This window comes from Prevotella sp. P3-92, assembly GCF_002251205.1.
Lineage (GTDB): Bacteria > Bacteroidota > Bacteroidia > Bacteroidales > Bacteroidaceae > Prevotella.
Map to the genome: position 1 here is coordinate 55144 of NZ_NPJE01000056.1, position 57671 is coordinate 112814.

At 41.1% G+C, this 57671-nt stretch carries 51 protein-coding genes (1 of these 51 running past the window's edge); all 51 read right to left on the bottom strand.

From position 1 onward, the window contains the following. Window positions 1-293, bottom strand: partial view of a hypothetical protein gene (locus tag CIK93_RS07895; RefSeq protein ID WP_094399434.1) — the 5' portion only. It extends 100 nt beyond the left edge of the window; only the first 293 of its 393 coding nucleotides appear in the window; it begins with the start codon at window positions 291-293; the stop codon falls past the left edge of the window. Between the two features lie 19 nt (window positions 294-312). Then, the gene (locus CIK93_RS07900) at window positions 313-1419 is read right to left on the bottom strand and encodes a hypothetical protein (protein ID WP_158215494.1); all 1107 of its coding nucleotides are present in this window, start codon (window positions 1417-1419) and stop codon (window positions 313-315) included. Window positions 1420-1814: 395 nt separating this feature from the next. Continuing rightward, on the bottom strand, window positions 1815-3071 hold the full coding sequence (locus CIK93_RS07905; RefSeq protein ID WP_094399438.1) for a hypothetical protein: 1257 nt from the start codon (window positions 3069-3071) through the stop codon (window positions 1815-1817). A gap of 9 nt (window positions 3072-3080) precedes the next feature. Beyond that, window positions 3081-4262, bottom strand: a complete 1182-nt coding sequence (locus CIK93_RS07910; protein WP_094399440.1) for a hypothetical protein — start codon at window positions 4260-4262, stop codon at window positions 3081-3083. A 15-nt stretch (window positions 4263-4277) separates the two neighbouring features. Next, window positions 4278-4964 (bottom strand): PP2C family serine/threonine-protein phosphatase, encoded by a 687-nt coding sequence (locus CIK93_RS07915; RefSeq protein ID WP_094399442.1) that lies wholly within the window; start codon window positions 4962-4964, stop codon window positions 4278-4280. A 42-nt stretch (window positions 4965-5006) separates the two neighbouring features. Further along, window positions 5007-5384 (bottom strand): hypothetical protein, encoded by a 378-nt coding sequence (locus CIK93_RS07920; RefSeq protein WP_094399444.1) that lies wholly within the window; start codon window positions 5382-5384, stop codon window positions 5007-5009. 20 nt (window positions 5385-5404) lie between these two features. After that, window positions 5405-7279 carry a bifunctional (p)ppGpp synthetase/guanosine-3',5'-bis(diphosphate) 3'-pyrophosphohydrolase gene (locus CIK93_RS07925; protein WP_094399446.1) on the bottom strand — a complete coding sequence of 625 codons (1875 nt, stop codon included), beginning with the start codon at window positions 7277-7279 and terminating at the stop codon, window positions 5405-5407. Window positions 7280-7283: 4 nt separating this feature from the next. Further along, window positions 7284-7853 (bottom strand): hypothetical protein, encoded by a 570-nt coding sequence (locus CIK93_RS07930; RefSeq protein WP_094399448.1) that lies wholly within the window; start codon window positions 7851-7853, stop codon window positions 7284-7286. 78 nt (window positions 7854-7931) lie between these two features. Further along, window positions 7932-8456: a hypothetical protein gene (locus CIK93_RS07935; protein ID WP_094399450.1), complete on the bottom strand. Its 525-nt coding sequence runs from the start codon at window positions 8454-8456 to the stop codon at window positions 7932-7934. Window positions 8457-8465: 9 nt separating this feature from the next. Beyond that, entirely contained in the window at window positions 8466-10595 is a 2130-nt protein-coding gene (locus CIK93_RS07940) for a dynamin family protein (protein ID WP_158215495.1), read from the bottom strand. A 16-nt stretch (window positions 10596-10611) separates the two neighbouring features. Continuing rightward, window positions 10612-11028: a hypothetical protein gene (locus CIK93_RS13680; RefSeq protein ID WP_158215496.1), complete on the bottom strand. Its 417-nt coding sequence runs from the start codon at window positions 11026-11028 to the stop codon at window positions 10612-10614. Window positions 11029-11039: 11 nt separating this feature from the next. Then, complete coding sequence (locus CIK93_RS07945; protein ID WP_094399454.1) at window positions 11040-11441, bottom strand: hypothetical protein; 402 nt, start codon at window positions 11439-11441, stop codon at window positions 11040-11042. A 12-nt stretch (window positions 11442-11453) separates the two neighbouring features. Beyond that, complete coding sequence (locus CIK93_RS07950; protein ID WP_094399456.1) at window positions 11454-11858, bottom strand: hypothetical protein; 405 nt, start codon at window positions 11856-11858, stop codon at window positions 11454-11456. A gap of 74 nt (window positions 11859-11932) precedes the next feature. Next, on the bottom strand, window positions 11933-12388 hold the full coding sequence (locus tag CIK93_RS07955; RefSeq protein WP_094399458.1) for a hypothetical protein: 456 nt from the start codon (window positions 12386-12388) through the stop codon (window positions 11933-11935). 76 nt (window positions 12389-12464) lie between these two features. Further along, a complete protein-coding gene (locus tag CIK93_RS07960; protein WP_141210130.1) occupies window positions 12465-13691 on the bottom strand; it encodes a hypothetical protein in 1227 nt (408 codons plus the stop codon). Window positions 13692-13866: 175 nt separating this feature from the next. Continuing rightward, the gene (locus tag CIK93_RS07965) at window positions 13867-15159 is read right to left on the bottom strand and encodes a hypothetical protein (protein ID WP_144007592.1); all 1293 of its coding nucleotides are present in this window, start codon (window positions 15157-15159) and stop codon (window positions 13867-13869) included. After that, window positions 15146-15919, bottom strand: coding sequence for a hypothetical protein (locus CIK93_RS07970; RefSeq protein WP_094399464.1), 774 nt, complete (start codon window positions 15917-15919; stop codon window positions 15146-15148). The genes CIK93_RS07965 and CIK93_RS07970 overlap by 14 nt, the downstream gene beginning before the upstream one ends. Before the next feature lie 9 nt (window positions 15920-15928). Beyond that, on the bottom strand, window positions 15929-17599 hold the full coding sequence (locus tag CIK93_RS07975; RefSeq protein ID WP_094399466.1) for a hypothetical protein: 1671 nt from the start codon (window positions 17597-17599) through the stop codon (window positions 15929-15931). Window positions 17600-17611: 12 nt separating this feature from the next. Then, window positions 17612-18283 (bottom strand): hypothetical protein, encoded by a 672-nt coding sequence (locus CIK93_RS07980; protein ID WP_094399467.1) that lies wholly within the window; start codon window positions 18281-18283, stop codon window positions 17612-17614. A 24-nt stretch (window positions 18284-18307) separates the two neighbouring features. Next, window positions 18308-19327: a hypothetical protein gene (locus CIK93_RS07985; RefSeq protein ID WP_094399469.1), complete on the bottom strand. Its 1020-nt coding sequence runs from the start codon at window positions 19325-19327 to the stop codon at window positions 18308-18310. 4 nt (window positions 19328-19331) lie between these two features. Next, on the bottom strand, window positions 19332-21230 hold the full coding sequence (locus CIK93_RS07990; protein WP_094399471.1) for a hypothetical protein: 1899 nt from the start codon (window positions 21228-21230) through the stop codon (window positions 19332-19334). Then, the gene (locus tag CIK93_RS07995) at window positions 21227-22267 is read right to left on the bottom strand and encodes a hypothetical protein (RefSeq protein WP_094399473.1); all 1041 of its coding nucleotides are present in this window, start codon (window positions 22265-22267) and stop codon (window positions 21227-21229) included. The genes CIK93_RS07990 and CIK93_RS07995 overlap by 4 nt, the downstream gene beginning before the upstream one ends. Window positions 22268-22299: 32 nt before the next feature. After that, window positions 22300-22824, bottom strand: coding sequence for a YkvA family protein (locus CIK93_RS08000; protein WP_094399475.1), 525 nt, complete (start codon window positions 22822-22824; stop codon window positions 22300-22302). Window positions 22825-22835: 11 nt separating this feature from the next. Then, the gene (locus CIK93_RS08005; protein ID WP_158215497.1) at window positions 22836-23876 is read right to left on the bottom strand and encodes an AAA family ATPase; all 1041 of its coding nucleotides are present in this window, start codon (window positions 23874-23876) and stop codon (window positions 22836-22838) included. 12 nt (window positions 23877-23888) lie between these two features. Then, on the bottom strand, window positions 23889-24188 hold the full coding sequence (locus CIK93_RS08010; RefSeq protein ID WP_094399479.1) for a hypothetical protein: 300 nt from the start codon (window positions 24186-24188) through the stop codon (window positions 23889-23891). A gap of 11 nt (window positions 24189-24199) precedes the next feature. Beyond that, entirely contained in the window at window positions 24200-24583 is a 384-nt protein-coding gene (locus CIK93_RS08015) for a hypothetical protein (protein WP_094447054.1), read from the bottom strand. 294 nt (window positions 24584-24877) lie between these two features. Further along, complete coding sequence (locus CIK93_RS14025) at window positions 24878-25003, bottom strand: hypothetical protein (protein WP_256387361.1); 126 nt, start codon at window positions 25001-25003, stop codon at window positions 24878-24880. A 4-nt stretch (window positions 25004-25007) separates the two neighbouring features. Beyond that, on the bottom strand, window positions 25008-25427 hold the full coding sequence (locus tag CIK93_RS08020) for a hypothetical protein (protein ID WP_094399485.1): 420 nt from the start codon (window positions 25425-25427) through the stop codon (window positions 25008-25010). 174 nt (window positions 25428-25601) lie between these two features. Beyond that, window positions 25602-27059, bottom strand: coding sequence for a hypothetical protein (locus CIK93_RS08025; protein ID WP_094447055.1), 1458 nt, complete (start codon window positions 27057-27059; stop codon window positions 25602-25604). Window positions 27060-27064: 5 nt separating this feature from the next. Then, on the bottom strand, window positions 27065-29845 hold the full coding sequence (locus tag CIK93_RS08030; protein ID WP_094399489.1) for a calcium-translocating P-type ATPase, PMCA-type: 2781 nt from the start codon (window positions 29843-29845) through the stop codon (window positions 27065-27067). Window positions 29846-29910: 65 nt separating this feature from the next. After that, the gene (locus tag CIK93_RS08035) at window positions 29911-31284 is read right to left on the bottom strand and encodes a hypothetical protein (RefSeq protein ID WP_094399491.1); all 1374 of its coding nucleotides are present in this window, start codon (window positions 31282-31284) and stop codon (window positions 29911-29913) included. A gap of 3 nt (window positions 31285-31287) precedes the next feature. Beyond that, entirely contained in the window at window positions 31288-31611 is a 324-nt protein-coding gene (locus CIK93_RS08040; RefSeq protein ID WP_042517689.1) for a multidrug efflux SMR transporter, read from the bottom strand. Then, a complete protein-coding gene (locus CIK93_RS08045) occupies window positions 31608-35633 on the bottom strand; it encodes a formylglycine-generating enzyme family protein (protein WP_094399493.1) in 4026 nt (1341 codons plus the stop codon). The genes CIK93_RS08040 and CIK93_RS08045 overlap by 4 nt, the downstream gene beginning before the upstream one ends. Continuing rightward, window positions 35623-36162, bottom strand: coding sequence for a GNAT family N-acetyltransferase (locus CIK93_RS08050; protein WP_094399495.1), 540 nt, complete (start codon window positions 36160-36162; stop codon window positions 35623-35625). Before CIK93_RS08050 ends, CIK93_RS08045 begins: the two co-directional genes overlap by 11 nt. A gap of 6 nt (window positions 36163-36168) precedes the next feature. Then, window positions 36169-37437 (bottom strand): M48 family metallopeptidase, encoded by a 1269-nt coding sequence (locus CIK93_RS08055; protein WP_094399497.1) that lies wholly within the window; start codon window positions 37435-37437, stop codon window positions 36169-36171. Between the two features lie 232 nt (window positions 37438-37669). Continuing rightward, window positions 37670-38308, bottom strand: coding sequence for a hypothetical protein (locus CIK93_RS08060; RefSeq protein WP_094399499.1), 639 nt, complete (start codon window positions 38306-38308; stop codon window positions 37670-37672). A 1-nt stretch (window position 38309) separates the two neighbouring features. Beyond that, entirely contained in the window at window positions 38310-39077 is a 768-nt protein-coding gene (locus CIK93_RS08065) for a YtxH domain-containing protein (protein WP_094399501.1), read from the bottom strand. Window positions 39078-39083: 6 nt separating this feature from the next. Then, window positions 39084-40631 (bottom strand): Hsp70 family protein, encoded by a 1548-nt coding sequence (locus CIK93_RS08070; RefSeq protein WP_094399503.1) that lies wholly within the window; start codon window positions 40629-40631, stop codon window positions 39084-39086. A 5-nt stretch (window positions 40632-40636) separates the two neighbouring features. Further along, window positions 40637-41590 carry a hypothetical protein gene (locus tag CIK93_RS08075; protein ID WP_094399505.1) on the bottom strand — a complete coding sequence of 318 codons (954 nt, stop codon included), beginning with the start codon at window positions 41588-41590 and terminating at the stop codon, window positions 40637-40639. Window positions 41591-41592: 2 nt separating this feature from the next. Continuing rightward, window positions 41593-42279: a hypothetical protein gene (locus CIK93_RS08080; protein WP_094399507.1), complete on the bottom strand. Its 687-nt coding sequence runs from the start codon at window positions 42277-42279 to the stop codon at window positions 41593-41595. Then, on the bottom strand, window positions 42276-44120 hold the full coding sequence (locus tag CIK93_RS08085; protein WP_094399509.1) for an AAA family ATPase: 1845 nt from the start codon (window positions 44118-44120) through the stop codon (window positions 42276-42278). The genes CIK93_RS08080 and CIK93_RS08085 overlap by 4 nt, the downstream gene beginning before the upstream one ends. Continuing rightward, the gene (locus CIK93_RS08090; RefSeq protein ID WP_094399511.1) at window positions 44117-44785 is read right to left on the bottom strand and encodes a hypothetical protein; all 669 of its coding nucleotides are present in this window, start codon (window positions 44783-44785) and stop codon (window positions 44117-44119) included. Before CIK93_RS08090 ends, CIK93_RS08085 begins: the two co-directional genes overlap by 4 nt. A gap of 5 nt (window positions 44786-44790) precedes the next feature. Beyond that, complete coding sequence (locus tag CIK93_RS08095) at window positions 44791-45345, bottom strand: hypothetical protein (protein ID WP_094399513.1); 555 nt, start codon at window positions 45343-45345, stop codon at window positions 44791-44793. Beyond that, on the bottom strand, window positions 45342-48386 hold the full coding sequence (locus tag CIK93_RS08100; protein ID WP_094399515.1) for a DUF4407 domain-containing protein: 3045 nt from the start codon (window positions 48384-48386) through the stop codon (window positions 45342-45344). Before CIK93_RS08100 ends, CIK93_RS08095 begins: the two co-directional genes overlap by 4 nt. Before the next feature lie 6 nt (window positions 48387-48392). Next, on the bottom strand, window positions 48393-51017 hold the full coding sequence (locus tag CIK93_RS08105) for a hypothetical protein (protein ID WP_094399517.1): 2625 nt from the start codon (window positions 51015-51017) through the stop codon (window positions 48393-48395). A 31-nt stretch (window positions 51018-51048) separates the two neighbouring features. Continuing rightward, window positions 51049-52599 carry a ribosomal protein L7/L12 gene (locus CIK93_RS08110; protein WP_094399519.1) on the bottom strand — a complete coding sequence of 517 codons (1551 nt, stop codon included), beginning with the start codon at window positions 52597-52599 and terminating at the stop codon, window positions 51049-51051. Between the two features lie 101 nt (window positions 52600-52700). After that, window positions 52701-54443 (bottom strand): GNAT family N-acetyltransferase, encoded by a 1743-nt coding sequence (locus CIK93_RS08115; protein WP_094399521.1) that lies wholly within the window; start codon window positions 54441-54443, stop codon window positions 52701-52703. 6 nt (window positions 54444-54449) lie between these two features. Then, window positions 54450-54626: a hypothetical protein gene (locus CIK93_RS13780; RefSeq protein WP_170935015.1), complete on the bottom strand. Its 177-nt coding sequence runs from the start codon at window positions 54624-54626 to the stop codon at window positions 54450-54452. A 13-nt stretch (window positions 54627-54639) separates the two neighbouring features. Further along, entirely contained in the window at window positions 54640-55554 is a 915-nt protein-coding gene (locus tag CIK93_RS08120) for a M48 family metallopeptidase (protein ID WP_094399523.1), read from the bottom strand. Window positions 55555-55557: 3 nt separating this feature from the next. Continuing rightward, window positions 55558-56385 (bottom strand): M48 family metallopeptidase, encoded by an 828-nt coding sequence (locus CIK93_RS08125; RefSeq protein ID WP_094399525.1) that lies wholly within the window; start codon window positions 56383-56385, stop codon window positions 55558-55560. A gap of 56 nt (window positions 56386-56441) precedes the next feature. After that, the gene (locus CIK93_RS08130) at window positions 56442-57158 is read right to left on the bottom strand and encodes a UpxY family transcription antiterminator (RefSeq protein ID WP_094399527.1); all 717 of its coding nucleotides are present in this window, start codon (window positions 57156-57158) and stop codon (window positions 56442-56444) included. Between the last annotated feature and the right edge of the window lie 513 nt (window positions 57159-57671).

The following is a 57671-nucleotide window of genomic DNA, read 5'->3' on the forward strand; positions in this document are numbered from 1 at the left end:
CTGACATCAAACCAAGAGATTTGGTTTTGACCGCAGAGAATATATATTTCTCCGTCATCATATTGCCTTGCACCATATACAGGTCCTCTCACAATACATTCAGTAACCAACATATTGTCCCTGACTGCTGAAATCCGTGCAGAGTCATCTGCTAATTGCAGCCAATAGTAAGCCGTGTTGTTTATCGTGGCTATACTGTCACCCCATTCAGAAGTTTTCTCTTCCTGCTGGTTTCTGTCACCACAACCTATAAGGCTGATGAAAGCAATGAAAAGCATTATCAGTTTCTTCATCTTGCTTCGAATTAACCTATTATTTCAATAATGTTTCTATTCTCTTTGCCAACTCATCCAACTCCTCATGTTGTGGTGTACTTTGTCTTGCGGTCTTCAGGTCAATATTGTATAATACCGTGCTGTCACGCTTCACGTCATAGGAGTAATGGAGTACATGAAAGGTGTCACCATAGCGCACAATAGAGTCGGTTGCAAACTCTCCCGAATGAAGAGTCACCGAGTCTTCCGAAATATACGGATGATCTGAGTAATCATAGTATGAGGTAATTCCGTTTCTCGTCATCTTGACGTGAGAAAGAGGAATCTCTGCCTTGAACTTATTGGTAACACGTATTTCCAACCTGTCTCTGTGACCATAAGCATTCCTGTCACAATACTTATCAAGTATTTGACAGATACTGTCCTGTAGATTCAGGTCGCTGACATTTGATGTCATCATTTTGTTTTGATATACATTATACAAAGTATAGCATCCGTTGTTTCTTAGCTCATAGATTCCCAATGGACGATTGCGTGAATTATGAATGATGTTGTCATATATAGGCTCGATAAGTATGCCGTATCTGTCCCGCAAGCCGACCTTGTCCGTATTAGTGTCCTTGATATAGAAAACACCTCTCAATGGCTCCAACGTATATAACCCTCGGCGGCCATATTCTATACAGGCGTATTGATTATAACCAATTGCCAAAGTTGGGAGAAAAATTCCCAGATAGATGGTAGCCAATATGCTTATTTGTACCAATCCTTGCTTGCCAAAAGTGCGCCAACAAACGTAAGCAACCATTGCTATACTGACAACGAGCATCCACACGCGCCACATCCCCGCATAGCGTTGGGCATAGAAGAATACTACCATGGCAGCTACCGTCATCCATAGTTTGCCAACCATAAGATTCTTATCAGATGTACCTATGCAAGAGGTTATGTGTCTATTTATCAGATATAAGCTAAGAGGCGGCAAGACGATGCAGGCAAAACGGCACACCCTCATATCCATGGCAAGTCCTGCATATAACGCACAGACGGCAATCAGCATCAGCTGGCAATATTTCATAGCTCCCTTGTCCTTCCACATGATTGCTCCCAAGGCATCCTTCCATGTCAAGGTGGATACAGTCAATGTCTTTCTGCAGAGCCCGACAATATACACAGCCAAAGGCCCCAAGAACAGCCATGCCAACAGTAAGCATTTAATAATGGTATGCGTCAAATGATCATTGTTTATGCACATGACGACAAACGGCAAATCTGCGAAATCACCGGTCGTAATCATTACTTGCCCCACAAAAGACAGCAAAGCGAATAAAGCCGAGAAAATAGTCAATGACATCCAGCTTCGTTTCTCTCTTCGGTAAAGGGAGAAGGAGAGAATGATTCTCATCACGACTGTGACAACCATAAGAAAATGAGCTGGCAATGACCACCAACTACAGTTTGCCAATGCAATGAATAACCATAAGGAACAGACGGCCAAATCAAGCCAAAATATCTTTTGTCTCATATTATTTATCAGATTTACTTTTTATTTAACCACTCAATCAGTTCGTTCACCTTATCTGACACCATTGCTGGCGATGCCGGCAGCTTATGCTTTCTCTGCACGACCATGCTGACAGCATACTTTGGCTTGTCGGCAGGGAAACAGCCTACAAACGTGAAGGTCTGCTCCGTTCCGTCATCAGCCACGTTATACACTCCTGCCAGTTCCACATCCTTCGGTGCACGCTTATGTTGTATGCCCCCTTTCTTGAACATCCCGATGGCAATTGCACGGATATTGCCACGTCTTTCCGCAGAGACGTTCACGGAATCCAAATGGAAGATATTGTTGAATACCATAGCCAGTTCCATCGCATTGGTGTTCTTCGTCTGGTCAGTGGCATACTTCCAATAATCCATACCGTCAGGTAGGGTCATCATGGCATGATACATCCCAATTCTCGACTTGTTGAGCAGAGCCTGTCGGTATGTCAACACCTCGTAACCACCTTTGCGCCAATTATGGTCTCTTATTTGCACGCTGTCGTTCAATACAAGAATACCATGTCCTGTATCGACGCTGTCCTCCAAAGATGTTTTTGATTGGGCGAGGCAATCCGCCGCCACAAATGGCATATATGTTTCCGAACTGCACAACCTTTTGAGAAGAGGTGCATACACGATGTCACCCTCTACATTTTCCAACGCTCCCCATGCCAATACATCAGATGTCCTTGCGTCAATGACCGCCACCTGTCCTTGGATTCCATCAATAGCCGCCATGCAATCACTCAGCACGTCATAGCTCCGCACCAAAATCAATGAGTCTATGGCAGGGAATTCCTCATGTTTACCCACGAGTCTTGGATTGTCGGCAAACGCTTCCATTTTCGTATTGTCATTCATATTGATGCCGATTTTTCCACATTGCAGCCCTTTCTCATAGTAGAAGTAGCAGAAGCACATACCGTTTTCTGGTTGGAAATAATGGGAATACTCGATATAGTCCATATCCACAGCAGTGACACTGTCGTTCTTCTCACGGTCATAGATACCATACTTCCCATTCATGGAGACGATGACGTAACGTGCCTGGATCAAACTGTCCATCCTAGCCTTGTCTTCTTCAGAATCATAATCCGATTTAAACTCTTCGGCAAGTGCCACGGAATCCACTTCGACGGAATCAACCCAGACCGAATCCACCACCTCCTGTGCACAGACATCCGCTCCAATCACCGAGAGGAGCAATGCCAAAACCATTGTCATTCTTTTACCCAATCTCATAATCATTATCTTTCTTTAATCTTCAGCTTCTTCACTTTCTTTATCCTCCTTATCGTCACGACCGGATAAGTAGGTGTGCTTCTCTATCATTGCTTCATTGCCAAACATATTCTGTCCGAAGCGGTTGATGTTCACCCTGCCACCAACTGCTGCTGCACAGTTCATGGCAAAAACATCATTAGGATTTTTCTCAATCCTCTTCAGACAGGTCAGATAGCATTTCTTGCGCATATCGTTGTAGATGCTGTTGGGTATGGAGGAATCACGGGATATTCCGCCATAGCAATATTGATACAGACATCGCCAGATAATCCAGATATTGTTAAGACAAGGATTGTATTTGCCACTGTTCATTAGCTTCTCTGCCACAGCCACAATCCACTCGTTTTCAAGTTCTGCTTCTGGACTGTCTGCCCAATTCAGGAACAACGAGCATTGTTCGTCAAAAGTGGAGCAGTCATTCAGACTGTGCAGCATCATTTCCACTCTCTTGTCCGCTTCAACCTTCCTGTAAAGTTCCAGTGTAGGCTTTGTCGCATCTGCCAGTTCCTTGGTCATCGCGTTCAAGGAATCAACAAACTTCTCCTCGTCCGTAAAATACTTATACGACTTGGCTTCAATCTTGTTGCCAAAAGTGACCAACAGATCCATCGAATGTTCTTCTTCTCCCCATTCTTCTGGAGTACGCTTCATCATAATGACTATGCTGTCCTTGTAGGTCTTGGCAGCCTGGCAGAGTTCCTTGTCCCTAATGCAATCCTCGCTAATAGCTTTGATGCCATCAACAACGTCTTTTTCTTCAGCGAGTTCAAAACCATCGCATCCTCGCAGCCACAGCTCATGATTGCTCCATACATTGAAAGCCAATAGGCAAGAGTTGTAGAACACCTCTGCATTGGAAAGAAACGGATGATTGCTTATGGCATATTCTGGCAATTGCAGGGCGAATGCCGTATCATTCACAATCTCGTATTCGAGAACATTGTCTGCCGCATCCTGTCCATAGAAGGCAGCAAAGAGGTCAAAGTCCGTGCTGTCTTCCTTCGCACTTGCGTATTTGTCATAAATCTTGATTATGTCTTTGAGACTGACGGCATCATCATTCTCAAAGCATCCACGATACAGGGTTCCCATTTCTTTCTTGCAGCCACTCATTGTCATCAACAATATCATGGCAATAATACCAAACCATTTCATACTATCTGTCCTATTTTATTCTTTTACCTCAATCAATACTGCCGTATAGTTGTCATCGCCCTGCTTTTCGCACATGAAATCATAGATATCAAGGATGTCGGCAAGCGGCTTTTCATCCATCATCCTTGCCAACAGAATGTCGGGTGCCATGCTTTTGTATAAGCCGTCGGAGCAAAGCAAGATCCTGTCACCTGCTTTTAGTTTGAACTGCGCGATATCAGGGACATCTGCCTCATGATGATAGGAGAAGAAGCAACGGTCAATAACCTCCCAGCCATAATCCAAACGCACATGGTCTTTCGTCTGGTAGAGCAGCCCCTCATCAAGACGCTGCAAATAGCATCTGCTGTCACCTACATGGACAATGGTCACGGTGTCGCCATCAATGCTTGCCATCACCATCGTCGTTCCCATTTGGCAATGGTTTAACGAGTTGGCTTTCTTGTCAAGTGCCCTCATGGCATGGGCACAGGCCTTCTTCACCATTTTCTCATTGTCAGGCTCGTCCGTATGTTTTTTCCAGTAATCCACGATAGCGTCTGAAACGGTCTCGCTTGCCACTTCTCCCATGGCGTGACCTCCCATGCCATCGCAGACCACTGCCAGCCAATGGTTGCTGTTTTCACTATTTACGATACGGAAAGCATCCTCATTGTTGCGACGCTTTCCCGTTTCACTTATTGTTGCGTAATGTATCTTCATGTTATTGCATTCTTATCCAATGTCAATTACACTCATCTATCCTTATTCATAGTTCTGTTCATACAGCTCCAGGATTCTATCTTTAATCGTTTTCACATTCTCTTCTTTCTTTATATCCTCAGGGAATGCTGACGTGGTAAATACCATGTCAAAGCAAATATCTCCAAGCGATTCTTCTTCTTTTGTTCTGATAGTAGTCGCAAGCATCATGGTATCTTCAACAACCATGACATAAAAGTTCACCCCTGTTATCGGGGCACGAAATTGTTCCATGTTAATCTCCAAGGGACCATGGACACCTTCCTCATTCCCCATTTCTGAAAGGTTTTCGGGTGTAAGAATCTCTGTTAATGTTTCTACCACCAAAGGTGTCACGGCTTCAAGCCACTTTCCCAAAGCCTCAGTTAATTCTTTTTCCATAATGTTGCTATTTTATATTGTTATTCAATGTCAATTCTCGAAACCTCATCCACGTTTCTGATTGCCGAAATGGACTCCATAGCCATCTCCAACTCTCTTACCGAATGGACTGCGAAATCAACAGAAGTCTCAACGATGCGGTCAACGGTCACAGTATTGAGCCGTGAAATAGAGAGGTTCTGCTTCTCGGTGATACATGCCACCACATCGCTCAACAGGTGATAGCGGTCAATGCCACGGATGCAGATACGGACGGGGAATAGGAACCCCTCCTGTTCCTCTAAGTTGACGGCAACGATGGAGTCGCCTTGTTCCGAAGCCATTCGGATGGCATTTGGGCAGTTGCGTTTGTGCAGCGTGACAACTCCGTCAGCACCCTTAAATCCTATCACCTCGTCGCCTGGCAACGGATGGCAACATGAGCAACGGACGTATGGCATCTTTTCCTTGTTAGCAAAATGACTGCGGAGAGTTCGCTTTGCCTTGTAGGTCAATACATGTTTCAGCCATCCTTCTTCGGGCAGGGCATTTTCGTCTGTCCCTATCTCTACGCAGTCACCTCGACGCAGCACGGTCTTCACCGAACAGAGTCTACCATTGATGCGGGCATACTCAGCATGTAGTCCCACCTCGCTGTGAATCTCAAAGGCAAAGTCCAGTGCAGTAGCATCCTTTGGCAGGATGACACCTTTGCCATGAGGCGTGAACACCATGATGTCATCATTGTAGAACGATGCCGTCACTCCGTCCATATAGTCCATCTCGTGGCTGTGATACGCCACATCCTTCAGCACGTCCTTGAACTTCTTAAGCCAAGCCTTCACATTATCCTCCGTTCTCTCAGCCGTACAACCAAGACGAGAGTTTCTGACCATACGCTCAGACGAGATATGAATCTCCTCCCAACCGCCTTGGTCGTTGAGCAGCTTCACATGGAAGCTCTGATAACCGTTCTCCTTGGGAGCATTGATATAGTTGGCCACACTGCCAGGACGCTCCTTGAAATAGTCAGACAGAACGGCATAGATATACAGGCTCTGTTTCTTCTCCTCTTGCAGATCCTTCGCGTCATAGATGATGCGGATATAGTGTTTGCCATCTACATGGTGGAAGTCACACCCCTTAGAACGCATCTTGCGCCAGATGCTATAGGGCATACGATAGCGCAGCTCTATCCTTGCCTTGATGCCATTGTCTTCCAGCAGTTCACTCACCTTTGAAATGAATCCTTCAAGATTCTTCTCGTCTGCCAATTTCAGCTCTTCCACCATCCCTTCTATCTGCTCATACTCACGAGGGCAGCGATAATGGAATGACAGGTTTTCCAACTCGGTCTTCACATGATACAGCCCAAGACGGTTGGCAAGCGGAGCATAGAAATAGTCTGTTTCACCTGCGATTTTCATCTGCTTGTCAGGACGCATACTTGCCAATGTGCGCATATTATGCAGACGATCGGCAAGCTTCACCAAGATAGCACGCACATCATACTGTACCGATGCCAGGATCTGGCGGTAGTTATCCACTTGCTTCGAATTGTCATACTTCTCCTTTTTCTGCTTGGTCACGACACCCACGAGGAAGGCCACGTCCTCCCCGAAACGGTCTTGGATGTCCTCGATGGTATATTTGGTATCTTCCACCACGTCATGCAGGAATGCCGCCATCACGGGATTGGCACCAAGTTCCAGTTCCTCAGCTACAATACGTGCCACGGCAATCGGATGAATGATATAAGGTTCACCCGTCTTGCGTTTCTGCTCCTTGTGTGCCTCGGCAGCCAGTTCGTATGCGTTACGGACAAGCTGCATCTGCTTGTCATCCACTCGTTGAGCCAACATCTTGAAGATGCTCTCAACACCAGCCTCCATCGTGTTACGGTCATTTCTCTGCATAATTCTACTCTTTTTTGTTAGACAATTCCTTTTCTTCAGCCAGTTTGCGATAATCAACATTCTTGTCTTTCTCGCTTGGAAGACGAAACTTCCCCACTACTTTGCCTTCTTTATTGATATAGCCGTAGATTTCCACTTCAATGTCACTCGTCATGCCAAATCCATCGTCGTCCATCCAATAACGGCCATCAGGATTGATTTGCCATCTCACTCGTGCAACACCATTGCGGAAGCCCTCGACGAAGGTAGGGTACATGGCAAACTGCACTCTTGCGTTCTCCTGAATGTCCTCAGACAGCTTTTTCAAGGTGCTCCATTCAATATCCTCTTCTTCCACGGTCAGCAGATACTGACTGTGACTCATGAACTCAAAGGCGGTCTTTATGTTATGGTTCAGAATGTAACGTGGCTTCCACCAACCATTGATGAGCTGATAGACAACACCCATTCCTTCACCCAGTTCTCCCGTTTTATAAAGGTTTTCAGACAGTTTCTTTTCTGTCAGTTTCTTGTATAATGCTTCCTCCAAGGTCTCACCAGGGGCAAGCTTCTTCAGTAATCTATTCAATCCCATATCTTCGTTTTTTAAGTTCTACAATCAGAAATAACCTTTTAACATAAGGGAAGGGGAAATCATGGATGTTCTATCTTCTTACTTCACATATAGTTCCAATTCTTGACGCATATCATCCAACTGATGGTCTATGTCTTCTAACACCCTGCGTTCAAAAGATGCCTTGCGCCTGTTTCTTACAGGGACATACAGTGTCTGCATGATGACGAATGACAGAATGGGATAGAACACCTGCTCGACAACACTCATTTCCGTTTCTATATGCAGCACATAGCCAAGCAAAGAAGTCAATGCCACGAAAAGGAAATACACCCAACCATTTGATGGCTTCTTGTTCTTGATGGGTTCAAGGATAGACATGGTGTCCGTTTTTATAGAAAACCTTGCGGCTTCTTCCGGCCTGGTCTCCTTAAAAGCCTTGAACCATACGCCACGTGCCAACACGCCCCGTTGCCATTTGGCAGTCTCTTCGTGTAGCTTGGCGGTAAGCTGCAGGGCATCTACCTTTCCTCCTGCCGCCATCTGTCTTTTAGCCTCAGATAGCACGACATCCCTTATGCCGTGCCACTGGGCGTTAAACAGTATAAGCAATTCCGTATCCATACCTTAATATTATATAGTTGCCAATGCCTCCGTGTAAGGAGTTCCAAACACATCTTCATGACAGGCTCTGATTTCCTGCGCCAATGCCTCGATGATGTGGTCAGTACGTTCCTTCTCTTGTCCTGCATTGAAAGCATTGTCACGCATGTTCCGCTCTATTTCAGCAAGTCGGTTCCGCTCGTCTGCCAGTCTCTGACGGGCATCGCCGCATTTGGCATCCTTCACCTCGTTCACCTTGATGGCAATGTTCACATTCATGTCGTGCAGACGGTCGTCCAACTTGTTGTGGATTTCCTTCAGGGCAACATTCTTGCTTTCCGTGAGCATACGGTCCACCATCTCGTTCTTGCCGTTCTTTATCTGCATCCATTCGATGAGGGCGCATATCACGATGCCCCAACCGCCAGTCACAATCTGAATGACCAACCACTGCCATACTCCGTTGAACACAGCCTTACGGATGAACTCCATCCATGCCGTGCGTCCACCGGCACAGTTCTTAATGATGGCACTGGCATCTCCCACACAATAGGAAATGATGGCTTGCAGCCAGTCCTGGTCCTTGCCTTTGCCCATCTGTGGCATTTCTGTCAGCACATTGCCAAGCTGTGAGAACAGCCCCGACACGTTGTTGAGATTGATGTTCACCGACTGCTCAGCCTCTCTGATAGCATTGTCGAGCACTGCACGGTTGTTATCCATAAACTGGTCAATCTTGCCGGCTATATGGTCGGCGATGATTTCAGAGAAAGGCTGCAACAGTCGCTTGATGTCTTCTTCTCTGGCTTCCTTCGACTTGAACACATTGATATTGCTCAACGCCAATGAGAGATAGTCCCTCATGCCAAAGCGTATTTTCTCATGCAGTGTCTCCAGATCCACCTCCCATGTACTATCGACACTATCCACGGCATTGCGAATTAGCATCGCCAAAGTGTTTTGCAGTTTCAAGGTGCAGTTGTCAAATGAGGTCTCTGTTGCGCTCAGACCCGTTTCTATCTCACCGATAATACGCAGACATTCATCCTGCTTTTCGGCACTGAGCTGACCGTTACGCTCATAGATGGCTCTGTCCTCACGAACCTTTTCCACAGCATCGTTATAAGTGTCGAGCATCGTGCGGAACACCTTCCTGTATTGTGCAGTGCAACGCTCATCGGTAGTCAGAAATTCCTGCAGGGCTTGCTCAAATGGCAGGAACTGGCTGCGTTGCATCTTCAGCTCCGCCTTCTGTTTGTCTATCGCCACGTCTCGCTGCAAGTCCTCGTCGAAAGTCATTCCCCTGCGGGCATCAAGAGCCAATAAGGCAGACAGTCCGAACACACGCTTCTTCATCAACACCTCGTCAATGCTTCCGTCTGCCTTGGTGAAACAGGCTTTCACGTCATTGCGAACCCGCTCCATCGCCTGCTCACGCTGCACATCAGATGCTATGTTGTCTATCTTGTTGAGCACGAAGAACACGTTGCCTGGATTACCCTTGAAATGTTCCTGAAAGTATTCGCGGTCAGCCTCCGCAAAACCACGCTCGCCACACAGATAGACAATAGCCTGTGCCTTGGCGGCTATGTCGAGGGCAAGCTCTGTCGCCACAGCCTTGTCCTCCAATCCCGGACTATCGACTATGTTCACACCATCTGCCATCAGTGGCAACGAGCAGCGGACAATGGAATATGCCACATCCTTGAAGCGTGCCACGCTGCCCGTCTGCGCAAATTCCTCATTGTCGGCATTCGTATATTGATATGTAGCGACAAATTCCTGTTTGCTGACATGTTCCACACGTCCTGCCGTTACACTGCCGTCTGCATTTACAGTGTCCTTGAAATGAATCTCCACGTCATCCTCATCGCAGCCATACTGGATGAAGGTGAGAATGGCTGTGCTTGGCAGAGCCGACTCAGGCAAGATGCGGCTTCCTAACAAGGCATTTACAAGGGTACTCTTGCCCGAAGTGAATGTACCCATGATGACCACACGGAACAGACCATCGGTAATAGTCCGTACTTCCTCCAAACAGCGGTCACGTTGCAAGGTCAACCCAAGTCCCGTTTCCATGCCGTTCAGACTCTGTCGCTCGCCAACCAATGCTGCCGCATGGTTGAGAGCTGATACCAATCTTGTATTCTTCTTATTCATATTAGTCGTATTTTGTTTATTTCCAGATTGAGGTGTCCGTAATAAGGCAAGCATTTGCGCAAGCAAACGACCAAGCTTCGAAGAAATCTTTGATGATTCTTTCCAGACTCTTACTGTTGAATTCATTTGACTCATTGATATTATACCATGGTGAATACACATACGACAGCCCATCGTTCCAATCGCCATTATATTCCTTGTGGAAACTTCTTACGACATCCAACATTATGTCAAATTCGCTTTGTGACAATTCCCCTTGAAGTCCCATGACGGTTTGCAAGATGCAAAAAGCACCTTCCTTTTCATCCATATCGAGGAAATATTCCATCGAGTTGTATTTGACGATGTAAAGACCACAAGAGTCTTTCTTCATCTCTGCTCCAAGCTCAGAAAAAGCCTTCTTCAGTTTATATCGAACTGTCGTTTTACCCATAACGATTATGATTATCTTAGACTAACCAATATCTCCAAGCCGTCTTCATGGATTTGTATGCCGTCAAGTTGTGCATATTCCATAATTTGCCGAATCTCTTTAACATGATCAGGGAAAAGATTGATTCTTTTGTCTTCGGGCTTGATTTCTATTCCGTGTGGCAGTTTGTTGTCAAGGTGTTCCACAGCACCGGCAATCAACATTGCCATGCCTGTCCCACATTCGTATGACAAGCACACAACATCCTTGCGCATAGCTTCAATGTGGATTTGAAGCACCATAGGTGGAATGAAACGACCCAATTGGCAAGATACTTCGAGTGTCTTGTCATCGATGCGTTTCAACTGTGGACGAATCATATAGTGCTTTTCCACATAGTTCGCCACTTCTTCATAATGCACTTTTATGTTCATAAATTCATCGTTTTATAGTTTTTCAAACGCAAATACTGTCATGCTCCGGGAGTTTGTAATCTCATCCGCTTCTTGAACACCCCAGTTAATTTCAACATCCTCTTCAGCAAGACGTGATAGACATTCGTTCATTCCTCCCAGCTCATCCATCATCAGAGGCTGGTCTTTTTTGTAGGATATGATGATTATCACGCTTGAAAGCGTATTATTGATATTCTTCTTTATCTCATCAATGGCCTTGACCGACATTTCTGATATGCCGAGCGGTTCATCCACTTTTACTGCTACAGCAGGCTTGCTTTTCCACGCTTTCATCTCAAAATCGTTCCAGTCGAGCCTTATCATCCCGTCTCTCAAAGCTACCTCATATATATAGGTCTTTGCTATTTCCCATTCTCGTGTTATTACTTGAACCATAATTATTCTGTTTTGAATGCAAAATTAATACTATTTGTAACCCGTAAGTCTCAAAATCATTGATTTACATAGCTTTATTCTTCTCCTTCTATGTCTAATGATGCAATCTTCTGTAAAAGTTCATCATCACAGATTGTCTTGTTGCCGCATTGTTCAATCACTTCTTCCCTGAATTTGTCTCCATTGACATATTCCTGCAACTCCTCGATAGTCTTGCAAGCGATTAGGAAAACAGAAATATCATGTGGCTTCTCATTGTTTCCTCTGTCTATCGTTATTGTGACAGCTAAGGAGAACAGGGAAGGTTCCATATCCATCCGCATGATAATTATTCCCATTTTCTTTACGACCTGTTTCTCTGGCAGAACGTTCATCGAAGCGTATGCCACTCCGTCAAATGGAAGCAGTTCCCTTACACACTTTAAAAACTCCTCGTCATGAATCACTTGATTGACGAAACCGGCAAATTTCTCGATGTTATCTGTGAGAAAAGCCTTAACCCTGTTAGTTGAAATAATTTCTTTATCCATATTGTTTATTTTACTTATAATAAAGATGTGGAAAGTGCTGGCGTTCTATCAATGTAGAACGCCAAGCACCTTTCTGTCATGCGTTGTTTTTCCACCATTCACGGATAGCGGCATTGAACTTCTTGTTCAGGCGTGAATAGCGGGTGTCCAACCACGCACGTGCTCTTCCGCAACGTTCTGCCACTTCAACGGGTGCTGTGTTTTCAATGAAGCGCAAACGCCATATAAGTTTGTCCTCGTCAGACCATTGCAGTTTTTCAGAGAAGCGGTAAAGGAAGTCCACGACCTTGTCATTGATTTCTTCCTTGTCAAGATTGACACCGAAGACATCTGCCAAAGGACTGGCATCACTCTTTCCTTCCTGCCATTTCACAAACTCCTTGATAAACTCTTCCGATACCTCGACATTGCGCGGAGTCTTGTCCCTCAATACCAACTCCTCATAATAGCTGTCACCGCGGATCAGTTTGTCTTTCAAAGCCATTTCTGCCTTCTTGATTTCTGAGCGTAATGATTCTGCTTCCAGTTTAAAGTCCTTTGCCATCTTCTTTTCGTTCTTGCGTTCAACGTAGGATGCCATCAGGAGATTCTTATACATTCCCTCAGGCATAAGGTCTGTAATGATGAGTTCCCACACATCAGGCGAGATGGAGGTGCCGAGCAAGCGAGTATTACCCGAAGTGCGCTCACGGCTCACATTGATGACCTTCATGTCTTCCAGTACTCTCATGACTTCATGGCGTGAAACTTGTTCAAGCCAGCAGAAGAAGCTGCTCTTTTTTGCATAGTTATCCAATACGCTCCATGTTCCATTATCCCATAAATGGGTATAGACAATATTACCAAACTCCTCGACACTCACCTCATAGTGATATGTCTGCTTGATCTGTGCGATAATCTTGGAACGGAAACGGCTGATGTTGCATTCGTTGTTATTCTTACCATAGAAAAACTTCTGGGCGAACAGTTGGTCTCCAGACTTCAAACGGTTGATAATACGTTCTGCCTCCGTCGCATTAGCATAGTTCCATACCACTTCGCGTGTTACAACACCATAGTACTTACGTTCCTCTTTTTCATCAGAGAAAGTCAGCTTATCTTCCTCTATACGAGCAAGAACCAGCTCCGCAAGTTGCTCATCTGTCACATCGAGTGACTTCTTACGGTCTTCAATCTCCATACGGACAACGACAAGCAGACCCATGATAAAGTCCTTGACAGCTTGTCCGATACCAGGAGTCTTTACTCCGTTGCTTGTTGCGCCTTTGAGGGTTGCGCTACCTGTTGTTTCATTCTTCTTCATATCTGTCAAATCTTTAAGTTTATGCATACGAAAACCGACCTCTGCAATGTTAAATTTCATTGCAAAGGTCGGCAGATTTTGACAGAATGAAGGTGCTTTGTAATGTGCCTCTTATATCAAATTATTCCCCACTGAAAATCAGGTTGTTATCGTAATATGTTAATCGAATTTAACACTAAATCATTGTCATTATCTCATCGGGCAGTTTGATATGGTCTGGCAAGACTGCAAGATGCGATGCTATATCACGGAGAAGGAATGGTTCTGCAGGTTCTTGCATCCTCTCGCAGGTGCCTCCTATGTCGTCACGGATGCTTTTCAGCACGGTATATAACCCCTTTTGCTGCACTTCGTTATTGGCGTTATAGTTCTTCATCATGTCAATAAAGAATTGCTCACCATTTATTCCATATACGATATTGTACAGTTTGCCAAACAACTCTTTATATTGTATCAGATTCAGCGTGTCAACCTTGTCGCCATTCTTTTTTCTGTCCAACAGATATATCAGGTAGAGGATGCAACCGTTCTTTCTGCTGAAGTGAACTTGCAACGCCTCTTCATCTCTAACAAGAAAGAGACGATAATATCCATCGTTCTTTCTGTTTACGTCTATTTTTTTTACTTTTCGTACTTCTAAATCCATGGTAGATACCTCTGCCATTCGTCGCGGGTTGATGTAGTTGTTAATCTTCTCCTGCAACTTGGGTGATTGTTTGAGGAAGAGCATACGCAAAGTGACAGGGTCAATGATACTGATGACGAAGTCAAGCTCTGCCGCAACCTTAGGGTCATGGGTCTTGTGGTATATCTTAAGGTTGTCCAAGAAACGGGAATACATCTCCATCCTTTGTTGGTGGGTAATAACACCTTTAACCTCCAACCGTTCCTTCAGAGCGGCAGTTGATGCTGCCATACCAAAGGATGGTTGCATCGCATTGTCAGCCAATCCTGCAAGATACTTGTATTGGAATGCCTCGTCATTAATGGCATTCTTAGCAAGTTCTATGAACTCGTCCGTATTGTCTTTCGCAAAAGCCTTTATGGCTTCTCCAATGTCATGTTTGGTGATGCGTTCTGCAGCATACATCATCATGAGAAGGTCACTAAGCAGATTATCTTCGCTTGTCTTGGCAACGATGAAATTCTTCTCACTATCCGCATGATTTTTTAATTGTATCACGAAATTATCGCCATACTGCTCAATGCGCTCCTTGATCTTGGGATGGTTCTTCAGTTCTACATGCTGTATTACCTCCAAGTCATAGTCGTTGAAATATACCTTGTTCTGTTCCTGTATTTTGGCATTATACTCTTCCATCAACGACACAGCCTTTTTCGCAAATGAGGATTCCTCGTCTGCTATCAGGTATATACAATTATCGAGGAACTGTCCGACCGAACAGTTTTCTTTGATGAGCTTGCCAATACAAGGCTCATCCATGGGGGATTTATCAATTATTCTCATTGTCTTTATCTTTTTGTTTTCTATGTTTCATTACTACTTGCTTAATCAAGTTGCTATCTGGCAGGTCTTCAATCCTGACAGGCTGCGGTGGGGGAGGTGAAGGTAATTCAAGTTCGTATGCCATCTTTCGATAATCGCTTTCTAACGTGTCGTAGTGGGTATAAACGAAAAACGGCATGTATCTTATCACGATGTCCATAATCGTGTTGCCATCCACTCTCATCCGTTCCAGATTTTGACGGCCACATTCTACAATTTCCTTCCTCAACTTGCCATCGGGATGTGTAAGGCTGTATTTCTGTCTTGACAATGCGTATTTGAATTTGCCTGTTGTCAATAGATGTCTTGCCGCATATAATCCGGCTGTCATGTCCGCTGCAAGTTCCTGAATCCATCGTTCGCTGCAGAACAGAGAAAAGCGGTAATGAAAGAGCATTTGGTGTGCCATCTCATGAACGAAACACAAGGTGAAGGCATCATTGTTGTTGATACCTGTCTTTTTCAGCATTTCCATATTATAAGACAATTCGCATTTGTCGGCATTGTCACCCAACAGCACCTCGGCAAACGTCTCGCACTTACTGCTTATCTCTGGTGTCGGCATATTGAAGAACTCTGCTACGTTAGTCACAATAGCAACTATATCCTCTTCAGTGACATCCTCTCTGTCCTTGAAAAGGGCTTCAAACAGATTGCATTCATGGCGACGTTGGAATTTCCACCATTCAGCCATGTGTTCATAGACCTCTTGTGTTACCATATTTCGTATTTATCCCAATTTTGCACGTTCTTTTTCCACTGTATTTTGCAGATCTTTCATCTTTTCTTTCCATGTAGTAAATAAGAGATTCAAACTCTGCATTTTCTCATTGGAAAAATCTGCTATGTCATTGAGAGTCTTCTGATATAGATTATTTATCATGTATGACCAAACCAGTATGGAAGAGTTGTTCTTGTCGTTGACAGCCTTCAACTCATTGCTACATTCCTCTAACTTTGTTTGAATTTTCAAGTTGCTTCTTCTATTGGGCATCTTTATATTAACTAAGGTGTCTATCACCAATCGTGGATCTTCCTTGACAAGGTCTATGTCTGGCAATTGGCTTTCAATATCCTCAATTTGAGCCTCATATTCTTTTATTATATCATCATATTTGTTGGCTGAATACCATATTGATTTCTTTAAGTTGTTGACACCAAGTTTCATTTCTGCCACTTCATTAAGGATGAAACTATAAATAGATATCGCAATCTGCTCAGCCACAGAAGACGTATCTGTAACAGGAACATTCTCAATAATCTCAGCACTATGAAACTCTTCTTTTTTCTCATCTGCAAAGTTTCGTATAGCAGACAGGGTTTCCCTACTTTTTTTATCAGTCTCTTCCTTCATGATATAGTATTCCTTCTCATAAGCTTCTATAGCATTATTAAGTGGTATCTGTTTAATCTTATTGGTTGCGAATCGTCCAGCTAAAGCACCTCCAATGCCCCCCAATAATGCGCCTATACCTGCTCCTAATGGTCCCAAAAAACATCCTCCTGCAAGAGCGCCACCCTTAGCTCCTGCAATTGCACCAACACCTGCTCCGGCGGCATCCAACGCTATATTTTTCAATGAAGTAATATAGTCCGTTTTATCTTCTGTAAGCAATTGATATTCTCTAAATGAAGAGATGGCTATTGTAACAACAGGTATGTGACCTGTAATGTCAAAATCAGAAGCATTCGTAAAATCATCAATACATTGACTTGCTTCCAATGCTGTATTCATATCGTTTCCCATAGAAGTGATGGAATGAGCCAATTCACGTGTTGCGTCATTTACTCCTAATGCTTCCATGGCACCCGATTTTAACGGAGTTAAAGCTGCACTAGCAATATTGTGGTGCGATACTTCATGCATCATTGATGCCATCTGCATCTTTCCTAAGTGTTGCATCCCATAACAAAACCTTTGAAGACCATCGGCTGAAAAAAAAGAGGATGCATTATCCTTGATTGCAGAAATGGCATCACCAAACACAGCATGACCTAAATTCGGAGGCAATACTTCTGCAATGGAATGTAGAGACTGACCTATTTGCGATGAAGGTATAACAGATAGTATAAACTGTTCTGTGCCAACTGTAGCTAAAGAATGTTCTTCAAAGAACTTAGATAGTTTATTCAGGGATGACTCAGAGTCATCACAAGAAGAAACATATTCAGGAGTTGGAATATCGAGCTGTTCAATATTATTGCGAATCTCTTCGATATTCTCCTGTAATTCATCAATACGGTCAAATTCATCCTCTAAATTTGATGTATCAATCACATCGATTGAGTCATCTGCATCCATAATAGTGTTGACTTTATCCTCGAATTTCCTTTTTGAACGAAGACAAGCCAAACCAACTCCTATTGCTATTACTACTATTGAGCTAATTATTAATATCATATGCAAAACATCTTAAAACCTATAATACTTTCGCTGCAGATTCTGTATTTCATAGAGATTCTGGTTTCTGAATGCCATAAACTCATTAACCAAATTTTGGATGGTCAATGGTATTCCGCGACGATGCATTTCTGGAGCAACATAACGACCATGTCTGATAAACATGGCTCTGAGAGTCCCTTCAGGATGGCTTGGGCTGCCGTTGGTCAGCAGCAATCCCATAGCCACTTTCTCTATAGAAGACATATTCCATAATCCTGCTCTGCATCCCATAAAGAAGTCAGGACATAGTTCCGACTCCCATTGTCCGTTAGCCACACCAGGGAATTGGGTGTTTTGAAGGACACGGTGGCCGCATTCATGAGTCATTACCAGTGAGAAGGCCTCCTTGTTGGTGACATTCATATTGATAAGCTGCTGCATATTGAAACACAGCACGTCATCGTAATAACTCCCCCTGTCCCAATTCATAAACATGGTCTGCCCGTTTTGGGCATTTGTGAGGTCTTGTATCATCCTCGGCATCGGAATGTTGAAGAAATCACAAGCCGACTTGATAGCATCGTTGATGTCAGCATCACTCAACCCAAATCGGTTGAAACGTTGCTGGCATCGCTTCAAGAAGTCTTCCATTGAAGGTCTCTGAAGAAACTGGAATGCAGGATTATCGAATATGTTTGCCATAATGGTATTCAATGAAAATTCATACTATAGCGCAAGATTCAATGCCTGTTTGGCATTTTTGAGGTCGATATTCGCGCTGTGAATCTTGCTCTGCGTATCATGTATCTTGTTACATGTTGCCCGGTATTCATCAACACTATTTTCTCTGCCTCTCAAAGCTCTTTCCTTGTATTCCAGCAGTTCTAACTCGTGCTTCAACCTGCGCACTCTGTCTTCACAGTCCTCCACTCGGTGCCGACGTTCCGCAATCTCAGATGCCGTATATGTTATTCCATGGAATGCAGAACCATCCGTAGTATCGCTATCACCCGATTGTGATACAATTCCTACGCTACCAGTAGTTTCTCCACTTGTACCATGGTATGCATTGGTTTGTACCTGTTGCAGGGCAATCTCATTCACGATGGCTTCCTGCTTGAAAATCTCGCTTGCATCTTCCTGAACGTGGTCATTCAATCTTGCAAGAATATTCTCTGCTGTCACAGGTATTCCGTGAGATTTTAGGTCTTCACCTATCTCCTTGCCAATCTCTATATACTTCAAACGAAGTTCACCATTAGGATGCGTCGGGCTGGGCGTTTCGCGCCCTAATGATTCCTCAACAGCTGTTGTGTCAATACCCTCTATCGCAGCCCGAACACCCATAAATGCATCACAGGAGAGTTCCTCCTGCCAATTACTAAGTTGATGCGTATTGCTCAGGTATTGCAACATGCAATGAGCCACTTCATGTGTGCAAATCAGTGATAGCGATTGCTCATCATGAATACCCAAATTCAACATCTGTTCACGACTGAAACCGAGAACATCATCATTCAGGGTTGTGGGGTCATGCGTGTAAACTCCTGTACTTTGATCCATTCTGACTTCAAGGTCATTCATCTGCATAAAGCCGCACGCATCGTGTACAGCATTCTGTATTACATCATCTGGCAGGTTGTACTCGTGAGCCAAATTGTGGAAATGCCCAAGGGCATCAGTATATACCGCATGATTGAAATCAAACGTCGGGTGGTAAACGGTAGTATCAAAATGTGCGTCCATTATATTACTTTGTTTGAGGTGAAAAACTTATTATTATATAATCGTCGGCAATCTTGTCAAGCATTTGGGTGAGATTCACCATTTTGCTCTCAATGAATTGCTTGTCTTCATCAGAGATAGAGTCATGTATGATGTCTTCTTTAAAAAAGATGTAATCAATCCATTTGACAAGGGAAGCATTACAATATTCAAGTATTCTTTTTTCCACACTGTCCTTGATATAGGAGTCCTTCCAGAAATCCACTTTGACATCGTTTGCTTTTGACTTGACATAATCTTTCAGACGCATATAACATTCATCAAAGGCATGTGCTTTCTCCTCACTGTCAAAACGAAGCAAATCGTTTTCCTGATGGGCAGATAAGGTCTTGTTTAATACACTTGCAATAGTCTCTTCTCTATATTGATTGCCTTTATTATCAATAACTCCTAATATATCTGTTGCCTTTTGGTCAAAGATCCCAAAAACCTGTTCTTTGAACATTGGACGAACCCAATTCCTTCTGTCGGTAGTCTCGTCCGTCTCTTGGCGACACCGTTCTATAAGGTTGTCGCAGATGTCAAGACACTCGGTTGATAGCGAATGTTTCGCTTTATCTGTGATAGGCTCTGCCATAATGAATGTATGAGCTTCATCACAGGAGTTGGTTCTGTTGTCCGTATTTAGGCTCTCAACACTGTTCCGATACAGACTTTCAAGGGATATGCAGTAATGAAGCCCGCTGATGAATCCTTCTGATACGCTCATCTCTTTTTTGTGATTCATTACATATTTGAGGAAAGTCACCAATTTGTCCAGTTCGTAGGATGGAAGCCCAATCTTTTGATCCACAAGTGCATTCTCACCAAGGAACTGACAACATACCACCTTGAATGCGTCATCACTTTTCCCAAATCGGTCAATGACAGCGCAATACGACAGCACGGCATCAAAGTCCAATATCAACTGGACTTGACTATTACTGAGGCTGCTCTTCAACATGGCTACATATTGCTCATACATATTCTGTACGGTTGCGTGGTCAACGTCATAACGCATAGACAGTAATTGTGGGAGCAATGGTATCACACTATATCTGCACCACATATATTGGTCATCCATATAACCGATGATACCCTCCAGCATATCAACGAGTTCCGATACAAGCTGTTCGATATCTACATTCACATAATCGTCATTCTGATGGTATTGGTAATGCGTCCCCTCTAATGACAATCTGATTTCACGGCAGTAGCTATTGCTTGCATCCATTCCGGTAACGCACCAATGGGTCATCTCTATCTGGAGACCTCTTTTTGTCAGTACAGGTGAAAAGATTATCGTTGGCACATTTTGCGTTGAAGCATGAATATTGGCACATTGAGCACTGTCCGCAGGGTCTTTGTCATCTTTCCATGCGTCCTGATAGAAAAGGACAGGGTGACTGCTGGCTTTGTTCCATGACTTGGCGAATCTGATGGACAGTTCGTCTTCAACGACCTTCCAAATCTTATTCTGGAAGTTACGGTCTCTGCATGGACCCATAATCACGTTGATGGGAACAATGCTTTCCACATCGTCAGTTTCGTAACCGAAAAGGTTGTCGTCTCTCATTACCAAAGGCATGACTGCTAAAGGCCATTTTTCCAAGGATGCCAGTTCGGCAATTGTTTGCAGGTTCTGCTTGTGCATCTCCTGCATGACGTTCTTTCTTTCTATGCGTTCCTCTTCTATAATCTGCCTTCTCGCATCTGCCATGGCATGAAACTGTTCCATGGCCACCTCAAAATTCTTCTCCATAACGGCACGCTGATATGCCTCTTGCTTCTCTTGGATGGTCTTGGCGTTCTTTTCGTTCCTCCAGGCATTGTATGCTTGTATGCCAAACGATACTGCTCCTATTGTTGCACCTGCTATAATCATGATTCAATCGTCTTATCAAGTTTCTTAATTTCTTCTTCATCGATAATCATGGTATCGATATTGCTCTGGCTTTGGATGATGAGTCCACGATATTTTGTGGTCAACATATTCCAGACAAGTTCATCCTCTTGCAGCAAACCTTTTATCTTATAAAGAGAGTCTGCTGGTGAATGATGAAGCATCAGTCGATAACAGTCATCAATGTATGCTGCAGCAGCAATCATCAGGGTTCTCATTCTTTCAGGGTTCTCTGCTATTTTGGACATCGGCACCCTAAATGTCTTGTCCATAATCATGTGACTCTGTCCTAACTGATAACCCCATGTCGCGGTTTCTATTGAGAGAATGTCACCTCGCTGAACAGGATAGATGATAACTGTTGGCAGACCTTGCATGATGTAATGCAAGTTCATGGTGTCTGCCATGGCACTTACGCAGTCACATTCCCAGCCTCTCATCCAGATGGAATCCAAACCAAGATTATAATGCAACAAGAAATCCTCTTTAAACTCATCACAGAAGTCTGCGTATGCGCCCTTCTTGTCCATGCTCTTTGCTGTCAACGGTGTACGTGCAACCATCAATTTTAGCCTTGGAACGCCGATGTTATCCGTGGAAGGATGTAGCATCTCTTCTAATACAGCGTTGATTTGCGGACGAAAATGCGTGTTCCAAGACTTCTCACAGAAACGTCTGAACTCTTCTTCCTGTTGACGGTCACGGCACGACTGAAGGGCTGCCTCTCTTTGGTTTTTCATACCAAGGTCATGACACTCATGGAGGAATTCAATTTCAGCCTGCATTTTCCTGTCACCAAACTCATTGCGAATCTGGTTTAGTTCCTCTTGGAAACTGATAGCTCTGGCATTATGCTCAGCAGCAGTTCTGCGGGATTTCCAGCCAGCATATACCATTCCTGCCATTTGACCGGCGAAATATCCCGAAATTACCCTCTCACCAGCAGGCATGGCTTCTACTGCTTGACCAATACCTGCCGCTGAAGGCAATGTAAATCCTAATTGCTCGTATGGTGTCATCTTCGTATTTCTTTATGTGAATATATATATTATCAATCTATCACCACATCATCGTCATCCCACATTGGTGTGGTTGGCTTACGTGGCTTGTTTACTGGTCCCTGAGTGTTGAACTGGGGAGGAGTCTGCACAGGCTGCTCACGCCATCCGTCATTGTATGAAGTAGGGTTATTCCAGTTGTTGTTAGAAGGTGCATCGCTTGCTATGGCAGGTTGCATACCACCAAACCACTGATTGAGGATGGCATTTACCTGTGCATCGATTTGCGGGGTGACACGCGATTTCACCCTATTATATGCCAATGCAAGTGCGGCACCATTGTCAATAAAGCCAAGAATGCCAAAGTTCTCTGTGCTTATCAAGTCTTCTGGAAGAAGTTGATAGGCAAGGGCTGCCACTATGATAGTCTTGTCCAATCCTGGAGTGTCAGGTGACTTCAACACGTAATACAACTCTAAGACGGTACGTGTTCCTTCAATGCCAGCGGTTTTTGCATACTTTTGTATGTACTGCCACAATTGTTCGCTTCCTCCAAATAATCTTAGTATCTTGTCCATATCCCCTTTCTTTATATGTTAATGTCTTCTTTTGTTATTATCACGAGTTGCTCGTTGTCTATTGTGTCCATCTTAGCCAGTCTATTGGCTTGGTTCTGGATTATCTTCTCAAAGATGTTCCTGCAATATCTTGCATTGCCGAAATGCTTGTCCTTATGACGCACAGCTTGCTCGATTCTCGCTTGCAGTACTTCAAGTGCATCCCGCTTAATCTTATAATGAGACTTTCTTAGGTTGAACTTGAATATCTTCACTAATTCCTCAACAGAGTAGTCATCAAACTGGATATATCTGTTGAATCGCGATTGGAGGCCGGGATTTGACTCGATGAATCCTTTTATCTCGTCCGTATATCCAGCAAGGATAACCACAAGTCTGTCTCTGTCATCTTCCATACGTTTCAGCAACGTTGCAATGGCTTCCGCCCCAAAGTCATTTTCTCCACCTACAAGTGTATATGCCTCGTCGATGAACAGCACTCCATCCAGCGCATCATCAATGACCTTGTTTGTTTTAACTGCTGTCTGTCCCACATACTCTGCAACTAACTTACTGCGGTCAACCTCTACAAGATGTCCTTTCTGCAGCACACCCAGTTCTTTGTAAATACCTGCCACTATTCTGGCTACGGTTGTTTTGCCTGTACCGGGATTGCCTGTGAAAACGCAGTGGTAGGACACAGAAGTGGTTGGTAGCCCACTCTGTTCCCTCATTTTCTGAATACGGAGCAGGTTTCGAAGAGAGTCTATGTCTGTTTTGACACGTTCCAGCCCAATCAGATTATTCAACTCCTGCTCGTAATCAGTGTTGTCTGCAATTCCATTGGAAGCAGAGGACTGTGATGGTTGATTTTGCGGCTGAGAGTATTCAGCATAAGCGTCCCTTGCCCAAAGGCAGTTGCATTGGGCTGCATTCTTCAGCCAACCCAAACCATGTTCCCGGTTTGGTTGTACTATCTTGCCCTCACACAGCATGATTCCTAGTGCGGTTTGGGCAAACACGTCACCATGACGAGCTGCTTCTATAATCTGATTAAATGCTTCCTGTGTCATAATAAACATATTTTAGTCCCAAAACTTAAAGCCGAGTTTTCGACCTTCTCGTTCCCATTTCTCATCATCTTTCTTGAAGTCATCCAACATCTTTTCTGTACTGTTGATGAAGTCATCCGTATCATCAAGCAGTGCTTGGGTCTTCAATCGGAGAGCGATTCGGCTTTTCACATAATTTTCTTCGCTGCTTGATGCCCCAATGGCTCGCATTACTTTCTTTAGGCAACTATTGGAAGAATCCAACTTAATGCCACTGTTTTCTATTTTACGATCCAACTCTTGTTGTCTCGAAGTTAGGTCATACCATCCCATAACATTCCGTATTAAAATCCTATTACCACTATAAGCTCAAATTGGTCATTTTGCAAATTGTCCATTGTAGATATTCCCCATTTGCATTCCAATTCTTCGCCCAGTTTGTCTATTACCTCATGGATGTCATTTATATTCTCCATGAAACAATTATCTTGTGGAAGTCGAATGACGAATAGCAATCCTTTTACCTGTTTGCTGTCGTTTCTCTCAATAATTGAGGAGATGGCGTTATCGAGCATAACGCCAATCTCTTCGATCTTCCCAGAAACCTTTTCTGCGTCAATATCGCCGACATTAGCCTTGAAACTATCAACATCGTTTTGGTCAATGTTAATGAATCCCTGACTACTTACGATTTCAGCCAAAAGGCTATTTACTCTTTCTGTTTTCATTGTCTATAGAATTAAATTATCATTGTTCTATGAAGACTGTCCACTGCCTTGTCCAGTTCTTCGTTAGCTTTTTCTGAGTCGTGATTAGCCATTGCATATATGCCCTTGGCTGTATGATAAAGAGATCCAATCAGTCCCATAACTTTCACTATTTGATTAAAAATTCCTGTTTTCGCATGTAAAGATAGTAACAATTCTTATTGCATGTAGTAGAGTTATACTCCCTTACATCCAATTCATTTTGTCTCACAAATTTATTGTGTAAAGAAGTGTAACTCTACTGCAATTGCAACGTTACATTTTCTTGTCCTTGGACTGATTCACCTTTTCATCAATCCATTTTGCTGCTTCGCCAGCGGCTTTGAAAGCCTGCCCGCTAAGGAGATAATATCCTCCCATTATTGCCAATACTGTTCCCATAATACTAATCATCAAGTAATTTACCTATGCACCAACCAATCCCTGCACCGATAGCTCCGCCAACAGCAATTGCACCTACAATGGGGGCGGCAGCAACCACCAATCCACCTACTGCTGTTCCCACGGCACTGGCTCCAGAAGCAACAGCTCCAATACCAGAGGCTACCGTTGAGCCTGCTGATGTTACAGCAGCTCCAACACTGCCCAGGCCAATTGCGGATGCTGCACTTCCTATACCAGAGGCAGTCGAATTGATAGAGTTAGTGAATGCATTGACTGCGTTATTGCTTGCATTGGAGATCGAACTGCCAATAGAGTTAGCACCAATTGCTGACAAAGCAGCACCTGAACTTGCGCCTACAGTTGCACCTGCGGTTCCTACGATTGCGTTGTAGCCTAAGCTACCGGGTCTTGGAGGTCTCATAATACTTTCGTTTTAAATTGTTATTCTTTTTGTTTTCTGTACTGCAAAATTACATGATTTTCTGCTACAGACAATAGGTGCACATTCACTTACACGACATTTGTTAAATGCAAAATCAGGAAGTGTGTAACTTAATGTACTCACTCCCTGATTTTGACTATTTCTTGGATGAACTTACATGAAAGTTCCCCAATCGGGATGTTCTTTTATGGGTACTCCATTGACTGATACTCTGTCAGGTGAGACAATGGTAGTAATGTAATCACCAGTACCAATCTGGATTTCTCCAATCAGTCTGCTGCCAACGACATCCTCAATAGCATTCCTTATTTCAGATATTCTATTCACTACGTTAGGATAGAGGGGACTGCGATGTGTTATCGTTTGACAATTGGACAGATGTGAGCAAATCCATTCATATTGTTCTTGAAGCCTATCTTGTTCTTCAGCATTCAGAGTGTTGAAGACCTTTTTCATAGGCAATCCTTTCTTGTCACCAAAGAAAGATCTGCACAATATCATAATATAGATGGCCGTCTTGCCAATAGCCAGTGGCAACTTGTAGTCATTGATAAACACAGCACGTAGATTCGTGCTTATATTGATGTTGTACTGTTGTGGATTGTTTTTTGCCAACGCCACCATCCTAAAGAAGGCTTTATGAATGCCATGGTACAACAACTTATCCTTCGCAGGATTAAAATCAATGTGGAAGTTAAAGGTTACAAACTTATTGAAGTCATGTATCAAATCTCCCACTACGTTGACCACCTTTTCCTCTCCAATATTGATTTTTAAGAAGTTGGCATTTGTCTCATAGACGAGACCCTTATCAGATATATTCTTGCCAATGACACTCGAACGGCCAAGCATCACCATCAAAGAGGGACGGGCACAAATGATGTCAAAGCCCAGCTTTTCATTCAAGTAGTCTTTAACGAAACTCTTGGTGTCCATCTGCATGATGTTGTTATAGACATCCTCCACCTTGTCTTCTGGTATATCGGGGAAGATATACATAGACATAGCTTTGAACATCTCCAATCCCTTTTTCTTATATTGTTCTACAATCTTAGGGATATAGATAAACTGGAAGCCGATGCTTGCGAGCAGATTGACAATCAAGTCATAGTTTTGCTCTACTTCAAGGCTTTTGCTGCTTGCATTGTTGTCAACATACAACACAAAGCGTTTACCTATGAAGATGTCAGTAAGTTTGAATGACTGAATATCATATTTGGTGTATGTCGCATTGTTCTTTTTGAGGAAATAGTCTATTGCCAACAGCAAGATAGCCTCCGCTGGAGCACAGAAGCCATCACTGCTTGCAGTCTCACTGACAATGTTTGCTGCCTTTTCTGCTTGTCTTCGCCGTTGGTCGGCATGAACTTTTCTGATGACTTCATTGTCGTTGTTGTCATCCGAGGGTTGCGTCAACAATTTGATTGCCTTTGCAAACGTCAGTTCTTGTGCCTGGTGGAAGAGAATACGGTTGTTCTCCTCACCAAACAGTTTGGCAAACTTGACCACTTCTTCATCGTCGATAATCTTGTCTGCCATAATAAGGTCATAGACTATGCGAGCCAAAGCTATTCGCTGGTCTTTCCCCAAATCTTTAATGCGACTGTCCATATCTTCTATGTTTTAATTCTGTTTATTATAAATCGTTTTATATCAGCAATGATAAGCACAGGCGATGTGATTAGCAGTAGCCATCCCCAGTCTCTTAAAGAAAGAGGAGACACACTAAACATTTCTCTCCCAAAAGTGACAATAATTATTTGTCCCACCAAAATCACCAATGCAATATATATAAAACTTGGGCTAAAAGATGTCTTCACTTCCTCGTCCTTCTTGAACACTCCACATATATCCTGTATCAAACTGCGAGAGGTCTTGAAATACTTCGCATTAAACAGATTCCAGAATTGCAGGAGTACAAAGAAGGTGAAGAACACACTCAACTCATACGGACTTAGATGTTGCTTTGTCTTGCTGAGGTCGAAAATGCCTGTGGCAAACAGGGTTAACTTTTCGCTTTTAAACAATTCAGAAACCTCATGTATGTCACAATGCCATAACAACTGCCACATGCCGACTAAGATTACAAAGAACAATATTCCGACTCCGACAATCTGTGTCCCCATACCTTTATTTATTATATGGCTGTTGGGGTCACGAGGCTTGTCATTCAACACTCGTTTGTTTGCAGGCAATGAAGATAGAGCCATTGCGGCAAATGTGTCCATGATAAGGTTCACCCAAAGCATCTGTGTCACATTCAGAGGTGAGTCAAGGCCTGTAAATGCGCCTATCAGCACAATAAGACATGCACAGATGTTGATAGTCATTTGGAAGAGAATGAACCTTTGTATATTCAGATACAAAGAGCGTCCCCAAATAATGGCCCTTACGATACTACTGAAGGAGTTGTCCAAAATTGTAATATCGCTTGCCTCCTTGGCTCTTGATGTACCATCGCCCATAGAGAGACCAACCTGTGCTTTGCTGAGAGCCGGAGCATCATTTGTTCCGTCACCCGTAACAGCAACAACTTGGTTCTGTTTCTGAAGCAAAGTCACCAATCTGGCTTTGTCATCAGGACGGGCACGTGAAATAATCTTAAAGTCCGGATTGGCTATCAATTTCATTGCTTCCTCATCCGACATCTTCTCGAAGACATCACCAGTCACCGTTTGCTGTTTCTCGTTTCTCTCCAAAAGTCCAATCTGCCTGCCTATCTCATTAGCAGTGCCTAGGGTGTCACCTGTCACAATAATCACTCTGACCCCAGCCTTCTGCGTACATTCTGTTATGGCATCCTTCACCTCGTCACGCACAGGGTCGGCTATGCCTACAATGCCGTCAAATGTCAAGGGACTCCATTTTCCATCGCTCTCATATTGTGAAGCAAAAGCCAATGTACGCATTGCTTTGTCCTGATATTCTGACAATTTTTCGAGGACATGATTCTTGTCTGTATTACCGGCAATTACATCACACATTTCCAGAACAATCTCTGGCGCACCTTTCACATATCTGACATGACGCTCTTCTTTGGCAAGTTCTACACCAGTCTTGGCTTCAAACTCCATCTTCATATATTTCTTCTCTGTCGAGAATGGCTCACCATGACCAATCTCATATAGGTGACGCTGTTCTTCATAGTTGATGCCTTTTGTCTTCTGCCAAGCCAACAATGCGCCTTCTGTCGGATTGCCCAATGGCTTTTCCTTTCCATTGTCATCAAGCGATATTTCTGCCGTTGAGTTAATGGCAATGTTCCTTTGAATCCTTTTCTCAGCATCCTCTCCATAGAAATCATAATCTACAACTGTCATCTTGTTTTGGGTCAAAGTGCCTGTCTTGTCGGTACAGATAACAGTCGTTGCTCCCATCGTCTCACACGCGTGGAGCTTTCTGACAAGGTTGTTCTCTTTCAGCATCCTTCTCATGCTGAGGGCAAGACTGACAGTAACACTCATGGGCAATCCTTCAGGAACGGCTACCACAATCAAGGTAACGGCAAGCATGATTGAACCGAGAGCAAACTCGGCTATCTCTAACCATGAATGGTTGTTTGCTGCATTTCCGTCAAAGAAGAAGAAATAGACCATTCTTCCGATGACAATCAGGATGGCAATAATGAAACTGAGCTTGGAAATCATGCTGCCCAGTTTGTCCAACTGTTGGTTGAGCGGTGTCTCCACTTCTCTTCCTTCTTGGGTTTTGGCTACGCCCTTTCCCTCGATAGTGTCCATACCTATTTTATCCACATGGAATATGGCGGTACCACCAATAACGGTAGAACCTCGAAGTACCATATTGGTGGGGAAGGTCGTTTCTTTTTCAAACTCCTCCTCGTAGGCTGATTTTCGTGCGTATGGTTCTCCTGTGAAGTTCGACTCATCAACGATGAAGGAATTAGTCTCGTCCAAATATCCGTCGGCAGGTATCTCGTCACCGTTCTCCAAATATACATAATCTCCTATGCAGACATCATGTTTCTTGACTTCCCTTATCCTAATTTTCTCTTTCCCGTTTTCCATAAAGCGACGGAACACCTTGATAGGCCTTCTGTCCTTTACAGTATTCAGAACTTCAAACTCCCTTTCTGCCTTTACTTCAAAGATGAATCCTACTCCTGTAGCCAACAGCAAGGCAGACAATATACCGATAGGCTCGAATAAGATGTTCTTGCCTTGCCCCATATAGAAGACTTCATACAGGGAGACTATCACTGAAAAAAAGAATACCACCAATAATACAATTATCAGTGGGTCCTTAAATTTTTCCAGATAGGCTTTCCATAAGGATTCTCTCTCTGGGGGCGGTATCAGATTCTTACCTTTCCCATTAGTTACTTGTTCAGAATTGTCATAAAGACACTGATGTAAAAATGATCTTCTTTTTCGCATTCTATTTTCAATTTTCTATTTCTTTGAATGCAAAATTACAATACTCTTGTCATAATAGACGAAAATTACAACGTTGGAAACGAGGATTCCCCTTTGGGAAGAATGAAAGTAACATACTCTTTTGGGGCTTTTATCCTATAGAAAGACATCAAACCACATTTTACGTGCTCAGGAATGAACATTTCCGCATTTGCCAATCCCGACATCACCTTGATTCTTGTCTTGATATGATGGGTTTGTGTTCTGTCTTTATATTCATTCACGATATTGCCTTTCCCTATATAGCTGTAAATATTATTGTATTCACCTAACAACTTTTTCTTTTCTGCCTTTGGAATATGCTCACGCCAGTCGAGTCCGTTACCTTCCAACGATTTCCGAACTATCATCATATATAAGGCGGCCTCTTGGGGATTGAGTTTTAGTATGAATCTCTCATCACAATCCATAGACTCAAAATATACCTTTGCCGTATGCGTTGAGAAATCAAATACAAGCCGGCAATCTTTTTTCTCTTTGCCGTATGCAATCAAGTCAAAGAGCGAACGATGAAAGCCAAAATATAGGAACTTGTTGCTTCTCGACCGTGTCTTTGCCACAATATCGGCATTGATCATTTCTCTATAGGTGTTCACCAACCGATGTATGGTGTTCATCACATCATCGGTCAACTCAATCTGGAGGAAATTGCTGAATCTCGTCCGTTCTGCATCATCATCGCCAAAGGAATCGATAATGTCCGACTCGTTGATTTTTATGAGTAGTGAGGGATTGGAATCAATAAGATTTACACCAATCTTCTTGTATAACAAGTCTCTGCAAAAGCGTGAGGTACTCAGATTACACAGACTATAGCAAATCTCATCTATGCGAAGAGTAGAAGCAGATGGTATCATGTATTTCACCACCTTATGCAGATATTTCTTACCCAACGCTCTAAAATCATCAACAACACTGGGGATATAGATGAAGTCAAAGCCTGCATTGGCAAACTCTTCCTCAATCTGTTTCAGTTGGTTGAGAATGGCAGCATCTATATCTGTTCCTTCTGTGTTTTCTACATATACGGCGGTCATGTTCTCCATGTTGATACCCTCAGACGGCACAGAAAAGACATTAGCATTTTCTGTCAAAGCCATGATAACGCAATATATTAAGACTGCTTCCAACGGCACACACGTTCCATCTGACAAAGAGAGGCGTTTCAAGGTCTTTACAAGTTCTTCTCTTGTCTCTCCATCCAGTTCTTTGAGAATAGACATGGCTTTCGCAAAATCCATCCTCTTGGCTTCTACAAGCATGGATTCACTGATGTTGAAACCATCCTTAGAGATAGTCTCCTCAAAGAAGTCCATCTCTTTTTCTTCTACGATAAAGTCAGCCTCAATGAGGTCTGACAATATGCGAGCCAAGGCGATTCTTTGTACTCTTTCCAACATCTGTTATCTGCTACAAACCTCCATACCCACAATACCAACGAGTATCAGAAGGGCAAAGAACATCTTCAATGCGGAGAATGTATCTCCGAAGAGCCATATCCCTATCACAAAAGTCCCTATGGCACCAAGCCCTGTCCATACGATATAGGCGGTACCAATTGGTATGGTCTTTTGTGCAAAGTAAAATAGGACGCCGCTCAACAACATGCTCAATGAGCCAAGAGCGATATACAACCCGAATTTCTCAGGATGCAGGCTCGACATTTTGAAGCCTACAGGCCATCCAATCTCGAAGAATGCAGCCAATATAAGTATCAACCAATTCATTCTTTCCCCTTTATTAACCCATTCAAAGAGCTTTCATAACTGCTGTCTAATGCCAAACGGAAACCTAAGTCATCGTCTGTATCTGTATCAATCCAGAAATTTACGCTCGTATTTCTACAACTTTTGGCATCAAATCTGAAGCTACCGCCTCTAAATGTGTGAGCTGCGTAAGATTCATCCTTGCATACAGGGTCAGTTATGTAACCTTTAGTCCTATACTCATCCTGTTTGCCTTGTTGTGCAATATCTCCCTTACCTTCAATGCAATCATTATAGAAATCGGTCTGATAATAGTCCTCACACCATTCCCAGATATTGCCAGACATGTCATAAACGCCAAGTTCATTAGGCATCCTGTCTTTTACTCCTGCGGTAGCTGAATGAATATATAAATCTAAATCCATTGCATCATCCGTACCGCTGTACATGGAATACTTATGACCTTCTTCTGCTAAATATTTATATGCAGCTAATTGTTTCTCATCAACTGTCATGCTTTCGTTATCGAATATCTTTGATAACTCCTTACATATTTTAGTTTTATGTCCACCTTTGGCAACGTATTCCCATTCAGCTTCTGTCGGAAGCCTGAATTTCAACTTTGTCAGTTCTTCCAGCTTAGGCAGGAATTGGTATTTTATCATATCCCAACTGATATTGGTTTGTGGCTTATTGTCTCCTAAGTTATCACTTGGGTTCATTTTTGCCTCAATACCCATTACGGCATTCCATAATTTTTGAGTTACAGGTGTCGCTGAGATATAGAACTTATTGATTTTTACGAAATGATGGGGAGTTTCTTCTTCATCTGCATTCTCGTCTATCCAATTTTCCGGGAAAAGCGGGTTCTTGTACTTGCCAATTGTATCATTGTTCTCAGTTCCCATAAGGAAATAACCAGTTTCCACAGGTATCATACCAGTGAGCTTAACAATATCATTTGCAGACATCGTCTTTTGTTCATCAATTGGATTGGTTGCCACCTTATCTAATAAATCTACAACCTCTCGCTCTTTGTCAGCTTCAATATTACGCATGTCAAATCGCCATACCATTCTGAAACCAATATCATCAGATTTTAGAATTGGCTTCCAGAACGAATACCAATAGTTGCCTTTTATGTCGCTATGTAGCTTACGGAAACGCCAACTACCACCGCAGAAGAAATAGCAACTGGGATTATCCTCAGGGGACTCTTTTGTCCATTCCCAAACATTACCCATCATATTATATACACCCAAGCTGTTTCTCTGCAAATCTTTGTTGTCGTCAACCAGCCATGGTCCTTTTCTGTCTTTTTTCCCTTCTTTCCCTTTGTTTATTCGGAAAGCATCCTCAATGCGTGTTTTCTCAGTTATTTCTTCCGCTGTGCATCTCGCCACATATTCCCATTCTTCTTTAGTAGGCAAATCAAAACGGAGTCCTGTCATCTTTCTGAGAACCTTCAGGAAATCTTCAATGTCATTTTTAGAAACATTGATAACAGGTAGATTGCTACCAACATATTTCTTCTCTTTTAGACTTTCGTCATCCTGTCCTTTGTCAGTTCCATTATCCTGTGCAGGATTATTGCCCATGATGCTTTCCCATTGTTGCTGAGAGACAGCAGTTTCCATCATCCAAAATTTCTTGTCGCCGTTTTCGATTAGTTTGAATGCGAAATGGTTGCCGCCATCACCTTTGGAAATGACAAAATCGCCAAGCAACTTGCCAGCTATGGAGTGGCGGGACTTTTCATCAGCCAGTCTCATAACATTTATCCACTCTCTGTATTTCAATAGCTGTGGTATATAGCAAACTACATCAATGTCATTATAGTGTACACCTGGATCTATCTCATTCAATGTAGTGTTTGAGCAAATATCAAGATGAGCACGGCTTTTCTCTTTTCTGAACTTCTTTTCCTTCTTGCGTTTTTTTTCATCCAAGTCCTTATTCGTAAATAGCAACCATTCAGCTTCAACATTATCCAATGGCCTAAAATTCATGGTAACTCTTTCAGTTAGCCATCGGGTATGTTCAGCCTTTGCCATTAGTTCCAGATTGTTCCCTTTTTTCAACTCGGATGTAAAGTCACTAATGTCATCTATAGTTGTTCCCAATGAACGTAACTTCATGGGAATACTATCCACCATATCTATATTGGAAAGTTTATCGACAATGCCCTGCTGGTTCCACAGATTGTTAATTTTTCGTGCGAAATCAAAATCTATTTCTTCGTATGAGCTTATATCTTCTATTTCCTGGTATTGATATGTTACCTGCTGATTATCACCATGATTCCTAATCCCAATCTTGTTATTAGCATAAAGGAAGTGAAGGATTTTGGCCATAGAATTATCGAATGCATCTTCTGTATAGCTTCCTTCTATCATGCCGAATGGGCGAAGCTTTTCATAACGCTTCCATACTTTTTCTCCATCAGCCACTTTGTTGGCCAAGTCAAAACTGTTCTGTTGATAAACCAATATCTGCAATGCCCTGCGATATACCATCTCAGGCAGATATAATGCAGCAGCTATTGAACGCTGTGGGTGATTGAAGCATATTGCAACTGTCGTAATCTTGTTTTTGTCCTGTGCAACATCTACCAAATACTTCCTGATTTCATCAGAAGCCACATTGCCTTGAATAAACTCCCACTCAATGTCCATGAAGTTCCCATTTTCACCAAGATGTTTATATCTGCCGTCGCCATCTTGACTCAAAGGGTCATACCATTCTTTCTTGCCACAAATATCTTTACCTATCTCAACCACTCTATAACGACACAAATCAAACATTGTGGCAAATCTTCCTCTAAAGTATTCACCTTCTTTCTTTGCCTGATCGTCAATGAAGGTAATTGTTGTTCTTAGATTCTTGTCTCTATGAGCATTGGGGAAATGTGCAAGCAAAGCCGTTTGGACTCCAAGAGCAGTACCCATTTGGTTCATTCCGACTATTACGAGATGTATCGTTTTGTCATCATCGGCTTTTATTCCATCGTAGGAATCGATTGGTATGTAATTCTGAACCTTAACCTCGCCTTTTTTGCCAACAGGAACTATAGCAAAGTTATCAACAAGAATTTTCTTCGCCCAAATTGCATGTATATTGAATGGGAGGAATTCGACATTCTTGTCTAAACTTTTGTATATATGTGTTGACTTGAAAGCCGTAAATGTACTTTGATATTCAAGGCTTACATGAACCTTCTTCTTGTCTTTTAATATGACATGCTTAAAGTATTCGGAAATGTTCTCCAAACAGCTGATATTGAATACATCGTGATCTTCTTCATTGTCAGCATGTACATCTTCACCCAAGATATAGATTTCTTTTGCTTTCTCTAAATGCAGAGCCTCTATGTCTTCGCGAGATGTTCGCTCTGCAAAATAAAATACAAGTCTATCTTCTTCATTCTTATCAAGGTCAAGGTCAAGCCTCATTCGCATTTTCTCAACATCCTGCCTTGTTTGTATCAATATATATTTGACATCTTTTCGTTTAAGCGAGAGTTTGACAATATTTGCCGTCTGTTCATTGCATCCGATGATAACCACATAATCCTTAAAACAACGGTTGTAATGTATCATGCCTTGTTTCCATTTTAGAGAACGACGAGACAGATAATTAACGATAGAAGAAACCAACAGACCTGACAAACATGCGATGCCAGAGACTGCACTTATAAATGCGATTACTCGCCCCTTTCCATATGCGGAGGGTAAATTACCAGGGTCTGTAAATTGACTGATTACCGCCCACCAATGTTCTATAGCTTCTTTTTCCGGACCATCATCATCACGCCAATGTACGATTTTGTCACTGTTAAAAAACTCTCCTACAAGGCATAATGATAATGCAAAACAGCAAACAAATGCAGAAATGATTGCAACCATCACCAATGGTTTATTACCATACATCCATCTGTCTTTCTCAACAGGCTTGAAAATCCATATATAGGCAAAGAATAATAAACCAATAATACCAAATGATTCTATTATCCAAGACCAATCAAGATCTATATTACTTAGCATATCTCATTCTATAATAATCGTGACCAAAAAATTCCATTTCACCAAATCGTTCAAAGCCCATGGCTTGGTAGTATGCCTCCAGCTTGGGCTTATCCTTGTCCACTAAGAGGGATGAATAGGCGCAGCCTAATCTCTTGCCCTTCTCGATGGCATATTCTATCAGCATCCTGCCGATACCCATACCTCTATATTCTGGACGGATGGCCATTGAGTCAAGATAGAATTCGCCATCACGTGCTTCTGCTTCCACCTTACTCAAATAGTCTTTGTCCATATCGTCCCAAAGACTATCCCATGTACGATGCCTCAGTTGCAGGTAACTCCGTCCGTCGTAAGCTATAAGGCTTCCGACAGCCACACCATCTACAAGGGCAACAATGGAGTTTTTCCAAGAGTACATGGTACTTTCATCCGAACAGGAGTCGATGAACTTCTTCATTTCATCCGTCTCCATGTCCAATGCTGTCAAGACAGTCCATGCTACTATCTCGACATCCTCTATCTTAGCGTCTCTTATTTCTATGTTCATTACAAATCAACAAATTGCATCCAAGCTCGGCACATAGCTTTGCTGGATGGATTCCGCAATAGCATTGGCAACCTCGATTTTGCTCAGCCCAATGCTCTCACCAAAATTATATAGCAGTTCTACTTCGTCCTTGGCTATAATCTTGTCTGACATGACAATAGCTATCATATAGCGAAGCATTCCGTCCCTCATACCCGGATTGATGCGAAGCAGGTTTGTCACCGCATCATTGAATGTCTCCATCACGTCGCCCTTTGCTATCTCGTCCAAGAACTGTCGTGGGAAAATCTTCAACGATGCCAACTGAGAGATAATGAGGTCTATCTCATCTTTCGCAATGTTGTCATCAGCATTCGCAACAATAAGACCGGCGGACGCAATGAACTTTGCCGTATATTCGTCCTGTTCGCAGTCGCCCACTTTCAGTAAGATGGCTATCAGTTCTTCCATACCCTTATCCAAATCCTCTTTCGATTTCGACTTGGCAAACAGATTGAGGGCTTGTACACGGATTGGATTGACGGGATGTGAAGCTCTACTCATACCTTTGTCTTTCAGGAAGTACTCCAACCTGCGGTTATTGTCTGCAAGCAATGCTTCAATGCTCACATTCATCTTTACCAAGTCAAGACCGGAAGCCATCTTGAAGAATGCGATCACGCACACATCGAGGTTCTCCACTGCCATATAGCCATAGCGGTCAGCCACCAATTCTGCCAACTGCTCATGCAACCTTATTTTGTATTGCAAGGTTACTGGCACTTCCGCATTTGGTGGAAACACAAACTGAATCAGACGCGCCAATGCTGTATCTTTATTAAGAAGGTGTCCAAGCTCGTGCCCGACAACAAACCGCAGTTCATCGGTCGTCATCAAATCGAAGAGAGCCGAGTTGATGTTTACAATATGTGGCTCTCCTTCGCTTTCTGCAGCAACAGAAAACGCATTCACTGATGAATCACCCGTGATGTAGAAGTCCACTTTATCTTTTACCCCCAACTTCTCTTTCACCTCATGGCACAGCTGATAGAAGTCAGGGAGCAGCTCTTTTTCCACCTTCAGACTGTGTCCTTCCATATTGCTTCGCCAATAGGCATCGCTACTTGATGAGGTCTTTATCTCACGCAGAACTTCCTCTACAATGTTGCCCTGCAAGGCATTGTATATCTGCTCGCCAATCTGACGCTCTAACTCTATGGAGAGAGGGTGGCAGGTGTCTATTGTCTCGTCCTTGGAGGACTTGAACCAATTCCAAATATTATTTGTAAGTGCCATGTCTTTTATACTTGTACTTATAAACTTTAACTTCTTACTTCGTTTTTCCTTAGATACCCAAGTTGCATATGAAGTATGTTAGTATGATTAGTTCCAAAATAAATACGGGATTTCTTTAAATCGACCAGGAGAAACTTGTATAAGATTATATTAACTAATAGTGCAAAAACAATAGCATTCTTCAGCCTATACTCAAATGAGTTTGGCCAGAAGAATGCTTCATTTAGATTTCTTATACCTCCTGTTTGTCTGTGGGAGTTCCTGTTTCTTTCTCAGCAGAATCTTCTTTTACGACACAATCATTAGCCTTGTCTATTTCAGGTTCTTGTTGTGGCGTTTCTTTTGCATTATTATGAGAATCATCTATAACGACATTCTCCTTATACTTGTCATTATTTGGTTCTGGTTGAGACACTTCTTTTTCATTATCAATAGGATCATTTATAACGATATCATCCTCTGATTTGTCAATCTCCGGTTCTGGCTGAGGTACTTCTTTGACCTGTTTCTTTAGACGTTCTATTGCTGCATCCAATTCCTCTTTTTCGTCCTTGTTTAGGGGTTGAATAGGAGCACGTCTATGCGCACTTTCTGCCATATAAGAAAAAGCTGCTTCAGGTTCTGTACGTACCCAATCAAGAAATAGAATGGCACGAATAGGACGCATTCCATCTTTCTCTCGTAGCTGTTCGTAAGATACTCCTTCGACAGCAAGGTTAGGTTCTTTCCCTTCAAGAATTTTATCTATTTCAATCAAAAACTCTTTCGGCAATTTCCTTACTCTATTGATTGTTCGAAAAATCTGGATGCCCTCCAATTCTTCAATATCCCTAAGATAGTTGAACAATTTGATATATTGTATAGCTTTCATATTACTTATTGTTATATTTATTAAATTCTTCAATTGAAATTTCTCCCTTTATAATCGCCTCAAAGCCGAACGCATCTCTTTCAAGGGGTTGCCTACGATAATCTCTATCACTTTCTGTAGGAGGGATATAGTGCTTAAAATTGTTAGCCCATTCTAAAAGGGTTTCAGCAGAATAACCATAATCCTTTTTACCTGTAACGGCAGCCCATTGTCTTGCATGTATTAACTCATGAAATATTGTATATACCTGCTCTGCTGCTAACTCGGCATGATCACTTGTAACCATATAAGCATTGAGGTGCAGCGAATTGTCTGTCCTGTCAAAAAAGCCACATGTTCCACAGTGCTCTTTGTCTGGCTCATAATATTCTACTCTACTTACTTTTACGTCTAAGATTTCTGAAGCCTCCCTTACAACCTCTTGCATTGTATCTACTCGTTCTGTAGGACTTTGATTTCTCAAAGTTTCCTTTACACCATTTCTAAATCGAGTATCAAGATACTCTTTTGACCTTCTGGCGGCTTTTTGATCTGGAGCTGAAGGCACATAACCTGGATGTTTCCATCGAACTTCGAATTCGCGAATTTTATCTTTTACCTTTACTTTAACTTCCTCGTACTTCTGTTTGGCCTTGTCTTTCCATTCTTCTAGTCGAGTACTAACTCTATCACATAGGTCTCTTGCTTTTTCCTTGACCTCATGATAAGTTTCTTTGATTTTGTTGCCCAGTTTCTTTGCACCGTCAACTAATGAAGAAAACCATCCCATAATAAACTACTTTTCTTTGTTAATCATTTTATTTATTGTCTCTTTTGTTTGTTGAATTATTATTTCTTCAGCTATCTCTTTTGCCTGAAAAGAAAGAATGTTTTTCCCACACCCAGCTTCAACGTGAACGATTCCATCTTTGTCCCTACTCACAATAAAGTCAACATCAGTTCCTTTAGGTGTGTTTGGAGGCAAACGAAGACTTTTTTTCACTAGAGGATTATAACAATCATAATCGATTTCATCTTTATTGCTATCGTTTTCAACAATTATTATATCCAGCTTTTCTTGATTATCTCGCCTTGTTGTCAAAGAAAAGGATCTATTATCAACAACGCAGTCATCATCTGCGTAGATGATATTCAATACTATTTCTTTTGCCTGTCGCATAGCTTTAAAGCCATATGACCTTGTGGTCTTATCATTTACGTTAATGTCATTCTTGCTCTTTTTTATCAGTAATCCTGCGTATTTGGCAGCACCTTTTGCTATCGCATAATCAGGATCTTCCAAAGATATCCAATCCTTTAGCAAACGATTATTGGAGATTTTACTAAGGAATTCTTTTTCAAGAGTTTTAATTATCATAGGCATTCTAGAAGAGCCGCCAACGAGCACAAATCTATCAATGATTGCATTATTGGCATTAGAAATTGCTTTATCAACTATCTCAACAGCTCTTCTTACCAATGACGCTGTAATTGTCTCAAACTCTGATCTCCTTACAGATATTATTTTATTGACATCTGGCAGCGTAATAGAAAACTTGGTTTCAAGGTTATCTGTTAATTCAATCTTTCGATTTTCTGCTTCGTGCATCAAAAGAGCCCAATATCGCCCGTGCTTATCTATTGTCTCCGGGTCTATATTTGCTTTTCTGAGAACATGAAGAACTAAAGCTTCATCCCAGTCCTTGCCACCAAGATGTACATCACCAGCAGGAGTGCCTAAAACCGAATAAGAATTACTTTTATCCTTTTCATATTTTACAATACTTACATCAAGTGTGCCTCCTCCTAAATCAAAAACCAAGATAGTTTCTTCCGGTTTGATATTATATGCAATTGCCGCAGCTGTTGGTTCTTGAAGTAATCCAAGCACTTCTATACCAGCAAGTTCTGCAGCTAATTTTGTCTTTTCTCTTTGATTGTCATTGAATGCTGCAGGTATTGTAACAACCGCCTTTGAGGCTTCTTTATCATTAAATATCTCACGAATAGTTTTATTCGCATTGTAAAATAAATGACGGAGAATACAAGAAGATGGTTCTATTGGAGATACTTTTCGGAATATCCCATTAATTTTAATGTCTTTCGTGCAATATTCGCTGTTCATTTCTCTTTTAACAGTATCTATTGCTTTCTCCGCATTAATCATCAATCCGTTTTTAGCTTTTTGGCCTACAAATGGAGTACCATCATCTTGAAATGCTACAACTGATGGGATTGTAGGAGATTTTTCTCTTTCAAAAGTAAGCATTTCGACATGCCCTTTTGAATCACACGATGCTACACACGAATAAGTCGTACCAAGATCTATTCCTAAAACACTCATATTTCTTACATGTATAGAATTACTGTCTCCTCTTTGTATAAGAAATCCACATCTGAAGAATTGATGCGAGGAAGAGTCCAATAAATGGCTGGTGACACAGACTTTGCAACATGGCCACTTAACTGGTCATCATTGGTTTGTATTGATTCGGTAGGATAGGCCACCATCCTTTCTTCATTATATATGTCGCCATCAGAAGAAGTAACAAATTTTATCTTGAAGTTTTTTTGTAATGCACGTTTAATTAACTCTACTCCATGTTCAATAGCACATGTCACCTCAGTACCTTTAGAACGGGAGTTGTATAATAATGTGCACATGCTTTCCAATATTTCAATCATGGCATCAAGACCTTGGCGTTGTACTGATTTAAAATAGAAGTCATTTCTATACTTTGACAATTCGTCTTTTAAGGATTCAACCTCGGCTTTATCATTACTATTATTCAACTCTTCTATAATAGAAGTCACTTTGTTTGATAATGCGTTTATCTGTTCTGTGATACCCAATAGACAGTCTCTAATATCTGTGCACTCTTTTTCCTCGTTATTATGGCAATACAACTGAATAAGAACTTGATAAAAATCATTATAGGTATAATGTTTGTAATTACCATCTACAGTTCCTCCTACAAAAACATGTGTATCTTGCTTCAACTGATAACTTGTCTTTGCTTCATCAATATTATTTAGAGGTACAAAACACATGTCATTAGACATAAACCACAGATACAGTTTCCCCTCAACTTTAATCGACTTTTCAAATCTGCTAACCCAATCCTTCTTATAATGATTATCAAAAATATCAGTAGAAGAATCTCTCTTTGATATATACACTATTTGAAAGGTATTCCACTCTTTGAGAAAAGAATCGTCTTGATACTCAAAAGTTTTTCTTAATTCTGTTCCATCGTAAACATGAACCAGATTGGTGAATTCATTGATAAATATACTAATCATAATTAATTGAAATTTTCTAAAATCCTTAAATGAAGACTTCCCAAAACTAAATGTGACCTGTAATCCACAACACCAGATCTAAAGTGACCATTAGACTCAAACCTAAAAGCATCACCTTCGATTACATGTAACTTGGGTTCCATCAGCTTTGAGACTTCTATCGTAAAATGTTTGTTTCTTAGCAATCTTTCCTTTGTGACAATTTGTTGGAATGTAGAATCTTCTGGATGGCTACCAGAACCAAAAGTATTTATACCATCGTATAAAACATAAACACTTGGCTCAATATCATCATCTGAGGCCAAAAGAAACCCTACAATCGGTTTTGAAGACGACCCTTTACTCCCAAACATTTTGTCAACGTTGTTGTTTCTTAACCTAAACATACGATATTCTTCTTCAATATCCGAATAGTGTTTTTCCCTGAATTCATGAAGAAACCTATCGGAAATATCTCTATCCATTTGTTTGAATTCTTCAAAAATCCTCAATGTTGAGAGAAAGGGATATAGCGTCCCCCAATCCTCGTGAAGTTGTTCTTCAATAGCCATAGATATATCATTTCTACTTTTATGTTCAGAAACCCATGATTTGATTTTCTGATTAACCAAATCTTGTTTAAAAGAATCCCAATCGCTATTGATTAAAGAAATTATATCCTCTATCTTTGTAAATTCATTATATTTCATGATGCAGATATGTAACCTTTTGATTTATAATCCGATATTAGCTGTTCAGAAGTTTTCTTCTTATACTTTCTTGACAAAAGTTCTCTCATGTCTGATTCTTTTGGTAGATTCTTTTGACAAGATGCAATCTTGTAATCGAGAACTATATCATCTATCGTCTTTTTTAGACTCTCTTCCTCGGATTTGGACTTGTTGTCAGCAACCTTATCTATTAACTTCAAAACTGTTAAATACTTCACTGTCTTGTTGTCTGACAAATTCCAATCCTCATTAAATGCTTGAACTATTAAACTGTCGATTTCTGCTCCACTAAAATTCGAACTCGACATTTTTTCGCATAGAACATTTATTTTACTCTCATTTTTAATTTGACCAGAAATGGTAATGACTTCATCTTTACCATCCATTAGATAAAGACCGTATTTTTTCAAGCATTTTCGGAATATCTCATTTGCTCCTTTTGCGTCAGGATAGGACAGATAGAATATTTCATCCCATCGTCCCTTTCTCAAAAGTTCAGGTCTAAGACAGGACAAGTCATTCGCTGTAGCAACAAGATAAACAAGGCTTTTTCTTTCTTGCATCCATGTTAGGAAATACCCCACCATTCGTGTGATGGTTATATCATTGTTCTGATCACTATTCCCAAAACCCGCAAATGCTTTTTCTATCTCGTCAATCCACAAGACACAAGGCTGCGCAGCCTCTGCCGTTCTTATGGCTTCTATCAAATTATGTTCACTTTCACCCACATACTTCCCCATCAGTTTGCCCAAATCTAATCTAAGCAACGTTTTATCAAAGATTGCCGCAATTGATTTGACTGTTTCTGATTTACCACAACCAGGAGGTCCTACTAACAAAACTCCCTTAGGCTTAGGCAAATTTTGAGGATAGTTTGATATATTATCAATGACCTGAGCTTGCTTATAAATAAACTGTTTTAGACTGTCAATATTGCCAATTCTGTCTTTTTGATCAGGTTGAAGGTCTATTACGTCTAACAGACTTGAATTGTTAACCAACTGACGTTTCTCTCTTAAGATATGTTCAGCTAAAGAACAGTGAGAATGTTCATATCTTGGATTTATTTCATCCTCTAATTTCTGAATGGTAGTTAGTACTTTTCTAATATCATACAATTGCATACCATGTAAAGCACTTACCAATTGCTTCCTGTTATGCTTAAAAGCCTTCTCGTCAGCAAAGAAACTTTTGCCAAATATATATCCATTGACTTCATATTTGCTTTTTCTGCACCACAAGTTTTCGGGAATCTTTGAATCAGAAATGCCAAGTTCTTCCTCTATGTCGTTTTGGTCTGGAGTAGGCACATGCACCACCGTGAAGAGTCGTGAAATCTCCTTGGGTAGTTCTGAAACAAAACAATTTGATACTATTATAATGGTTCTTAAATTGTTTACTTCTCCTCTCTCATATTTTTCAACGAATGACTGCAATAAGTACTGGGTCTTTGCATCAGTTAGTTCACTATGTATGTTTTTAAACAAGAAGATTTGGTGTACGTCTTTTACTATCCTTCTGTCTTTTACAGTCGCGTCTTCGGGAGCAGGTTTAGGAGTTATGATTTCCTTAATATAACCAGATAACCCATCACTGAACGAATCTGATATAGCTTTCTTTGTCTTGAAATTTATTGGACCATTGGCAAGGCTATACTCTAATATAGAATCCATATTTAGATTAAAATACTTTTTCTCTTTAGGAGATAGTATTGATTCTATAATTTCATCTATATATGTAAAATGATAATGAGGTATAAATAGTACCGGAGCTGTTTGAATACCTGCTATCAAATTGTCCTTAAATTGTTCTATCATAGTTGTATTAATTTAATGCTGTTATTATCTTCTACGGTAAAAGTCATTACGACCTTGAAGAATGGTAAATTTGATTCCGTGCAATCTCTTATTTTTTTTAAAATATCGTTGAAACGATGAGGATCTTCAACGCTATTAATCGAAGTTCGTTTTGTAAGTTCGATGAGAAAATCCAACTTAGACGCACGGTCATATTTTGAGAAGAATCTAAAACATTTGTCTCCTGCTACCTTGTTGTTCTCATTCACAAATTCAAATACTAGCACTTCATGATTATCAACCTCAATCTGTAGTAGAAGAAAAACTATATACCAAATCAACACAAAGAAAGATATCCAGCCCAGAATAGTGATGGGATGACTGCAAAAAGCTACAATAATAAGTACCAATATCACAGCAAATACTTTTAGTAGAGTTTGGTTTTGGGACATATAACGAGATAGACATAAAAGCATATTTGTCCAATGCTGTAATATGTTATTCCTTTCATTCATCCCATTTAAAAATATGTAACGAACTCTATTCATGATATTTGCCCAATACCCATATCTGACCGTGTTTCCTTCAATCCTACATAACAATAAAATATTGTATTTATAAGAATCTTCCAATCTGATGTAGTGTTCAAAAGATAATCTATCGAACACAGGCTCTGATATTTCCATATTATTTATTCCTCTTTAAGACACGTTTTAATAATCAAATCGAAGTTATAGTACTTATCAGTGTCTAACCCTTGAATCTCCTTTTGTGCGTTTAGCATCATACAAAGTGATTCATAAGGATATTTCCGCAACTGTCCCAAAGACGGAATATATTTGACTAAAAGATACCTCATTGACATTTCATAATATTGATTTAGGAAATCCCTAATAGTAATTATTGATGCAGAAAGTAGTATCTTGTCATCTTTTGCCTTATCCAGCAATCTTCGACCATTAGATGAAAAATGCTCTTTATATTGAGGCCTGTCAATAAAAAACAATGCAGACAAATCTTTGCCTTTAAATATCGGTAGGACAAAACCCATAAATGAGAATATTGAAGAAATAATATAAAATGTACATAAAAATAGTATCAGGTATTTGGAACCATTCTTCATGAATGGCTCCAAATATATCTGCTCTTGATAAAAGGAGATAATTATCAAGACAATTAACCATGGAAATATCCAAATGCTAATTGCTGTAGCACCTTCTATTATATGTTTTTTTTCAATCTTCATTTCTCGTCAGATGAATTTTCTTGAGAGGATGACTCAGAACCATTGTTTGTTCCATCATTTTGCTGAGTTTCACTATCGTTTTTTGCCTCTTCATTATTATCTGTATGCTCTTGTTGAGTATCTTTCTCGTGTAGCTGCGCATTAGGAGTAATCTTACTTCCTTCCTCGTCATCTTTCTTACCAATCATGGCATCTCTCATATCTCTATACCATGCTGCATAAGAAGCGAGTATAATGCGTTTCTTGTAATCCAAAACAACATCAAACACTTCTTTATTTGTTTTCTTAATGTCATCATTAAGCCCACCAGCATTTTCCCACTGAATATGTTGTTTGTAGTCTTTGTCTTGACCATTATACAAACCATCTTTAGAAGTTGAGAATTTCATAAGTTTTCGATACATTTTTCCCATAATGAATGGTGAGAGTGATTTAAGTTCTCCCTTCTCGATGTTTCTCAACATCCTTGCAAGACTCAATCGTATTTTATCCTGAGCAAGGAGTTTCTCTTGATGTAGATAATTGTCATATACGCCATCTGCTAGCATCATCTTATATAGTACAGGAGAAATATCTATGAGAATAAAAAGTAACATGATTAAACCTATAGGTGTAGATAAGTAATATAGCAGACTATGTATTAACTCATAGTTACATCCTACAAAAATACCTACTATAAAAGCTGCTGATATTATAAACAAATTTTTTTTCTCCATAGACAATCTAGCGCCGAATACAAAAAATAGTATTACAAAACAGATTAAGGACAATGATATTTTCAGTCCCCAGTCAAATAATTCATAGTTCGATTGTTTAAATATGTTAAGAGCCGCAGAAGTGGTGGATAAAGAATCTGTATAAACATTCACTGTAGTGGAATCAATATTTGTCTGTTCGGAAGAGAACAATGGTACATAACCATTCATCGCTAAACTATGCAATGTAGATAATCGTCTTAACAAACCCGTATCTTGTTTGCAGACAAATTTTTCAGATTCGTGTTTTACGATTTTTGTGATTGTATCATTTAAATTCTTAGTTAAAGAGTCAAGTTTTAGCTTGTCTTTTTCTCTTTTATCTCGTAGTGCTATTTTTAGTTTGTTCGTATTATTGTATTCCGGATGTTTTTCATTCCAGATTTTAATAGCTTCATTGTAAGCTTTAACATCATTAACCTCTGTCTGTCCTGCAAAAACCCAATTGCCATTACCATCACCATTGTAATTGTTCCTGTTTGTTTTATAATCACTCTGCTTTGGATAGTCATCTTTTAGTTTTGATAATTCTGTTTCAAACTTTTCGATGGAAACAGAATCCCTGTCAATAGTATTTTTTAAATTATGAATATGATTACTAAGGCTCAAATATGCCTTTCTTCTACAATCTATCTCAAACACTTCTGTTTCTTTCTGTCTATCTACAACAATTTGTTGTTCAATAGAAGTTTTAAAGATTCGTAACTCTAGAGGGGCAGAAATTACTATGCCCAAAAAGATTGCAATAAGGATACGAGGTAAGCCTCCGAAAAATTCATCTTTACTGATAGAAACCTTTCCATCTGAATACATAGTATTGGTAATAAACCTATCAAGAAAGAAAATCATCAGCCCCCAAAAAGTTGCAAAGCCTGCTGCCGCAGATGTTTTTTCAATATCAAGCGAAAGTAGATACTCATCTCTAACCCCTAACACTAAAAGCATTGCAATGAAACTAGAGAACCAGGCCATTAGTGCAGTAAAAAGAATAACTGTACCAATACCGGTATATTTAGAATGGTCTCCAGGGCACATTCGGAGCAAACCTCGGTCAGCACCTGCACACCACCAAGAGAATTCCTTAAACCATCCAGCCCAGTTCTCATATATATAAGAACCGTTCAAGAAAAAATAGGGTACTTTAACTCCTTTAATTATAATTTCTCTTCGCTTATTCCCTTCATTACGAAGTTTATCAATGTCTTCTTGCCTTAACTGGACTAGTTTATCAGGACTTGTTCCAGAGTCAAGGACATTGGCAATAAGATCTGTATCAATAGTCTGGACAGGACATGTGAAATCTTTGATATTTAGATAGGAATGTTTTGCAGTGACATTTTGTCCTTTGAAGTATTCCTCAAACTCTTCGTACTTAGCATCTGGCTTATGATGATACTCCTTCCATAATTCAAAAGCATCCTTACCTCTCAAATCAACAGGATCAGTTTTATGCCCTTCTTTATCATCAAAATGCAACTCTGTACCATTAAATACAGGTTCAAATGTACGACCATCTTTGCCACGAATATCCTTTTCGGCTATGTGAGTACCTTTGCCTTCTAAGTCCTCTGTGAAATATATGGTAAACCCATCAAAGTGGGGATAGAATACCTTACCATCCTCACCTTTTTGGGTCTTCACAAGGCTGGCAATCCACTTAAAGAAATCTTCGCGAGTGCTATTTTTGTAACCAAGATCCTGCCATACTTCAAAGGCATCCTTTCCATTCTGTCCTTTGAGGTATTCAAAGAAGTCATCAGGAGTAGAACCAACTTTCTCCCCATGTACTTCTTTCCATAATTCGAAAGCACTTTTCCCGTTTTCGCCTTTAAAATAATTCCAATATGCCTCAAGAGAAACATCCGCATCAGGTCCTTGCCATTCCTTCCATTCCTCATAGGCATTTTTCCCATTCTTCCCATTAGCCCCTTTTAGAGACTCCATGAAATCAACGATAGAACCTTGATGGTCTTTTAGCCATAAAGTATATGCACTTTCACCGTTAGTACCGTTAATTGTCAAAATAGGTATTTCCTGCTTTATCTTTCCGCGTCTGTCACGTACTTCGAGTTTTTGCGTTTCATAGTTATAGACAAAATAGATAGCAGGATAGTCAGGAGCCTCACCAAGATCGGAGTCTTGATGAGGTGGCATATCCCTGTTTTTTCTATCACCATTGTTATTACTATTATTGGGGTTCGATTGCGAACTGTTATTTGTGTTATTCGCTGTTGTAGAAGAGGTGTTTGCTTCTTCTCCCCATTCCTCAAAAATATCTTGTTCCATAATAACTTATTGTTTACAAAGTTCTCTGAATAAATGTGCTACATCTGCGCATTTCGCAGTATCTTCTTTCTCATAGTTCTCTGTTACAACATTCTTGATATAAGCCTTGAATTCTTTGTACGGTTCAGACATAAATTTGCCATAATCATTTTGGTCTGTACAGAAAACATTGTCAAATAATGGAGTAACTAGATTAACATAAACATTGTATTCTTGGAATGTTTTCTCATATTTGTGTAAGAGATCATTGCGAAGAATAATATCTAACATACAAAGAGAATTCCATATACTCTTTGCTGCAGTAAACTCGTCTGTATATATTAGTGAGACGTTAAGAAGATTCCTCCTTAGTTCCTTGCCTGTTTGGTCATCAACGATTGATGGAAGGTCTATAACAGAATCTAAAAAATCCTGAATGGCTGAACCAAATGCGTCTGATTGAATCTGATTTGTAAAGTCCTGCATCCACGTAATTGGTTTTTCTTCTGATGTAACAAAAATATTATGCTTTTTCATTATATCCCTTACAACTACACACAAAGACTCTTTAACATCTGTAACATCTTTGTCTGTTATTCCAACTTGCTCAGATGCCAAGGACATTTTATCCCATATAGCCTCGTATAGTTGTTCTCTAGTATGAATAAAAAACTCAAGTTCTCTTCCTGTATAGTTGCATGAGTGTTTCGGGTCATCAACATTAAGGTTAGTCTTAATGCGTTTGATATTTGTAGCAATTGCTTGACAACTCTTATTTAAGTAATCTTCAAAAAAACTTCCTGCTTGTTCTATTCTTTTCTCTGCAGTGGATTTATCCAAATTGGAATTTACAACAGCTTTATTAATGACCTCTTTTTTGATATCAATCCATTTGATGTCAAGTGATTCTGACGAAATGATAAGCTCATTAATGGCCAATAATGCATTCTTGAACAGATTGTCGAACGCTGCTTTAACATGATACTGAACATCCTTAATACCATATACACTGAAAACTTCAGGGTCTTTTAGAATCGGTCTAACAGAATTTATTATCTGTTTACAGAGAATGGCATCTTTTTCAAAGAGTTCTGCTCTAAAATCCTTCAGTCTTTGATTCAATTCTGTAATAATAGTATCAACCTGTTCGTCAATTTTCTTTGTTTTGTCTATATCTGAGAATGAAGGTAATACATTAAGACATGATTTCAAGCTCTTTAGGATTTTGTTTTGTCCATTGATGCAATTTTCATATTCTTCTTGAAGTTTCACTAAGAAATAATTGTCAACGTTAGAAATGTTGTTTTCCAAATTGCCCAAAACTACATTGACAAAATAATCTACTATTGCTGTAGAATTCTCACGTCCTTTTTCAATGAAATTAATAGAATCCCAGTAATCCTCATTTAATATAAAATGATCTGCATTGCCTTGCATTTCCTTCCAAATCTGTTTTTGGAAAGACTCAACTGTATCATCTGTAATGTGAGCATTGTCTTCCTTATTACATAGGTAGTAAACCCAGTCTTCCATTTTGCGATCTCTGATTTTCGACAAGACTTTAATAAAACAAGAATTATTAATATTCTCGGCATTGTCATTATCAGACAAAATACGACATAATGCAACAGCGAGGTCAGCATGCTCTCTGACTATTTTAAGCAAATCTTCCTCGACACAAAACTTTGCCTCGCCAATCCCCATTGTATCAACTAACCTAATTGAGCCTAAATCCTCATCATTCACTGTTCTAAGAGGCCAGTTTACAATTGCTTCACGTACTGCTAAGGCACGACAATAGGGTTCCCCCGTGTAATCTGTACTTTTCTTGTAACTTACATAAGGAACTAATTTACCTTCATTGATTTGGGATTCGGTTAACGGCTCATCTACATGGTCAAGATAAGATGCATAATGAGAACAATTGTCAATATAGAATGTAAAAGTCTCAAAATATTTATCTGCAGTCACAATCGTATCAACTCCGCTAATTGTTGACTTTCCAAAATTATGAGAGTTGTATGATGAGTGAGCTTTTATCTTTGTACAGAACTCCCTCAAAGTGCATTTTGAGAAATCCCACAAAGGAAATTGTGACTTATTTTGCCTTTGAAGCTCTTTGTTGAGTTGCAGAACATATTCATTAATAATCTTATTAAATTCTTCAGTAGATAAGAATTTTATAATAGCACTTTTATCGTTGGAATTACAAAAGATGGTTCTAGCAGCAGTTGTTTTACCTTTACCAGAAGGTATGACAGTCTCAGGAGCTCCTGTAAGGGCTCTTAGAAATACACTTTTCCCGGTACTTACAGGTCCAGTTATACATACTTCAATTTCATCCTTTGCTATCTTATTTGCTATGGCTTCAAAATAACCTTTAGGCTCATAGGTCTTGTCATTGAGTACACCAACATTTTGACGAACCGACTTAATATACTCTATGACATCATCCTTGATTTCTTCCCATTCTGCTTTAAACTCAGGGTAATTCCTCAGTAGGATCTTCCAATTATCACTTTTAATTACTGTATTTAGCTTCTCTGCAAATGTGATAATTTTCTCTACACCTTGCCAGCATGAATTGTATTTATGAGCAATTTCATTTTGTCTGTTGGCAACTATTGATGATATTGTATCTGCTATAGGCATAATATATAATTATTTTATTTAACAATTTCTTTTATATAGATTCTCTGATTTCAATCACAGCTTGATACTCTTCAAGTGAATCTTTTAATATTTCCGTAGAATATCTATCAATTTTGCTTGCGATTAATACTGGGGTGTTGTCAACAAGGCGTTTTGCTTCTGGAATATTTAACCCAAGTTTTTCCATAAGAACTTTAGCGACAAGTAATTTTGCTGGACCACAGTCTATCAAATACATGTCATATTTTGAAGTCATATTGACACGATTGGTTTCACTTTGTTTATTGCAATCTGTTTCTGCAAAAGATTTTTGTGAAAAACGGAATTCACCTGTCAAAGCACTACACGCGAACCATGGATTTTGCTGCATTTTTGTTATTTCATAAACATACGAAGAAACCTTATTGAAATAGGAAACTATATCGATATCCTTTATTTCCAACATCTTCAAAAGTCCAATAGTATAAGGACTATTAGATGCGATACTGTCAGTTCTGTCATAAGCGACCTCGTTTGGACTGGTTGCGTAAGCAATAATTGTACCCTTAGGTCCATTCATTACCCCAAGACCTTTATAAGAATCACCTTTATACCAACTACGTGTAAAAGGATTGACTCTACAAGCATCTAAAACCAAGACTTTCAGATTACAATTAGCGTCTTCAAGTTTTGATAGAATATACGATGCTTTGTTACAATTGTAGTCAATATCTGAAGGCGAATTTAAGTCGGCATCAATAGGTACTAGATAGTTTTCACCATTGTATTGTAATCCGTGACCCGAATAAAACACATAGCCCACTTCTGCATTGTGTGACATACGACAAAAATCATTCAGACCTTCGTCAATTTCTCTCTTTGTCGCGTTACGTATTATTTTGATATCAAACCCCATTGCCTTCAGTTTCTCTCCAAGAGCATTAGCATCATTTATGCAATTTTTCAATTTTGTGGGCTTATAATCGCAATTTCCAATTAATAATGCTTTCTTCTTCCCTAAAGAAGCTGAATTCGTCACATTTTGCACATTATCAACATATATGGGTGTGATGACAGTTTGAGGTGTACATAACATATCGCTGATATTGATATCAGTCTTCTTGATACCTCTTAAAAGAATCCCCACATTATCTCCTTTTTTAGCTTCGTCAACTAACTGTCTAAAAAACTCAATACCAGAAACCACGACAGGTGTATTTCTACCGTTATGAGTCAACAAAGAGAGTGTGTCACCAACTTTGACATTTCCTGACGACACCTCACCTGTTACAACAGTACCCCGTCCAGCTATTTCAAAAATATCGTTAACGATAAAGGTAAATTCTCCAGAATTAATGCCAACAACCCATAATCCATTACAATAATAAGGATTATCATTATAAAATGCATCCAGTACTAGGACATCAAATCCGTTTTGAGATTTATTGAAACTTATTACAGACGCAATATTATCACCACCATTTTTCCCTAATAGTCTAACCGATTGCCTTGGCTTAATAAAACCAGACAACAACCGTCCTCTAACCAACATAGAACCGCTTGCGCCTCTTATGTCATGTGCATGAAAAATAAATGTACTCATATATTATCTTGATTTTTCTTATTTCTGATGCAAAATTAAGCGTTTTTGATTTGTATTACAATTATGCACACTTATTTACACTGTCATCTTCACATCTGTATTCAGGAAGTTTGTAACTCAGTGTTATTGTTCTGATAGAAGTACAAGAAGCTGAGCGTCTGTTCTTCCTTGACTTTATACCCACAACGTTCCAACACCTTTTGAGAAGCAATGTTATTCAAATCCACTTCGGTATGAAGTTCGTTGGTGAGCTTTGTGTCACATATATATTGAGTGGCCAATCTCACGCTTTCTTGCATGTAACCTTGATTTCTGTACTTGGGGTGCATGGCGAAGAAGATGGTGGGATTGGTTGACAAGTCTATTGTGGCAACGAAACCGATAAGGGTGTCGTGCTTCCTGATTCCCCAAAGGATGCCTTCGTTCTTTGACAGATAAGTATGGAAGGACATCAGTATCTGTTTGATGTCGTCGTCTGTTTGGGCAATGTCACAGAGATCAGGCAGGTATCGTTGGGTATCTGCATCTGAGAATATGATTCTCAGTGCAGAGATGTCGTTTTCTCCTATTTCATTCAGCGTGATATGATCAGACTGCAATGTGGGGACGGATGGCTTTGTGAGCATACCGCGCTCTGCCATTTCGCAGAACAGGAACATGTGTAACTGATGGTAGAGCCTTTCGTTGTGGCAAAGGAAGTCCCATAGGTCATCTGTGTATTCGATAGAGGTCAGGCACATATTGCACATTCTGACTGCCGGACAATAGGTACATCGGTTCTCACGCTTGCGGTAATACTCCTTGATCATCTCATTGGCTTTCTGCCAGTCAATGCCAACGTTGATGCTACCAATGCGGAAGCGGTCGTTGAACTTCTCACATACCGCCAACTGGAGATTGGCATCAATGTACAGTTTGGTGTTGACGGGCATACAGGTGGAGAGAGGTGTGCTTTCCGAGACTTCAAACACTGGTCTGTTCTTCCAATAAGCGACAATCTCATCAAAGAATGTCTGAAGTACCGACCATTCGGGATGCTGCTCGTAAGCATCGAGAAGCTGGATGTATTGTGTCTTCAGCGTTTCCCAATCTTCTTTTGCTACTCCTTGTAAGAAGTTTGGGGTCAATCCGCTGATGTGGGTGGGTGCATAATGCTGCAACACCTCGTCTTCATGCCATGCTTGCGCAATGGGTATCAGCATTGAAACTGATGGCAATGTCATCATCAATACGACCTTAGGGTACTGATTGAATGTGTTGCTATGCAGATACGCCAAAGCATTCCGTACCTTGGTGTATGAGCCATTGCCTTTGGCATCCACTCTGTGTGCATCGTGGAATGGCTGTGTGCCGTCAATGGAGATGGCAAGTTCCACACCATTGTTTACCAACCAATCAATGCGTTCTTCTGTCAACAGCGTGCCATTGGTGGAAACAGAGAAGGTCACATCGTCTTCCCATCGTTGCTGTCCTGCTTGTATGGCATACTGAACTAGAGGATAGTTAACGAGAGGCTCGCCTCCATAGAACGAAATGCGTATAGGCTTTGTGTTTGCCGTCTTGTCGATGAAGTCGTAGATGGCTTGAATGTCGCCCTCACATAGTGTCCGGCTGTTGTGGCTATGGTTGCCCTTATACTCGCCTGAGTAACAGCAATAGGTGCAGCGGAGATTGCATTGCTCTGTCGTGGCAATGATGAACATATAGACCTCTGGCATCGAGGAAAATTCACTCGGAGGCGTAAACGTCCAGGCATAACGGCTGTCATCTACGACACCCTGAACGATTTCGTTGGTCTGCCGTAGATAAGAATAGCTGTTATTATGGAGCGTCGTGATGTTCATCTTTGCTTATCTGTTACCGCATCGTTGAGCTGAGCAATGTCCGCAACTGAGGCAACGGGCTTGACAGGCTGCCATGCCCATAGCCTTGACGGCTTCTCTCTTCAGGTCATTAGCAATCTTGTTGAAGTTGAGAACGGCAAGGATATTATCGTTTGCAGGAAGTGCAAAGGTCTGTGTATTCATACAATGCTATATTTTAACTGTTTACTATCTGATTATAATTCCCATGCTCGTACCAGTCGAGGAGCTTGGCGGCACGGTCAACCAACCAAGGGAACTCAGCGGAACGGATTGTTAGGTTCTTTACTATGACATTGAGCGTGTCAGTGTAGTTCTCATTAAAGTCTCGCGCCTGTTGGATGAAGCCGTCAATGTTTATCTGGTCGTAATACTTCCTCGGAAGTCCGGCTTTCTTAATCATCGTACTGAGTGCTACATTGATGTCCTGACAGCAGAGCAGACCAATGCGGTCGGCTGTATAGTCGGACTTGCGATACCATTCAAACAGAGGGAGTTTGACAAGCGAAGCCCATGCCTTGAAAGTCGGATCTGACATGAAAGGCAAGTAGAACGACATGATGAGCATATGGTACGGTTTGTGACCCGCAGCAAAATGACCCAGTTCATGTCCAAGTGTGAACATCATTTCCCCCTCGGTGAAAAGGTCGGCACTGCCCGACATCATGACGATACGGCGGTGCTTCTCGCCATTGGAGAAATGGTAAGGTCCGTAATACCAATCGGTGGAGTAGGCAGGAATATCTTCAATGCCAAGTATAGCACAGGCTTCGGTGAGCTGTGCATACATCTGCGGCAGGCTTTCGGCTGTAATGTTTATACCTTCACCTTGGTTTTCTACCTCGTTGTATGCCTCCTGATATTTGCTGGTGGTGGCAGCGAGGAAATCCTTGAAGGTATAGTACTCCACATCTGCCTTGAATATCTCGTACCACGTCTTCAGGTCATGGTCAAGCGGGTGCTTGGCTATCTCACATATGAAGTCCCACTTTGACAGGTAGGGCACCTTCAGACTGTTTAGCCATTCCACCTTCTTCTTGTCATCGGGATGCATGACAGAAGAGAAGTCGATATTGTGCAATCTCTTTCTCATGGGCTATCTGATATAACGGCGTGTTACGAAACGTCCATATTCTCCGCTGTCAATCCACTTCAACAGCTCGGCCGAGCGCATCACTGTCCAAGGATGGGTCTCGTCGGCGATTGAGAGAAACTTGACTACTTTATTCATTCCCTCATAATCGAGCATCTTGAAGTCGCGTGCCTGTTGGATGAAGGTCTCTGGACGGATGTTGTTGAACTCCTTGATGGGGAGACCTGCCATCTTAATGAAGGCTCGTGTCATGGCATCGGTGTCCTGACAGCACATCAGACCGGCACGGTCGGCTGTGAACTCCGACATTCGGCTCCAATAGTAGAGGGCGAACTGCAAGCCGCTGGCAACCAGACTTCCACCGGGGATTGTATCTATTCCCCAGTTAATTACTTGTGCCATAAGGTGATACAACATGTGCTGCGACTTGATGTGTCCGACCTCGTGGCCTATAATGAAGAGTATCTCGTCATCATCACAAAGATCTATCAAACCAGAGTTGAGAACTATTATAGGATTCTCAGCTCCAATGGTACAGGCGTTGATGTCATAGCCCCAAGTGATATACAGTTCAGGAACTTGCTGCAGGTCGAGAATGCGACATGCTTCCACAAGATACTCGTATATCTTGGGATAGTTGTCCTTCGTGACCTTCAGGTTACTACCCGTATATTGAATGTTATACACTCGCTCGATGAAGTTGGATGTCACCCATTTGCAAGCCGTGGTAAGGAACGGGATGCTTTCCAGTTTCTCCAAGGCGGCTCTGTCTAATGGGTGCTCGTACTGACTATGGTCGAGACCTGTGAGTATCTGTTTGTTGTGTATCATAATGCTGTCTTTTTCGTATGAATATTATTCCTTCAACACTGTAGAGGAGTGGGCAACTATCCCTGTTCTATCAAGTCATCTTCAATTTTCTCCATAAAATCACTGGGAATATAGGCTGTAAGCACATATCCGATGCCGTTCAACTCTACAGCGATGCGTTGCTGACCTGCAGCTCTCACAACCTGACCGACAACGCCCTTGAAGTCGCCACACACAACTTTGAAATAATCACCGCTCTTGAAATGGCAACGGTCTTTCGATGTGGCCAAGATATGTTCATTCTTTGTTTCCACAACGTTTATGAATGACTTCATCCTGTCATCAGGGATAGTTATAGGTGGATTGAGCTGGGTGTCTGGCTCAATGGGCTTTGTCTTGTCGGTATAGTATTTCAAGAAACCTGCTGTCTTGGCTGGCTGCTTGACAAAGTCGTGAGTCCGCTCACGGGTCATATAGGCAAAAACAAGACCGGGAAGGAGAGACTCCTTACGCAGCCTCTTCTTCCCAGCTATTTCTACTTTCTGATAACGCTTGGGGATATAGTACAGTATATCTGCCTTCTTGAAAGCATCAACAACATCCTTGGTGTGTCCGTACAAGATACGAAGTACAAACCACTCGTGATTTTCCTTAGACACAAAGTCCGAGGTGACCCCTGTATGGGAGTTCTCTGCCTCTGGGCTTTGAACTTTGGGGGAGACGTTGGAGGTAAGTCCAGCGTGAGAGGTTTTATTCCCGCCTCGTCGGGTGTTCACATTAGGCAATGTGTCCATCTTTACGTATCGTTTTAAATAATCAATACCGACAGGAAGGTCTAAAACTCCATCTGCTGCTGAAACTGACTCCAACAAATGAACGTCGATTATATGTACGAAAAAGACATACCCGAAAGTTGTCTCCGTGCATATTTTCTCATCGCGTCAAGGTGGCATCTCGCCATCGTTATATATCAGTCCCATGCTATTGACCCTGTTTATCGTTTTTATGGGTCGCAAACACAGTATGTTGTTATCATCCTTCAATCTGTCACAACAATTTTAATATGCTGCTCCTTGATGCAGAAAGCAAAGGTTTACTACTACAACTAGTCGCAAAAGCATAGTTTGTTCAAATGCAAAGGTAGTAATTATTTCCCAATTACGTGATAACAACTGAAAAGAAAATCTTCAAAAATCTTAAAATTAACGGAAATTAACCAAGAAAATTACCAAAATACCGATTTTTTGTGTATGTAAATGCGCCAGATAATACCAAATATCGGCTCGATAATCACTGTATAGCACTAA

Excerpts from the sequence above, each read along its gene's own strand:
- CIK93_RS07905 (WP_094399438.1), bottom strand. The coding sequence starts at position 3,071 with ATGATTATGAGATTGGGTAAAAGAATGACAATGGTTTTGGCATTGCTC.
- CIK93_RS07910 (WP_094399440.1), bottom strand. The coding sequence starts at position 4,262 with ATGAAATGGTTTGGTATTATTGCCATGATATTGTTGATGACAATGAGT.
- CIK93_RS07915 (WP_094399442.1), bottom strand. The coding sequence starts at position 4,964 with ATGAAGATACATTACGCAACAATAAGTGAAACGGGAAAGCGTCGCAAC.
- CIK93_RS07920 (WP_094399444.1), bottom strand. The coding sequence starts at position 5,384 with ATGGAAAAAGAATTAACTGAGGCTTTGGGAAAGTGGCTTGAAGCCGTG.
- CIK93_RS07925 (WP_094399446.1), bottom strand. The coding sequence starts at position 7,279 with ATGCAGAGAAATGACCGTAACACGATGGAGGCTGGTGTTGAGAGCATC.
- CIK93_RS07930 (WP_094399448.1), bottom strand. The coding sequence starts at position 7,853 with ATGGGATTGAATAGATTACTGAAGAAGCTTGCCCCTGGTGAGACCTTG.
- CIK93_RS07935 (WP_094399450.1), bottom strand. The coding sequence starts at position 8,456 with ATGGATACGGAATTGCTTATACTGTTTAACGCCCAGTGGCACGGCATA.
- CIK93_RS07940 (WP_158215495.1), bottom strand. The coding sequence starts at position 10,595 with ATGAATAAGAAGAATACAAGATTGGTATCAGCTCTCAACCATGCGGCA.
- CIK93_RS13680 (WP_158215496.1), bottom strand. The coding sequence starts at position 11,028 with ATGGGTAAAACGACAGTTCGATATAAACTGAAGAAGGCTTTTTCTGAG.
- CIK93_RS07945 (WP_094399454.1), bottom strand. The coding sequence starts at position 11,441 with ATGAACATAAAAGTGCATTATGAAGAAGTGGCGAACTATGTGGAAAAG.
- CIK93_RS07950 (WP_094399456.1), bottom strand. The coding sequence starts at position 11,858 with ATGGTTCAAGTAATAACACGAGAATGGGAAATAGCAAAGACCTATATA.
- CIK93_RS07955 (WP_094399458.1), bottom strand. The coding sequence starts at position 12,388 with ATGGATAAAGAAATTATTTCAACTAACAGGGTTAAGGCTTTTCTCACA.
- CIK93_RS07960 (WP_141210130.1), bottom strand. The coding sequence starts at position 13,691 with ATGAAGAAGAATGAAACAACAGGTAGCGCAACCCTCAAAGGCGCAACA.
- CIK93_RS07965 (WP_144007592.1), bottom strand. The coding sequence starts at position 15,159 with ATGAGAATAATTGATAAATCCCCCATGGATGAGCCTTGTATTGGCAAG.
- CIK93_RS07970 (WP_094399464.1), bottom strand. The coding sequence starts at position 15,919 with ATGGTAACACAAGAGGTCTATGAACACATGGCTGAATGGTGGAAATTC.
- CIK93_RS07975 (WP_094399466.1), bottom strand. The coding sequence starts at position 17,599 with ATGATATTAATAATTAGCTCAATAGTAGTAATAGCAATAGGAGTTGGT.
- CIK93_RS07980 (WP_094399467.1), bottom strand. The coding sequence starts at position 18,283 with ATGGCAAACATATTCGATAATCCTGCATTCCAGTTTCTTCAGAGACCT.
- CIK93_RS07985 (WP_094399469.1), bottom strand. The coding sequence starts at position 19,327 with ATGGACGCACATTTTGATACTACCGTTTACCACCCGACGTTTGATTTC.
- CIK93_RS07990 (WP_094399471.1), bottom strand. The coding sequence starts at position 21,230 with ATGATTATAGCAGGTGCAACAATAGGAGCAGTATCGTTTGGCATACAA.
- CIK93_RS07995 (WP_094399473.1), bottom strand. The coding sequence starts at position 22,267 with ATGACACCATACGAGCAATTAGGATTTACATTGCCTTCAGCGGCAGGT.
- CIK93_RS08000 (WP_094399475.1), bottom strand. The coding sequence starts at position 22,824 with ATGGACAAGATACTAAGATTATTTGGAGGAAGCGAACAATTGTGGCAG.
- CIK93_RS08005 (WP_158215497.1), bottom strand. The coding sequence starts at position 23,876 with ATGACACAGGAAGCATTTAATCAGATTATAGAAGCAGCTCGTCATGGT.
- CIK93_RS08010 (WP_094399479.1), bottom strand. The coding sequence starts at position 24,188 with ATGGGATGGTATGACCTAACTTCGAGACAACAAGAGTTGGATCGTAAA.
- CIK93_RS08015 (WP_094447054.1), bottom strand. The coding sequence starts at position 24,583 with ATGAAAACAGAAAGAGTAAATAGCCTTTTGGCTGAAATCGTAAGTAGT.
- CIK93_RS14025 (WP_256387361.1), bottom strand. The coding sequence starts at position 25,003 with ATGGGAACAGTATTGGCAATAATGGGAGGATATTATCTCCTTAGCGGG.
- CIK93_RS08020 (WP_094399485.1), bottom strand. The coding sequence starts at position 25,427 with ATGAGACCTCCAAGACCCGGTAGCTTAGGCTACAACGCAATCGTAGGA.
- CIK93_RS08025 (WP_094447055.1), bottom strand. The coding sequence starts at position 27,059 with ATGGACAGTCGCATTAAAGATTTGGGGAAAGACCAGCGAATAGCTTTG.
- CIK93_RS08030 (WP_094399489.1), bottom strand. The coding sequence starts at position 29,845 with ATGCGAAAAAGAAGATCATTTTTACATCAGTGTCTTTATGACAATTCT.
- CIK93_RS08035 (WP_094399491.1), bottom strand. The coding sequence starts at position 31,284 with ATGTTGGAAAGAGTACAAAGAATCGCCTTGGCTCGCATATTGTCAGAC.
- CIK93_RS08040 (WP_042517689.1), bottom strand. The coding sequence starts at position 31,611 with ATGAATTGGTTGATACTTATATTGGCTGCATTCTTCGAGATTGGATGG.
- CIK93_RS08045 (WP_094399493.1), bottom strand. The coding sequence starts at position 35,633 with ATGCTAAGTAATATAGATCTTGATTGGTCTTGGATAATAGAATCATTT.
- CIK93_RS08050 (WP_094399495.1), bottom strand. The coding sequence starts at position 36,162 with ATGAACATAGAAATAAGAGACGCTAAGATAGAGGATGTCGAGATAGTA.
- CIK93_RS08055 (WP_094399497.1), bottom strand. The coding sequence starts at position 37,437 with ATGGCACTTACAAATAATATTTGGAATTGGTTCAAGTCCTCCAAGGAC.
- CIK93_RS08060 (WP_094399499.1), bottom strand. The coding sequence starts at position 38,308 with ATGAAAGCTATACAATATATCAAATTGTTCAACTATCTTAGGGATATT.
- CIK93_RS08065 (WP_094399501.1), bottom strand. The coding sequence starts at position 39,077 with ATGGGATGGTTTTCTTCATTAGTTGACGGTGCAAAGAAACTGGGCAAC.
- CIK93_RS08070 (WP_094399503.1), bottom strand. The coding sequence starts at position 40,631 with ATGAGTGTTTTAGGAATAGATCTTGGTACGACTTATTCGTGTGTAGCA.
- CIK93_RS08075 (WP_094399505.1), bottom strand. The coding sequence starts at position 41,590 with ATGATTAGTATATTTATCAATGAATTCACCAATCTGGTTCATGTTTAC.
- CIK93_RS08080 (WP_094399507.1), bottom strand. The coding sequence starts at position 42,279 with ATGAAATATAATGAATTTACAAAGATAGAGGATATAATTTCTTTAATC.
- CIK93_RS08085 (WP_094399509.1), bottom strand. The coding sequence starts at position 44,120 with ATGATAGAACAATTTAAGGACAATTTGATAGCAGGTATTCAAACAGCT.
- CIK93_RS08090 (WP_094399511.1), bottom strand. The coding sequence starts at position 44,785 with ATGGAAATATCAGAGCCTGTGTTCGATAGATTATCTTTTGAACACTAC.
- CIK93_RS08095 (WP_094399513.1), bottom strand. The coding sequence starts at position 45,345 with ATGAAGATTGAAAAAAAACATATAATAGAAGGTGCTACAGCAATTAGC.
- CIK93_RS08100 (WP_094399515.1), bottom strand. The coding sequence starts at position 48,386 with ATGGAACAAGATATTTTTGAGGAATGGGGAGAAGAAGCAAACACCTCT.
- CIK93_RS08105 (WP_094399517.1), bottom strand. The coding sequence starts at position 51,017 with ATGCCTATAGCAGATACAATATCATCAATAGTTGCCAACAGACAAAAT.
- CIK93_RS08110 (WP_094399519.1), bottom strand. The coding sequence starts at position 52,599 with ATGAGTACATTTATTTTTCATGCACATGACATAAGAGGCGCAAGCGGT.
- CIK93_RS08115 (WP_094399521.1), bottom strand. The coding sequence starts at position 54,443 with ATGAACATCACGACGCTCCATAATAACAGCTATTCTTATCTACGGCAG.
- CIK93_RS13780 (WP_170935015.1), bottom strand. The coding sequence starts at position 54,626 with ATGAATACACAGACCTTTGCACTTCCTGCAAACGATAATATCCTTGCC.
- CIK93_RS08120 (WP_094399523.1), bottom strand. The coding sequence starts at position 55,554 with ATGAGAAAGAGATTGCACAATATCGACTTCTCTTCTGTCATGCATCCC.
- CIK93_RS08125 (WP_094399525.1), bottom strand. The coding sequence starts at position 56,385 with ATGATACACAACAAACAGATACTCACAGGTCTCGACCATAGTCAGTAC.
- CIK93_RS08130 (WP_094399527.1), bottom strand. The coding sequence starts at position 57,158 with ATGGACACATTGCCTAATGTGAACACCCGACGAGGCGGGAATAAAACC.